This is a genomic window from Amycolatopsis sp. WQ 127309 (assembly GCF_023023025.1).
Lineage (GTDB): Bacteria > Actinomycetota > Actinomycetes > Mycobacteriales > Pseudonocardiaceae > Amycolatopsis.
In genome coordinates this window covers 4,738,466-4,795,089 of sequence record NZ_CP095481.1, presented here as the reverse complement: position 1 = coordinate 4,795,089, position 56,624 = coordinate 4,738,466, and the positions used below count along the sequence as shown (strand labels likewise).

54 protein-coding genes and 1 tRNA gene (2 of these 55 running past the window's edge) are annotated in these 56,624 nt (G+C 70.9%); 17 read left to right on the top strand and 38 right to left on the bottom strand.

The window, feature by feature from the left end:
* The 3 genes in view from kdpB to kdpF are tightly spaced (each overlapping or abutting the next) and all read right to left on the bottom strand, a layout consistent with a single transcriptional unit that may run on beyond the window.
* On the bottom strand, positions 1–930 hold the 5' portion of the coding sequence (gene kdpB, locus MUY22_RS22620; RefSeq protein ID WP_247062300.1) for a potassium-transporting ATPase subunit KdpB. Its footprint begins 1,119 nt before the window's first position; 930 of the gene's 2,049 nt are visible here — the first part of the coding sequence; its start codon is at positions 928–930; the stop codon falls past the left edge of the window.
* The gene (kdpA, locus tag MUY22_RS22615) at positions 927–2,588 is read right to left on the bottom strand and encodes a potassium-transporting ATPase subunit KdpA (protein ID WP_247062299.1); all 1,662 of its coding nucleotides are present in this window, start codon (positions 2,586–2,588) and stop codon (positions 927–929) included. Before kdpA ends, kdpB begins: the two co-directional genes overlap by 4 nt.
* Entirely contained in the window at positions 2,588–2,689 is a 102-nt protein-coding gene (kdpF, locus tag MUY22_RS22610; protein ID WP_247062298.1) for a K(+)-transporting ATPase subunit F, read from the bottom strand. The genes kdpA and kdpF overlap by 1 nt, the downstream gene beginning before the upstream one ends.
* A 404-nt stretch (positions 2,690–3,093) precedes the next feature.
* Here kdpF and asnB point away from each other — a divergent pair, with 404 nt between their 5' ends.
* On the top strand, positions 3,094–4,935 hold the full coding sequence (gene asnB / locus MUY22_RS22605; protein WP_247062297.1) for an asparagine synthase (glutamine-hydrolyzing): 1,842 nt from the start codon (positions 3,094–3,096) through the stop codon (positions 4,933–4,935).
* Between the two features lie 42 nt (positions 4,936–4,977).
* The gene (locus MUY22_RS22600; protein WP_247062296.1) at positions 4,978–5,280 is read left to right on the top strand and encodes a hypothetical protein; all 303 of its coding nucleotides are present in this window, start codon (positions 4,978–4,980) and stop codon (positions 5,278–5,280) included.
* Here the strand turns inward: MUY22_RS22600 and MUY22_RS22595 are convergent.
* Together MUY22_RS22595 and MUY22_RS22590 are read right to left on the bottom strand one after the other, a co-directional pair.
* Positions 5,266–5,736, bottom strand: a complete 471-nt coding sequence (locus tag MUY22_RS22595) for a GNAT family N-acetyltransferase (protein WP_247062295.1) — start codon at positions 5,734–5,736, stop codon at positions 5,266–5,268. The two genes, MUY22_RS22600 and MUY22_RS22595, sit on opposite strands and share 15 nt — an antisense overlap.
* A complete protein-coding gene (locus MUY22_RS22590; protein WP_247062294.1) occupies positions 5,733–6,230 on the bottom strand; it encodes an SRPBCC family protein in 498 nt (165 codons plus the stop codon). Before MUY22_RS22590 ends, MUY22_RS22595 begins: the two co-directional genes overlap by 4 nt.
* Before the next feature lie 62 nt (positions 6,231–6,292).
* Between MUY22_RS22590 and MUY22_RS22585 the strand changes: the two genes are divergently transcribed.
* Complete coding sequence (locus MUY22_RS22585; RefSeq protein WP_247062293.1) at positions 6,293–6,874, top strand: TetR/AcrR family transcriptional regulator; 582 nt, start codon at positions 6,293–6,295, stop codon at positions 6,872–6,874.
* A gap of 161 nt (positions 6,875–7,035) precedes the next feature.
* Here MUY22_RS22585 and MUY22_RS22580 read toward each other — a convergent pair whose 3' ends face one another.
* From MUY22_RS22580 to MUY22_RS22570, 3 genes are read right to left on the bottom strand one after another with little or no spacing between them, the layout of a single operon-like run.
* Complete coding sequence (locus tag MUY22_RS22580) at positions 7,036–8,037, bottom strand: Gfo/Idh/MocA family oxidoreductase (protein ID WP_247062292.1); 1,002 nt, start codon at positions 8,035–8,037, stop codon at positions 7,036–7,038.
* A gap of 35 nt (positions 8,038–8,072) precedes the next feature.
* On the bottom strand, positions 8,073–9,560 hold the full coding sequence (locus tag MUY22_RS22575) for a CoA-acylating methylmalonate-semialdehyde dehydrogenase (protein WP_247062291.1): 1,488 nt from the start codon (positions 9,558–9,560) through the stop codon (positions 8,073–8,075).
* 8 nt (positions 9,561–9,568) lie between these two features.
* Positions 9,569–10,567, bottom strand: coding sequence for a LacI family DNA-binding transcriptional regulator (locus MUY22_RS22570; protein WP_247062290.1), 999 nt, complete (start codon positions 10,565–10,567; stop codon positions 9,569–9,571).
* Positions 10,568–10,691: 124 nt separating this feature from the next.
* Between MUY22_RS22570 and MUY22_RS22565 the strand changes: the two genes are divergently transcribed.
* From MUY22_RS22565 to iolD, 8 genes are read left to right on the top strand one after another with little or no spacing between them, the layout of a single operon-like run.
* Positions 10,692–11,570 carry a TIM barrel protein gene (locus MUY22_RS22565; protein WP_247062289.1) on the top strand — a complete coding sequence of 293 codons (879 nt, stop codon included), beginning with the start codon at positions 10,692–10,694 and terminating at the stop codon, positions 11,568–11,570.
* A 20-nt stretch (positions 11,571–11,590) separates the two neighbouring features.
* Positions 11,591–12,595 (top strand): sugar ABC transporter substrate-binding protein, encoded by a 1,005-nt coding sequence (locus MUY22_RS22560; protein WP_247062288.1) that lies wholly within the window; start codon positions 11,591–11,593, stop codon positions 12,593–12,595.
* Between the two features lie 10 nt (positions 12,596–12,605).
* Complete coding sequence (locus MUY22_RS22555) at positions 12,606–13,649, top strand: ABC transporter permease (protein WP_247062287.1); 1,044 nt, start codon at positions 12,606–12,608, stop codon at positions 13,647–13,649.
* Positions 13,646–14,428 carry an ATP-binding cassette domain-containing protein gene (locus MUY22_RS22550; RefSeq protein ID WP_247062285.1) on the top strand — a complete coding sequence of 261 codons (783 nt, stop codon included), beginning with the start codon at positions 13,646–13,648 and terminating at the stop codon, positions 14,426–14,428. Before MUY22_RS22555 ends, MUY22_RS22550 begins: the two co-directional genes overlap by 4 nt.
* Before the next feature lie 34 nt (positions 14,429–14,462).
* A complete protein-coding gene (gene iolC, locus MUY22_RS22545; protein ID WP_247062283.1) occupies positions 14,463–15,392 on the top strand; it encodes a 5-dehydro-2-deoxygluconokinase in 930 nt (309 codons plus the stop codon).
* Entirely contained in the window at positions 15,389–16,285 is an 897-nt protein-coding gene (locus tag MUY22_RS22540; RefSeq protein WP_247062281.1) for an aldolase, read from the top strand. Before iolC ends, MUY22_RS22540 begins: the two co-directional genes overlap by 4 nt.
* Entirely contained in the window at positions 16,282–17,172 is an 891-nt protein-coding gene (iolB, locus tag MUY22_RS22535) for a 5-deoxy-glucuronate isomerase (RefSeq protein ID WP_247062280.1), read from the top strand. The genes MUY22_RS22540 and iolB overlap by 4 nt, the downstream gene beginning before the upstream one ends.
* Positions 17,169–19,004, top strand: a complete 1,836-nt coding sequence (gene iolD, locus MUY22_RS22530) for a 3D-(3,5/4)-trihydroxycyclohexane-1,2-dione acylhydrolase (decyclizing) (RefSeq protein WP_247062279.1) — start codon at positions 17,169–17,171, stop codon at positions 19,002–19,004. The genes iolB and iolD overlap by 4 nt, the downstream gene beginning before the upstream one ends.
* On the opposite strand, the gene MUY22_RS22525 is transcribed toward iolD, so the two are convergent.
* Positions 19,001–20,383, bottom strand: coding sequence for a cytochrome P450 (locus MUY22_RS22525; protein ID WP_247062278.1), 1,383 nt, complete (start codon positions 20,381–20,383; stop codon positions 19,001–19,003). The genes iolD and MUY22_RS22525 overlap by 4 nt on opposite strands.
* 77 nt (positions 20,384–20,460) lie before the next feature.
* Here MUY22_RS22525 and MUY22_RS22520 point away from each other — a divergent pair, with 77 nt between their 5' ends.
* A complete protein-coding gene (locus MUY22_RS22520) occupies positions 20,461–21,033 on the top strand; it encodes a TetR/AcrR family transcriptional regulator (RefSeq protein ID WP_247062277.1) in 573 nt (190 codons plus the stop codon).
* Here the strand turns inward: MUY22_RS22520 and MUY22_RS22515 are convergent.
* The 12 genes from MUY22_RS22515 to MUY22_RS22460 all read right to left on the bottom strand — a co-directional run bounded on the left by MUY22_RS22515 (position 21,023) and on the right by MUY22_RS22460 (position 36,060).
* Complete coding sequence (locus tag MUY22_RS22515) at positions 21,023–21,964, bottom strand: hypothetical protein (RefSeq protein WP_247062276.1); 942 nt, start codon at positions 21,962–21,964, stop codon at positions 21,023–21,025. The two genes, MUY22_RS22520 and MUY22_RS22515, sit on opposite strands and share 11 nt — an antisense overlap.
* A complete protein-coding gene (locus MUY22_RS22510; RefSeq protein ID WP_247062275.1) occupies positions 21,961–23,190 on the bottom strand; it encodes an MFS transporter in 1,230 nt (409 codons plus the stop codon). Before MUY22_RS22510 ends, MUY22_RS22515 begins: the two co-directional genes overlap by 4 nt.
* Before the next feature lie 13 nt (positions 23,191–23,203).
* Positions 23,204–24,805 (bottom strand): discoidin domain-containing protein, encoded by a 1,602-nt coding sequence (locus MUY22_RS22505; RefSeq protein WP_247062274.1) that lies wholly within the window; start codon positions 24,803–24,805, stop codon positions 23,204–23,206.
* A gap of 789 nt (positions 24,806–25,594) precedes the next feature.
* Entirely contained in the window at positions 25,595–26,662 is a 1,068-nt protein-coding gene (locus tag MUY22_RS22500; RefSeq protein ID WP_247062273.1) for an NAD(P)-binding domain-containing protein, read from the bottom strand.
* Between the two features lie 107 nt (positions 26,663–26,769).
* Positions 26,770–27,993, bottom strand: a complete 1,224-nt coding sequence (locus MUY22_RS22495; RefSeq protein ID WP_247062272.1) for a diguanylate cyclase — start codon at positions 27,991–27,993, stop codon at positions 26,770–26,772.
* Between the two features lie 566 nt (positions 27,994–28,559).
* The gene (locus MUY22_RS49765; RefSeq protein WP_371827634.1) at positions 28,560–29,639 is read right to left on the bottom strand and encodes an SRPBCC domain-containing protein; all 1,080 of its coding nucleotides are present in this window, start codon (positions 29,637–29,639) and stop codon (positions 28,560–28,562) included.
* Positions 29,640–29,745: 106 nt separating this feature from the next.
* Positions 29,746–30,600: a xanthine dehydrogenase family protein subunit M gene (locus MUY22_RS22485; RefSeq protein WP_247062270.1), complete on the bottom strand. Its 855-nt coding sequence runs from the start codon at positions 30,598–30,600 to the stop codon at positions 29,746–29,748.
* A complete protein-coding gene (locus tag MUY22_RS22480; protein ID WP_247062269.1) occupies positions 30,597–33,035 on the bottom strand; it encodes a xanthine dehydrogenase family protein molybdopterin-binding subunit in 2,439 nt (812 codons plus the stop codon). Before MUY22_RS22480 ends, MUY22_RS22485 begins: the two co-directional genes overlap by 4 nt.
* Positions 33,035–33,559 carry a (2Fe-2S)-binding protein gene (locus tag MUY22_RS22475; RefSeq protein WP_247062268.1) on the bottom strand — a complete coding sequence of 175 codons (525 nt, stop codon included), beginning with the start codon at positions 33,557–33,559 and terminating at the stop codon, positions 33,035–33,037. The genes MUY22_RS22480 and MUY22_RS22475 overlap by 1 nt, the downstream gene beginning before the upstream one ends.
* 187 nt (positions 33,560–33,746) lie before the next feature.
* Positions 33,747–34,859 carry an XdhC/CoxI family protein gene (locus tag MUY22_RS22470; protein ID WP_247062267.1) on the bottom strand — a complete coding sequence of 371 codons (1,113 nt, stop codon included), beginning with the start codon at positions 34,857–34,859 and terminating at the stop codon, positions 33,747–33,749.
* Positions 34,852–35,964 carry a VWA domain-containing protein gene (locus MUY22_RS22465; RefSeq protein WP_247062266.1) on the bottom strand — a complete coding sequence of 371 codons (1,113 nt, stop codon included), beginning with the start codon at positions 35,962–35,964 and terminating at the stop codon, positions 34,852–34,854. Before MUY22_RS22465 ends, MUY22_RS22470 begins: the two co-directional genes overlap by 8 nt.
* A 22-nt stretch (positions 35,965–35,986) precedes the next feature.
* Positions 35,987–36,060 (bottom strand) — tRNA-Arg (locus tag MUY22_RS22460).
* Positions 36,061–36,326: 266 nt separating this feature from the next.
* Between MUY22_RS22460 and MUY22_RS22455 the strand changes: the two genes are divergently transcribed.
* Positions 36,327–36,686, top strand: coding sequence for a hypothetical protein (locus MUY22_RS22455; RefSeq protein ID WP_247062265.1), 360 nt, complete (start codon positions 36,327–36,329; stop codon positions 36,684–36,686).
* Positions 36,687–36,771: 85 nt separating this feature from the next.
* Here MUY22_RS22455 and MUY22_RS22450 read toward each other — a convergent pair whose 3' ends face one another.
* From MUY22_RS22450 to MUY22_RS22370, 17 genes are all read right to left on the bottom strand, one after another.
* Positions 36,772–38,538, bottom strand: a complete 1,767-nt coding sequence (locus MUY22_RS22450; protein WP_247062264.1) for a hypothetical protein — start codon at positions 38,536–38,538, stop codon at positions 36,772–36,774.
* A 44-nt stretch (positions 38,539–38,582) separates the two neighbouring features.
* On the bottom strand, positions 38,583–39,455 hold the full coding sequence (locus tag MUY22_RS22445; RefSeq protein ID WP_247062263.1) for a MoxR family ATPase: 873 nt from the start codon (positions 39,453–39,455) through the stop codon (positions 38,583–38,585).
* A 315-nt stretch (positions 39,456–39,770) separates the two neighbouring features.
* Positions 39,771–40,370 (bottom strand): NTP transferase domain-containing protein, encoded by a 600-nt coding sequence (locus MUY22_RS22440; protein WP_247062261.1) that lies wholly within the window; start codon positions 40,368–40,370, stop codon positions 39,771–39,773.
* Positions 40,363–41,196: an IclR family transcriptional regulator C-terminal domain-containing protein gene (locus MUY22_RS22435; RefSeq protein ID WP_247062259.1), complete on the bottom strand. Its 834-nt coding sequence runs from the start codon at positions 41,194–41,196 to the stop codon at positions 40,363–40,365. Before MUY22_RS22435 ends, MUY22_RS22440 begins: the two co-directional genes overlap by 8 nt.
* A gap of 9 nt (positions 41,197–41,205) precedes the next feature.
* Positions 41,206–41,607 (bottom strand): 4-carboxymuconolactone decarboxylase, encoded by a 402-nt coding sequence (gene pcaC / locus MUY22_RS22430; protein WP_247064051.1) that lies wholly within the window; start codon positions 41,605–41,607, stop codon positions 41,206–41,208.
* Positions 41,608–41,612: 5 nt separating this feature from the next.
* On the bottom strand, positions 41,613–42,389 hold the full coding sequence (gene pcaD / locus MUY22_RS22425; RefSeq protein WP_247062257.1) for a 3-oxoadipate enol-lactonase: 777 nt from the start codon (positions 42,387–42,389) through the stop codon (positions 41,613–41,615).
* A gap of 14 nt (positions 42,390–42,403) precedes the next feature.
* Entirely contained in the window at positions 42,404–42,958 is a 555-nt protein-coding gene (gene pcaG / locus MUY22_RS22420) for a protocatechuate 3,4-dioxygenase subunit alpha (RefSeq protein ID WP_247062255.1), read from the bottom strand.
* On the bottom strand, positions 42,958–43,695 hold the full coding sequence (pcaH, locus tag MUY22_RS22415; RefSeq protein WP_247062253.1) for a protocatechuate 3,4-dioxygenase subunit beta: 738 nt from the start codon (positions 43,693–43,695) through the stop codon (positions 42,958–42,960). The genes pcaG and pcaH overlap by 1 nt, the downstream gene beginning before the upstream one ends.
* A 10-nt stretch (positions 43,696–43,705) precedes the next feature.
* Positions 43,706–44,887, bottom strand: coding sequence for a thiolase family protein (locus MUY22_RS22410; protein WP_247062252.1), 1,182 nt, complete (start codon positions 44,885–44,887; stop codon positions 43,706–43,708).
* A gap of 16 nt (positions 44,888–44,903) precedes the next feature.
* Positions 44,904–45,662, bottom strand: coding sequence for a CoA-transferase subunit beta (locus tag MUY22_RS22405; protein ID WP_247062251.1), 759 nt, complete (start codon positions 45,660–45,662; stop codon positions 44,904–44,906).
* Entirely contained in the window at positions 45,659–45,910 is a 252-nt protein-coding gene (locus MUY22_RS22400) for a hypothetical protein (protein ID WP_247062250.1), read from the bottom strand. Before MUY22_RS22400 ends, MUY22_RS22405 begins: the two co-directional genes overlap by 4 nt.
* Positions 45,907–46,716, bottom strand: a complete 810-nt coding sequence (locus MUY22_RS22395) for a CoA transferase subunit A (protein ID WP_247062249.1) — start codon at positions 46,714–46,716, stop codon at positions 45,907–45,909. Before MUY22_RS22395 ends, MUY22_RS22400 begins: the two co-directional genes overlap by 4 nt.
* A 165-nt stretch (positions 46,717–46,881) precedes the next feature.
* On the bottom strand, positions 46,882–48,135 hold the full coding sequence (locus MUY22_RS22390; protein WP_247062248.1) for a glycoside hydrolase family 27 protein: 1,254 nt from the start codon (positions 48,133–48,135) through the stop codon (positions 46,882–46,884).
* Between the two features lie 84 nt (positions 48,136–48,219).
* Entirely contained in the window at positions 48,220–49,062 is an 843-nt protein-coding gene (locus tag MUY22_RS22385; RefSeq protein ID WP_247062247.1) for a carbohydrate ABC transporter permease, read from the bottom strand.
* The gene (locus tag MUY22_RS22380; RefSeq protein WP_247062246.1) at positions 49,062–50,018 is read right to left on the bottom strand and encodes a carbohydrate ABC transporter permease; all 957 of its coding nucleotides are present in this window, start codon (positions 50,016–50,018) and stop codon (positions 49,062–49,064) included. The genes MUY22_RS22385 and MUY22_RS22380 overlap by 1 nt, the downstream gene beginning before the upstream one ends.
* Positions 50,018–51,304 carry an ABC transporter substrate-binding protein gene (locus MUY22_RS22375; protein ID WP_247062245.1) on the bottom strand — a complete coding sequence of 429 codons (1,287 nt, stop codon included), beginning with the start codon at positions 51,302–51,304 and terminating at the stop codon, positions 50,018–50,020. The genes MUY22_RS22380 and MUY22_RS22375 overlap by 1 nt, the downstream gene beginning before the upstream one ends.
* Positions 51,305–51,314: 10 nt before the next feature.
* Positions 51,315–52,505, bottom strand: a complete 1,191-nt coding sequence (locus MUY22_RS22370; RefSeq protein WP_247062243.1) for an ROK family protein — start codon at positions 52,503–52,505, stop codon at positions 51,315–51,317.
* Between the two features lie 76 nt (positions 52,506–52,581).
* On the opposite strand from MUY22_RS22370, the gene MUY22_RS22365 reads away from it, so the two are divergent.
* The 4 genes from MUY22_RS22365 to MUY22_RS22350 all read left to right on the top strand — a co-directional run.
* Positions 52,582–54,669, top strand: coding sequence for an alpha-galactosidase (locus MUY22_RS22365; RefSeq protein WP_247062241.1), 2,088 nt, complete (start codon positions 52,582–52,584; stop codon positions 54,667–54,669).
* Positions 54,670–54,777: 108 nt separating this feature from the next.
* Positions 54,778–55,665 (top strand): SGNH/GDSL hydrolase family protein, encoded by an 888-nt coding sequence (locus MUY22_RS22360; RefSeq protein ID WP_247062240.1) that lies wholly within the window; start codon positions 54,778–54,780, stop codon positions 55,663–55,665.
* Between the two features lie 9 nt (positions 55,666–55,674).
* Entirely contained in the window at positions 55,675–56,607 is a 933-nt protein-coding gene (locus tag MUY22_RS22355) for a D-glycerate dehydrogenase (protein WP_247062239.1), read from the top strand.
* Positions 56,604–56,624: the start of a glycerate kinase gene (locus MUY22_RS22350; protein ID WP_247062238.1), read on the top strand. 1,104 nt of this gene lie beyond the right edge of the window; only the first 21 of its 1,125 coding nucleotides appear in the window; the start codon lies at positions 56,604–56,606; the stop codon falls past the right edge of the window. Before MUY22_RS22355 ends, MUY22_RS22350 begins: the two co-directional genes overlap by 4 nt.

The following is a 56,624-nucleotide window of genomic DNA, read 5'->3' as shown; positions in this document are numbered from 1 at the left end:
CAGCAGCGTCGAGACGTCGCCCGCGGCCTCGACCGCGCGGCCGGACGTCGCGAGGACGTTGCGCTGCACGAGCCGGTCCATCCCGGCGATGCCGATGGCGGACAGCAGCGCGCCGATCGTCGTCGGGATGAGGCAGACCAGCAACGCCGTCAGCACGATCACCGACTGCTCGGACCCGGAGTAGCCGGCCATCGGCTGCAGCGCCACGACGGCGAGCAGGAAGATGATGGTCAGCGTGGCCAGCAGGATGGTCAGCGCGATCTCGTTCGGCGTCTTCTGCCGGGAAGCACCTTCCACCAACGCGATCATGCGGTCCACAAAGGACTCACCGGGCTTGGTCGTGATCTTCACGACGACCCGGTCGCTCAGCACGGTCGTGCCGCCGGTGACGGCGCTGCGGTCGCCGCCGGACTCGCGGATGACCGGCGCGGACTCGCCGGTGATGGCCGACTCGTCGACGGTCGCGATGCCCTCGACGACGTCGCCGTCACCCGGGATCACCTGGCCGGCCTCGACGACCACGAGGTCGCCGACGCGCAGTTCGGCGCCGGGCACCTGCTCCTCGTCGCCGTTCGCGGTGAGGCGCCGCGCGACGGTCTCCTTCTTCGACCGCCGCAGGCTTTCCGCCTGTGCCTTGCCGCGCCCTTCGGCGACGGCCTCGGCGAGGTTGGCGAAGATGACCGTGAACCACAGCCAGATCGCGATGAGGATGGTGAAGACGCTCGGGTCGGTGACGGCGAAGACGGTGGTCAGCGCCGAGCCGACCCACACCACGAACATCACCGGGTTGGCGAGCTGGTGCTTCGGGTTGAGCTTCTTGAAGGCATCCGGCAGCGACGTCCAGAGCTGGCGGGGGCTGAAGACCCCGGCGCCGACGCGACCGGTGTGCTCTTCGTGGGTCACCTGAGGTCGTTCTTCGGTGACGGTCATGCGAGTGCCTCCGCGATGGGCCCGAGCGCGAGCGCCGGGATGAACGTGAGGGCCGCGACGAGCACCACCGTGCCGGTGAGCATGGTGGCGAACAGCGGCCCGGTGGTGGGCAGCGTCCCCGCCGTTTCGGGGACCTTCCGCTGCGCGGCCAGGGATCCGGCCAGGCAGAGCACGGCGACGATCGGGATGAACCGGCCGAACGCCATGGCGACGCCGAACGACGACTGGAACCAGTCGCTCGTCGCCGTCAGGCCGCCGAACGCGCTGCCGTTGTTGTTGCCGGTCGAGGCGTAGCCGTAGAGGATTTCGGACAGCCCGTGCGCGCCGCTGTTGCCGAGCGCGCCCGCCGTGCCCGGCAGCATCAGGGCGATCCCGCTGCCCAGGAGCACGACCAGCGGCATGGCCAGCATCGAGATCGCCGCGCAGGTGACCTCGCGCTTGCCGAGCTTCTTGCCCAGGTACTCCGGCGTCCGCCCGACCATCAGTCCGGCCAGGAACATCGCGATGATCGCCATCACGAGGATGCCGTAGAGGCCGGTGCCGACGCCGCCCGGCGAGATCTCGCCGTAGAGCATGTTGAGCAGCGGACCGCCGCCGCCGAGCCCCGAGAGGCTGTCGTGGGCGCCGTTGATCGCGCCCGTGGACGTGCCGGTGGTGGTGTCGGCGAAGATCGACGTGCTCGAGATGCCGAACCGCTGTTCCTTGCCCTCCATGCTCGCCCCGGCGGCCAGCGCGGCCGGGTTGCTCGCCTTGGCCTCGGAGAACCAGATGATCGCCAGCGACGCGGCCCAGAGCAGGCTCATCACGCCGAGCAGGACGTACCCCTGCTTGGGTTTGCCGACGAGCTTGCCGAACGTGCGGGTCAGGCTGACCGGGATCACCAGGATCAGGAACAGCTCGATCAGGTTCGTCCAGACGTTGGGGTTCTCGAACGGGTGCGCCGAGTTGGCGTTGAGGATGCCGCCGCCGTTGGTGCCGAGCTCCTTGATCGCCTCCTGGCTCGCCGCCGGGGCCAGCGCGATGGTGCTCTGGCTGCCGTCGGGGTTGGTGACGGCGACGCCCGCCTTGAGGCTCTGCACGACGCCGAGGGCGATCAGCACGAGCGCGAACACGAAGGCCATCGGCAGCAGGACGCGGACGGTGCCGCGCGTGAGGTCCACCCAGAAGTTGCCGAGCCGGTCGGTCCGCGAGCGGATGAACCCGCGGGTCAGCGCGATGGCGACGGCCAGCCCGACGCCCGCGGACAGGAAGTTCTGCACGGTGAGCCCGGCCATCTGCACGAAGTGGCCCATCGTCGTCTCGGGGACGTAGGACTGCCAGTTCGTGTTGGTGACGAAGGAGATCGCCGTGTTGAACGCGACGCCGGGGCTCACCGAGCCGCGGCCCAGGCTCCACGGCAGGATCGGCTGCAGCCGTTGCAGCAGGTAGAGCAGGACGACCGAGACGAACGAGAAGCCGAGCACGCCGGCGGCGTAGGTCGGCCACCGCTGCTCGGAGTCCGGGTTGACGCGGAAGAGCTTGTAGAGACCCTTCTCGAGCTTCAGGTGCTTCTCGGTGGAGAAGACGCGCGCCATGTAGTCGCCGAGTGGTTTGTAAACCACGGCGAGGGCGACGAGGAGGAGACCGAGCTGGACCAGCCCGGCCGCGGTGTCGGACATCAGAATTTCTCCGGCCTGATCAAGGCGACGAACAGGTAGACGAGAAGGCCCAGCGCCAGCAGTCCGCCGACGACGTTGGCCACGGTGCCCGCGCCGCTCACAGCTTCTCCAAGCCACGCAGCGCCAGCGCGATAACCACGAAAATGCCGATCAGGAGAACGGCGTACAGCAAGTCGGCCACTAGGCACCTCTCAGGACAGGTCACCGCTTTCGGTGACCAGGGACGAGGCCAACTGTGCGGCCGTTCCGGCCGTCCGCGGAGGGTGGCTGACGGCGCGTTAACGCCGTCCTGATGCGCATTTACGCCGTCTTTATGGCGGGTGGCGCCGATCACGCAAGCGTTTGCCTTCACCTCGGCGTGGCCGTGGTTGGTGAGTGACTCACGGCACACTGCGTGATCGAATGAGCGCGGAACGTGCAATTCGGGCAGACAAGATGTTCTCCCCGTGTTACACCTGTGTTACCGATAGTTGTACTAGCTAAGTAAAAGCTTGGAGGGGTCCGTATGTGCGGTATCGCCGGCTGGGTTTCCTACGACGCCGACCTCACGCGCCGGCAGGACGTCGTGGACGCCATGACCGAGACCATGGCCTGCCGTGGTCCGGACGGCGTCGGTACCTGGGTGCGCAAGCACGTCGCGCTCGGCCACCGGCGCCTCGCCATCATCGACCTGCCCGGCGGCCGGCAGCCGATGTCCGTGCACACGCCGAACGGCGACGTCGCGATGGTCTACAGCGGTGAGGCCTACAACTTCACCGAGCTGAAGGACGAGCTCACGAAGCTCGGCCACAAGTGGGAGACCGACAGCGACACCGAAGTGGTGCTGCACGGCTACCTGCAGTGGGGCGACGCGGTCGTCGACCACCTCAACGGCATGTACGCCTTCGCGATCTGGGACGAGCGCGACGACCGGCTCGTGATGATCCGCGACCGGATGGGCATCAAGCCGTTCTACTACTACCCGACGGCCGACGGCGTGCTGTTCGGCTCCGAGCCGAAGGCGATCCTCGCGAACCCGCTCGCGAAGAAGGTGGTCGACACCGACGGCCTGCGCGAGCTGATGGCGTTCACCAAGCGCCCCGGCTGGTCGCTGTGGAAGGACATGGAGGAGGTCCAGCCCGGCACGATCGTCACCGTGTCGCGCGAGGGCATCCGCACCCGCACGTACTGGAAGCTCGACGCCAAGCAGCACACGGACGACCAGGAGACCACGGTCGAGCGCGTCCGCGAGCTGATGACCGACATCGTGCACCGCCAGCTCGTCGCCGACGTCCCGCGTTGCGTGCTGCTGTCCGGCGGCCTGGACTCCAGCGCCGTCACCGGCCTCGCCGCGCCCCACCTCGCCGAGCAGGGCGAGCAGCTGCGGACGTTCTCCGTCGACTTCTTCGGCCAGGAGGAGAACTTCAAGCCGGACGAGATGCGCGACACCGCGGACTCGCCCTACATCCGCGACGTCGCCGACCTGGTCGGGTCCGCGCACCAGAACGTCATGCTGAACCCGGCGGAGCTGAGCGACCCGGCGGTGCGACGCGCGGTGCTGAAGGCCCGCGACATCCCGGCCGGCCTCGGTGACATGGACACGTCGCTGTACCTGCTGTTCAAGGCGATCCGCGGCGAGTCGACGGTGGCCCTGTCGGGCGAGTCGGCCGACGAGGTGTTCGGCGGTTACCGCTGGTTCCACGACGAGAAGGCCGTCAACGCCGACACGTTCCCGTGGCTGGCGTTCCGGAACTCGATGATGGAGGACCGGGCGTCGCTCTACACGCCCGAGCTGGTGCGCAAGCTCAACCTCGAGACCTACATCGCGGACCAGTACGCGACGGCGGTCTCTTCGGTGGACCACCTCGACGGCGAGTCCGCGAAGGAAGCGCGGATGCGGACGATCTGCAACCTGCACCTGACGCGGTTCGTGCGGATGCTGCTCGACCGCAAGGACCGCGCGTCGATGGCGGTGGGCCTGGAGGTCCGCGTGCCGTTCTGCGACCACCGGCTGGTCGAGTACGTCTACAACACGCCGTGGTCGCTCAAGACGTTCGACGGCCGCGAGAAGAGCCTCCTGCGGCACGCGACCAAGCACGTCCTCCCGGAGTCGGTGGCCCAGCGGGTGAAGAGCCCGTACCCCTCGACGCAGGACCCGGGCTACGCGGCGGCGCTGCAGCAGCAGGTCAAGGAGGTCCTCGCGGAGCCGAACCACGCGGTGTTCGGCCTGGTCGACAAGGCCTGGGCGCACCGGGTGTCCGAAGTGGACTCGGCCACCATGGACCCGGGTGCCCGCATCGGCCTGGACCGGCTGCTCGACCTGTACCACTGGATCGAGATGTACTCCCCGGAATTGCAGCTCGACTGAGGTCTTGACCTCAAGCGCCCTTGAGGTCGGACGCTGGGCGGCATGAACGTGCTGCTGTTCGGCCGCAACCCGGCCACGGTCTCGAGGGTGACGGCGGCGCTGTCCGCGGCGGGTCTCGCCGCGGACGGCGTCGCTTCGGAGGAAGCGGCGCTGTCCCGCCTGGGCATCGTGGACACGCTGGTGCTGGGCGCCGGGGTGGTGGGCCCGCTGCGGGAGCGCCTCACGGCCGCGGCGGCCCGGCACGGGGTGCGGTGGGTGCAGGGGCCGCACATCCTCCCGGAGCGGGACGCCCTGGAGTACGTCCGCACGGAGATCCTGCCGCGGCTGAAGTCAGCTCAGCGGTAGTTCCGCCGTCACGTCGTCGCCTTCCGTGGCCAAGCTCGCGCCGATTCCGCTCAGCAGGGTCCGGGCTCCGCGATTGCCCGCGGTGGTCGAGGCGACGAACCTCGTCGCGTCGCTGTCCTTCGCCAGGTCCAGCAGTGACGCCGTCACCTGCTTGCCGATCCCCCGGCCGCGGACGTCGCGGCTCAGCCAGATGCCCGCCTCCACCGCGTCGCCGTGACGCTCCAGGCGGGCCGCGCCGACCGCCGTCCCCGCGACGTCGACCACCCACGTGCGCTCCACCGCCGTCTCCGGGCTCAGCGACCTGGCCCGGTGGAACTCCAGGAACGCCGCGCGGCGCTCGGGCGTCCAGCCGGGTGGGCCGTCGACCGGGGGCATCACCTCCAGGGGGTCCGCGCCGGCGACGGCGGCCTCCAGCAGCCGCGCCAGTGCGGGCTCGTCCAGCGGTGTCAGGATCACGGCCGGAGTGTGGCGGACGGCCGTGGCGACCGCGACCGGTTTCGGGCCAGTGCGCGCAGGAAACGGACGTAGCGCGACCACTTCACCGGCCGGGACACCCGGCCGGTCACGGCCAGTTCGGCGCGGTCCAGCAGTTGCTCCAGGAGCGCGTCGTGCAGCGGGCGGAACACCAGTGGCCAGCTCAGGCGGGTCCAGCCGTGCAGCGTTCCCTCCAGGACGTGCGTCAGCGCGTCACCCGAAATCGTGAACTCGTGAAAGCCGTGCAGGCCCGTCGGCGCCGTGAAGCGGAACCGCAGGCGATCGGGCGCGACGTCTTCGAGGACGTACCGGACCGGGCCGTGACCGGCGGTCGTGCCCGGGACGAGCGGGCCGTCGAGGCGGGTGGGCGGCCAGTCGGCGACCGGCCAGAGGCGGTCGTCGTCCGTGCCGAGCGTGGCCAGCAGCTCCGGCGGCACCGGCCGCGGGAACCTCCGGGTGTGGACGTTGCGGATCATGGCACAACCCTCCGTTCTGGAGACTGTCCTCCAGAACGTATCAGAGGATAGTCTCCAGAACCATGGGCCGGCCGGCGACGCACACCACAGCGCAGTTCCTCGACGCCGCGACGACGTTGTTCGCCGGGGGCGGCGCCCGCGCGGTCACGATGGCCGCGACGGCCAAGGCCGCGGACGCGCCGAACGGCTCGATCTACCACCGCTTCCCGGACCGCCCGGCGCTGCTGGCCGCGCTCTGGCTCCGCACCCTGCGCGACTTCCAGGACCTGTTCGTCGAGACCCTCGGCGACGCGGCCTCGGTGGACGCGGCGGTCGAGGCCGCGACGAGCGTCGTCCGCTGGTGCCGCAAGCACCCCGACGGTGCCCGGGTCCTCGACGCGGGCAAGCAGGCCTTCGGCCCCGCCGACTGGTCTCCCGAAGCCGCCGCGGCCCTGACCGCCGCGGAGGAGGAACTCCGCGCGGCCCTCAAACAGGCGACGCTCTCGCTGCCCCCGCTCACCGGCTGCACCGACGAGGACGTCGTGCTGGCCTTGGTCGAGATCCCGCGCGCGATCGTCCACCGCTACCTCTCGACCGGCCGCACTCCCCCGCCGAAGGCCGCCGACCTGGTGGAACGCACAGTCCGCAAGCTCCTCCGCCCGTAACCCACGTGATCAGAGACGTGACTCGCGTGATCAGGGACGTGACTCGCGTGATCAGGGACGTGACTCGCGTGATTGAAGCCGTGACTCGCGAGTTCCGCCTTCAATCACGCGAGTTCCGGCTCTGATCACGCGAGATCCGGGCTCGATCACGCGAGTTCCGGCTAGCGGCGGACCTCCGTCAGCTTCACCGGGCGGCGCTCGCGGCGCGAGACTTCGCACGCTTCGGCGATGTAGAACGCTTCGAGCGCGTCGGCCGCGACGCACGGTGAAGGCGCGCGGCCGGCGACGACGTCGAGGAACGCGCGCAGCTCCGTTGTGTACGCGGGGCGGAAGCGTTCCATGAAGCCCGGGTACGCCGGACCGGGCAGCGGCGGGACCCCCGGCTCGACCGAGCGCAGCGGTGCCCGGTCGTCCAGGCCGACGACCACGCCGGAGACCGACCCCAGCGCTTCCAGACGGACGTCGTAGCCCGCGCCGTTGTAGCGGGTCAGGGACACCGTCGCCAAGGAGCCGTCGTCCAGGGTCAGGGTGGCCGCCGCTGTGTCGACGTCGCCCGCGTCGGCGAAGAACCGCTCGCCGCGGTTGGCGCCGATCGCGTAGACCTCCTCGATCTCGCGGCCGCTCACCCAGCGGATGATGTCGAAGTCGTGGACGCCGCAGTCGCGGAACAGCCCGCCCGAGTGCGCCACGTACTCCGCCGGCGGGGGCGCCGGGTCGAACGTCGTCGCGCGCAGCGTGTGCAGCCAGCCCAGCTCACCCGACGCGACCGCCGCCCGCGCCGCCGCGTAACCCGCGTCGAACCGGCGCTGGAACCCGATCTGGACCGGGACGTCGGACGCACTGATCCGGTCGATCACCGCCAGGGTGCCCGGGATGTCGGCCGCGACCGGCTTCTCGCAGAACACCGGCAGGCCCGCGTCGACGGCCGCGATGATCAGCCCCGGGTGGGCGTCGGTGGCCGCGGTGACGACCAGGCCGTCGAGGCCCGCGGCGAACAGCCCCTCGATGCTCGCCGCGACCTCCACTCCCAGCTTCGCCCCCGCGGCCTGAGCGCGCGCGGTGTCGACGTCGGCCACCAGGACCGACTCCACCTCGTCGAACCCCTTGAGCGTCTCCGCGTGCGCGGTGCCGATCCGCCCGGTGCCCGCCAGTCCCAGCCTCATCGTCGTGAACCCTCCTGTGTGCGAAAGTCGGAAACTCAGCGGTGCGTCGGAAAACCCAGGTCGACGCCCTGCGCTTGACGCGGCCAGCGCGACGTCACGGCCTTCGCCCGCGTGTAGAACCGGACGCCCTCGGCGCCGTGGACGTGGGTGTCGCCGAACAGCGAGTCCTTCCAGCCACCGAAGGAGTAGTAGGCCATCGGGACCGGGATCGGGACGTTGATGCCGACCATGCCCACCTGCACCCGGCGCTCGAACTCGCGCGCGGCCTGGCCGTCGGTGGTGAAGATCGCCGTGCCGTTGCCGTACGGGTTGGCGTTGACCAGCGCGAGCGCCTCCTCGAAGGTGCCCGCGCGCACGACCACCAGCACCGGGCCGAAAATCTCGTCGGTGTAGACCGACATGTCGGTGGTCACGTGGTCGAACAGCGTCGGCCCGACCCAGAACCCGGCGCCGGGCCCCGTGAAGGTCCGGCCGTCGACGACCAGGGACGCGCCGGCCCGCTCGCCCGCGTCCACATAGGACACGATCCGGTCGCGCGCGGCACCGGTGACCACGGGCCCCATCTGCGAGGTCTCGTCGGTACCCGGGCCGGTCTTCAGCTCGCGGGTCCGGGACGCGATCGCGGCGACCAGGTCGTCACCGCGGTCGCCGACCGCCACCACGACCGAGATCGCCATGCACCGCTCCCCCGCGCTGCCGTAGCCCGCGGACACCGCGGCGTCGGCCGCGCCGTCGAGATCCGCGTCCGGCAGCACGATCATGTGGTTCTTCGCGCCGCCGAGGGCTTGGACGCGCTTGCCCGCGGCCGTCCCGGTCTCGTAGACGTGCCGTGCGATCGGCGTCGAGCCGACGAACGACACCCCGGCGATATCGGGGTGCACGAGCAGGGCATTGACGGCCTCGGCGTCGCCCTGGACGACGTTGAGCACGCCCGGCGGCAGCCCGGCCTCGGCGAACAGCTCGGCGAGGCGGACCGACGCCGACGGGTCGCGGTCGGACGGCTTGAGCACGAACGTGTTGCCGCAGGCGATGGCGATCGGGAACATCCACATCGGCACCATCACCGGGAAGTTGAACGGCGTGATGCCGGCGACGACGCCGAGCGGCTGGCGCAGCGAGTACGCGTCGATGCCGCGGGAGACCTGGTCGGAGTGCTCGCCCTTGAGCACCTGGGCGATGCCGCAGGCGAACTCGACGACCTCCAGGCCGCGCTGGACCTCGCCCGCGGCGTCCGACAGGACCTTGCCGTGCTCGGCGGTGATCAGCGCGGCCAGTTCGTCGCGGTGCGCGTCGACCAGCTCGCGGAACTTGAACAGGACGCGGGTGCGGACGGACAGCGAGCTGTCCGCCCAGTCGAGCGACGCCTTGACGGCCGACGCCACCGCGGCGTCCACATCGGACTGTCCGGCCAGGACGACCTGCCGGGCCACTTCCCCGGTCGCGGGCTGGTAGACGTCGCCGCGGCGGGACGACACCCCGGCCGTGCGGGCGCCGTCGATCCAGTGCTGGACGAGTTCGGACACGGAGTCTCCTATGCGTGTGCGGTGGTCGACCGGACCACCAGGGACGGGTGCAGCAGGTGCCGGACCGGCTCGGTGCGCTCCCCGCGCACGCGTTCGAGCAGGGCTTCGAAGGCCAGCCGCGCCATGTCCTTGCGCGGCTGGTCCACCGTGGTCAGGGAGAGGTGGCGCAACGCGGCGAGCGACGTGTTGTCGTAGCCGACGACCGACACGTCCTCCGGCACGCGCAGCCCGGCTTCCTCGAGGGCCGAAATCGCCCCCACGGCGTTGAAGTCGTTGCCGGCGACCAGCCCCGTCGGCAGTTCCGGGCGCGCGTACGCGGCGAGCAGCTCCCGCACGGCGTTCTCGCCGCCGATGTCGGTGTGTTCGCTGCGCACGACGATCGGTTCGAGCCCGTGCCCCCGCATGGCGGCCTCGAAACCGCGCCGCCGCTGCGCCGCCCCGGCCGCGCCACCACCGTCGAGGTGGGCGATGCGCCGGTGCCCCAGGCCGACCAGGTGGCCGACGGCCAGCGCGGAGCCCGCCTCGCCGTCGTCGTTCACCGTGTCCACTGTGGACGCTCGGGCGGTGCGCGAGACCAGCACGACCGGGCACTGCTTGGCCGCGACCTGGATCGCCGAGGCCGGCACGACCGGCGACAGCAGGACGATGCCCGCCGGCCGGAAGGAAAGGAGGTTGTGCAGGGCGTTCCACTCGCGCGTGGGGCTCCGGCCGCCGGTGTTGAGGATCAGGTCGAAGCCCGCCGCCTGCGCGGCGCTGTCCAGCTCTTCGACGATGTCGGCGAAGAACGCGTTGCGCAGGTCGTTCACCATCACGCCGAGCACCGTGGAGGTCCGGCTGGCCAGCGACCGCGCCATGATGTGCGGCTGGTACCCGAGTTCCTCGGCCGCGCGCAGGACGGCGGTGCGCCGCGCGTCGGAGACCTTCGGTGAATTCCTCATCACCAGGGAGACCAGTGCGCGGGAAACCCCCGCTCGCGCGGCCACGTCCTCCATGGTCGGACGCACCATCGCCGCACCTCCCCGCCTGTGGGTTACGGGCCGGAAACAAGCCCTTGACTTTGCTGTGACGGACGCTACAAGATTAGAGCGCTCTAATCAATAGAGCGCTCCAACGGACCAACGGAGGCCCTCTGTGTCAGCGACGATCCGCGTCGCCGCCGCCCCGATCTCCTGGGGCGTCTGCGAAGTCCCGGGCTGGGGCCGCGTGCTGGACGCGCCGACCGTGCTGCGCGAGATGGCGGAGCTCGGCGTCCAGGCGACGGAGCTGGGCCCACCCGGGTACCTCCCCCGCGACCCGGCCGAGCTGCGCGCGCTGCTCGGGGAGCACGACCTGACGCTCGTGGGCGGGTTCCTCGCCGTCGTGCTGCACGCCGACCAGGAAAAAGCGCTCGCCGAGGCCGAGGAGTCCGCCGCGCTGTTCGCCGCGTGCGGGGGCGACGTCCTCGTGCTCGCCGCCGCGACCGGGCTCGACGGTTACGACGAACGCCCGGCGCTCACCGACGCCGAATGGGCGACACTCGTCGAGACCACGGGCCGGATCCGGGACATCGCCGGTGGTCACGGCCTGCGCACCGTGCTGCACCCGCACATCGGGACGCACGTGGAGCAGCAGGCCGAGGTCGAGCGCTTCCTCCGCGACTCCGATCTGGGGTTGTGCCTCGACACCGGACACCTGATGATCGGCGGGACCGATCCGGTCGAGCTGGCGAAGCGGTTTCCCGAGCGGGTGGCGCACGTGCATCTGAAGGACGTCAAGGGGGACCTGGCCGCCGAGGTGCGCGCGGGGCGGCTCGGCTACACCGAGGCGGTCGGGCGGGGCCTCTACGTGCCGCTCGGCGAGGGGGACGTGGACGTGGCGTCGATGGTGCGCTCCGTCCAGGCGGCGGGCTACGACGGCTGGTACGTCCTCGAGCAGGACACCGCCCTGGGCGAGACGAGCCCCGACGACGTGCCTCGCCGCGACACCGAGCGCAGCCTCGCGGAACTCGCGAAGATCGTGCAAGCCCTCTAACTGGTCCCAAAGGAGTGACTGTGTTTTCGTTCAAGAGAAGCTTCGCCGTGGTGGCGGCCGTCGCCGCCACCGGCCTGGTGCTCGCCGCCTGCAGCGGCCCCAGCGCCGACAACTCGACCAGCAGCTCCGGCGCCAACTCGTCCGCCGCGGCGCCGCCGAGCTCGAGCGGCCCGCTCAAGGTCGCCGTGGTCACCCACGGCAGCGCCGGCGACGCGTTCTGGAACGTCGTCAAGAACGGCGCCGAGCAGGCCGGCAAGGACCTCAACGTGGGCGTCGACTACTACTCCGACGGCGACCCCGGCAACCAGGCCAAGCTGATCGACAACGCCGTCGCGCAGAAGGTCGGCGGCCTGGTCGTGTCGATGGCGAACCCGCAGGCACTGCAGACGTCGATCCAGAACGCCGTCAAGGCCGGGATCCCGGTCGTCACGATCAACTCGGGTGAGGACCAGAGCGCGGCGTTCGGCGCGATCGCGCACGTCGGGCAGAGCGAAGGCCTCGCCGGTCAGGGCGCCGGGCAGCGGCTCAAGGCGGCCGGCAAGACGAAGCTGCTCTGCGTGATCCACGAGGCCGGCAACATCGGCCAGAACCAGCGTTGTGACGGCGCGAAGCAGACGTTCGGCACCGTCTCGACACTGCAGGTCGACATCTCCAACCCGACCGACGCGCAGGCGCGGATCCGCGGCGCGCTGCAGGCCGACCCGTCGATCGACGCGGTCCTCGCGCTGAACTCGCAGGTCGCGGCCCGCGCCGTGGACGCGGCGAAGGAAGCGAGCTCGAAGGCGCAGGTGGCGACGTTCGACCTGAACGCCGACGTGGTGGCCGCCATCAAGGCGGGCACCATCCTCTTCGCCGTCGACCAGCAGCAGTACGAGCAGGGGTACCTGCCCATCGTGTTCCTCAAGCTCTACAAGGAGAACGGCAACACCATCGGTGGTGGCCACCCGGTGCAGACCGGTCCGGGCTTCGTCGACAAGACCAACATCGACACCGTGGCCCCGTACGCGCAGCGCGGCACCCGCTAAGGGGAGTGACATGACCGCAGCGATCCAGGCAGAACCGGACGAACGCATAGCGAAGAAGAGCCTGACGGACCGGCTGGTGGTCCGGCCGGAGATCGGGGCGCTGCTGGGCGCCGTGCTGGTGTTCGTCTTCTTCTCGGTCGTCACCGGCCAGTTCCTCAGCCCGCTCGGCGTGGCGACCTGGCTCGACGACTCGTCGACGCTGGGCATCATGGCCGTGGTGGTCGCGCTGCTCATGGTCGGCGGCGAGTTCGACCTGTCGGCGGGCGTGATGACGGCGTCGACGTCGCTGGTCACCGCGATCCTGGCGACGCAGGCGGGCTGGAACGTCTGGCTCGCGCTGCTGGTCTCGCTGGTGTTCGCGCTCGGCGTCGGCGCGTTCAACGGGTGGCTGGTCATGAAGACCGGCCTGCCCAGCTTCATCGTCACGCTGGGTTCGTTCCTGGCCCTGCAGGGGCTGAACCTCGGCGTGACGCGGCTGGTCACCGACACCGTCCAGGTGTCGGGGATGCGCTCGGCCAGCGGGTACGAGTCGGCCGGCGGGCTGTTCGCGTCGACGTTCGACATCGGCGGCACGGAGTTCCAGTCGTCGATCGTGTGGTGGATCGTCGTGACGGCGATCGCCGCGTGGCTGCTGCTGCGGACCCGGTTCGGCAACTGGATCTTCGCGGTCGGCGGGTCGCAGGTGTCGGCCCGCTCGGTCGGCGTACCGGTGGTGCGCACGAAGATCCTGCTGTTCATGGGCACCGCCGCCGGCGCGTGGCTGGTCGGCTCGATCAACATCCTGCGCTTCGCCAGTGTGCAGGCCAACCAGGGCATCGGGCTGGAGTTCCAGTTCATCATCGCCGCGGTGATCGGCGGCTGCCTGCTCACCGGCGGCTTCGGCTCGGCGGTGGGCGCGGCGATCGGTGCGCTGATCTTCGGCATGGCCCGCCAGGGCATCGTGTTCGCCCAGTGGAACAGCGACTGGTTCATGCTGTTCCTCGGGGTCATGCTGCTGGCCGCGGTGCTGGTCAACAACGCCTTCCGGCGGCGCGCGGAAAGGGTGCGGCGATGAGTCCTCTGCTCGAAGTGCGGGACATCGGCAAGACCTACGGCAGCGTCATCGCGTTGCGCGACGTGTCCACTGTGGTCAACGCGGGCGAGGTCACCTGCGTGCTCGGCGACAACGGCGCCGGGAAGTCCACGCTGATCAAGATCCTGGCCGGGGTGCACCAGCACGACCGCGGCGAGTTCCTGGTCGAGGACACGCCGGTGAAGTTCGCTTCGCCGCGCGAGGCGCTGGACCACGGCATCGCGACCGTGTACCAGGACCTCGCGGTGGTGCCGCTGATGAGCGTCTGGCGGAACTTCTTCCTCGGGTCGGAGCCGACGGTCGGGTTCGGCCCGTTCAAGGCCCTGGACCGCAAGAAGGGCCGCGAGACGACCAAGCAGGCGCTGTCCGACATGGGCATCGACCTGCGGGACGTCGAGCAGCCGGTCGGCACGCTCTCCGGCGGTGAGCGCCAGTGCGTCGCGATCGCGCGAGCGGTCTACTTCGGCGCGAAGGTGCTGATCCTCGACGAGCCGACGGCGGCCCTGGGTGTCAAGCAGGCCGGCGTGGTGCTCAAGTACGTCGCCCAGGCCCGCGATCGCGGGCTCGGCGTCGTGCTGATCACGCACAACCCGCACCACGCGTTCCCGGTCGCGGACCGGTTCCTGCTGCTCAAGCGAGGTGCGCCGCTCGGCTCGTACGAGAAGAAGGACATCGACATCAACGAGCTGACCCGGCAGATGGCGGGCGGTGCGGAGCTGGAAGCCCTGGAGCACGAACTGCGGCAGGTGGAGAAGAAGTGAGGCCCGCCGACGCACTCTTTCCCGCGGAGGCGAAATGACTATTGAAGCGTTGACGATCGGCCGGGTGGGCGTCGACCTCTACCCCGAGCAGAGCGGCGTCCCCCTGGCCGGCGTCAGCACCTTCGCCAAGTCGCTCGGCGGGACCGCGACCAACGTCGCGGTCGCCGCCGCGCGGCTCGGGCGGTCGGCCGCGGTGCTGACCAAGGTCGGCCCGGACGGCTTCGGCGACTACGTCCGGCAGGCCCTGAGCGGCTTCGGCGTCTCACCGTCCTACGTGGGCACTTCGCCGGACCTGCTGACGCCGGTGGTGTTCTGCGAGCTGAACCCGCCCGCAGACCCGCCGCTGCTGTTCTACCGCTCCCCCGTCGCGCCCGATCTCACGCTCACCGAGGCGGACGTGCCGTGGGACGTCGTGGAGTCGGTGCCGCTGCTGTGGGTGACCGGCACGGGCGTCTCGGTCGAACCGGCCCGGGCGACGCAGCGGAAGATCCTCGAAACCCGGGGCCGCCGCGAGCACACCGTGCTGGACCTGGACTACCGGCCGATGTTCTGGACGTCGGTGGAGCAGGCCCGCGAGGAGATCGGCTCGATGCTGGACCACGTCACGGTCGCGGTCGGCAACCGGACCGAGGTAGAGGTCGCCGTCGGCACCGCGGACCCGGACGAGGCGGCGGACCGGATGCTGGAGCGCGGGCTGCGGCTCGCGGTGATCAAGAAGGGCGCGGACGGCGTGCTGGTGGCCACCCCGGACGGCCGGTGGACCGTGCCGCCGCAGCGCATCGACGTCGTCTGCGGCCTCGGCGCGGGTGACGGCTTCGGCGGCGCCCTGATCCACGGGCTGCTGTCCGGCTGGGACCCGGTGCGGATCGCCGAGTACGCGAACGTGGCGGGCGCGCTGGTCGCGTCCCGGTTGGCGTGCGCCGACGCGATGCCGACCGCCGCCGAGATCGAGGAGCTGCTGTGACGACCTTGCTGACGGACGACCGCTGGCGCGAGCTGCTGCACACCCGCGCCACGAACCCCGGCGCGGTCCGCCAGGCGTACGCGACGCGCAAACGGCGTTCGAAGCTGCTGTCCGACTCCGGGACGTTGTTCCTGGTCGCGGCCGACCACCCGGCCCGCGGCGCGCTCGGCGTCGGCGAGGACCCCCTCGCCATGGCCGACCGGCGGACGCTGCTGGACCGGCTGCTCGTCGCGCTGGCGAACCCGGCGGTCGACGGGCTGCTCGGCACCCCGGACGTCGTCGAGGAGCTGCTGCTGCTCGGCGCGCTGCACGACAAGGTCGTCATCGGCTCGATGAACCGCGGCGGGCTGGCCGGCGCCGACTGGGAGATCGACGACCGGTTCACCGGTTACGACGCCGCGAGCCTGATCGACTGCGGCCTCGACGGCGGCAAGATGCTGCTGCGGCTGGTCGACTCCGACCCGGGCACGATCCCGACGCTGCAGGCGTGCGCGACCGCCGTCACCGAGCTGGCCGCGTACGGGCTGATGGCGATGGTCGAGCCGCTGCCCTACACCCGCGAAGGCGGGAAACTGGTGCTGCAGAAGGATCCCGCGTCGCTGGCTCGGGCGGTGACAGTCGCATCCGGCATCGGGACGACGTCGGCGCACACCTGGCTGAAGCTGCCGTCCACCGACTCGCCCGAGGTCCTCGGCGCGACGACGCTCCCGGTCGTCATCCTCGGCGGCGTGCCGTCCGGTGATCCCGCCGGCGACCTGGCGTCGTGGGGCCGGACACTGCGCCACGACGTCGTCCGCGGCCTGGTCGTCGGCCGCACCCTGCTCTACCCGCCGGGCGGCGACGTCGGCTCGGCCGTCGATGCCGCCGCGAAGGTCCTGGAGGCCGCGAAGTGAGCGCGTTGCACCGTCCACACGGGACACTGTCCGAGGACTCCGACCCGATCGTGCTGACGCCGGAAGCGGCGGGCTGGGCCTACGCCGGGTTGCAGGTGCTCAAGATCGGCCGGCGGCTCCCGCGCACGATCGAGACCGGCGAGTTCGAGGCGTTCGTGCTCCCACTGTCCGGCTCGCTCACCGTCCGCGTCGACGACGAGGAGTTCGAGCTGACAGGCCGTGACTCGGTGTTCAGCCGCGTCACGGACTTCGCCTACGTCCCCCGCGACGCCGAGGTCGAGCTGACGTCGGCCACCGGCGCGGTGGTCGCCCTGCCGATGGCTCGCTGCACCCGCCGGCTCGAGCCGAAGTACGGTCCGGCGGAAGACGTCCCGGTCGAGGTCCGCGGGAGCGGCCAGGCGACGCGCCAGGTGACCAACTTCGGCGTGCCCGGCGTGTGGGACCACGCGGACAAGCTCAACGCGTGCGAGCTGATCACGCCGGGCGGCAACTGGTCGTCGTACCCGCCGCACAAGCACGACGAAGCGTCCGGGTGCGAGGTCGTCAACGAGGAGATCTACTACTTCCGGATCGCGGGGCGAGACGGCGTGACACCGTCACGCGAGGGCTTCGGCCTGCACCGGACGTACACCGCGGACGGCGAGCTGGACGAGGACGTCGCGGTGCGCGACGGCGACGTCTTCCTGATCCCGCGCGGTTACCACGGCCCGTGCGTCGCGGCGCCCGGTTACCCGATGTACTACCTGAACGTCCTGGCCGGACCGGCGGACGAGCGGTCGATGGCGTTCTGCGACGACCCGGCGCACACCTGGATCCGCGACACGTGGAAGCCCGAGGACCTCGACCCGCGCTGCCCGGTGACCGACCACGAAGGGCGGGTCCGGTGAAGCTGACGACGGCTCAGGCGCTGGTCAAGTGGATCCTCGCGCAGCGTTCGGAAACCCTCGACGGCCGTGAGGTGCCGCTGTTCCCGGGGGTGTTCGCGATCTTCGGGCACGGCAACGTCCTCGGGCTCGGCACCGCGCTGGAGGAGCACCGCGGCGAGATCCCGGTCTGGCGCGGGCACACCGAGCTGGGCATGGCCCTGGCCGCGGTCGGCTACGCGAAGGCGACGCACCGGCGGCAGGTCGGCGTCGTGACGTCGTCGATCGGGCCGGGCGCGCTGAACATGGTCACCGCCGCCGGGGTCGCGCACGCGAACCGGCTGCCGGTCCTGCTGCTGCCGGGCGACACGTTCACCAGCCGCGCGCCGGACCCGGTGCTGCAGCAGATCGAGCCCTTCGGCGACGGCACCGCGACGGTCAACGACGCCTTCCGCGCGGTCAGCCGCTACTTCGACCGCATCACCCGGCCCGAGCAGCTGCTCTCGGCGTTGCCGCAGGTCGCAAGGGTGCTCACGGACCCGGCCGACGCCGGCCCGGTCGTCCTGGCGCTGCCGCAGGACGTCCAGGCCGAGACGTACGACTTCCCGGAGGCGCTGTTCGAGCCGGTGACGCACCGGCCGCTCCGCCCGCGCCCGGACCGCCGGGCCGTCACCGAGGCCGCGGGCGTGCTGCGCGCGTCCAAGCGTCCGCTGCTGGTGCTCGGCGGCGGCGTGCGGTACTCCGGTGCCGGGCGGCGCGCGCTGGACTTCGCCGAGCGGCACGGCATTCCCGTCACCGAGACGACCGCGGGCCGCACGCTGGTGCCGCACACGCACGCCCTCAACGCCGGCCCGCTGGGGATCACCGGCTCGACGTCGGCGAACGTCGTCGCGGCCGAGGCGGACGTCGTCCTGGCCGTCGGCACCCGGTTGCAGGACTTCACCACGGCGTCCTGGACGGTCTTCTCCCCCGACGTCCGCCTGGTCACGCTGAACGCGGCGAGGTTCGACGCGGTCAAGCACGGCGCGCTGTCGGTGGTCGGCGACGCGGACGCGGGCCTGGCCGACCTCGGCGCGCAGCTGGAGAGCTGGCGGGTGGACCCGGCGTGGACGTCGCGAGCGGCGACCGAGCGCGCGAAGTGGGACGCGCACATCGACTCACTGCGGTCGGCGGCTGCGGAAATCCCGTCGTACGCCCAGGTCGTCGGCGTGGTGAACGACCTGTCCGCGGCGGACGACTACGTCATGACGGCGTCCGGCGGGATGCCGGGCGAGCTGATCGGCGGCTGGCGCGGGTCCGGCTCGGTGTCGATGGACGTCGAGTACGGCTTCTCGTGCATGGGCTACGAGCTGTCCGGCGCGTGGGGCGCGGCGATCGCCCACGACGGCTTGGTCACGACGTTGCTGGGCGACGGCTCGTACCTGATGCTGAACTCGGAGCTGTTCTCGGCCGCGTTCGCCGGGCACCCGTTCGTCGCGGTGGTCTGCGACAACGACGGTTACGCGGTGATCGCGCGGCTCCAGCAGGGTCAGGGCGGGAAGCCGTTCAACAACTTCTACGCCGACTGCACGACTTCGCACGCGTCACCACCGCGCGTCGACTTCGCTCGCCACGCGGAGTCGTTGGGCTGCCTGGTCTTCACAGCGTCCACAGTGGACGACGTCCGCTCGGCGTACGCCCAGGCCCGCGAGGCCGCGGTGGCCGAGAAACGCCCGGCGGTCGTGGTCGTCAAGACACAGCCGTCGACGTGGACCGAAGCCGGGGCCTGGTGGGAGGTCGGCGTGCCCGAGCACCTCGCCGGACGCGACGAGTTCGAGCGGTCCAAAGGCACGCAGGTGCGCTACCTGCGGTCCTAAGCCGTCGCGGTCGCCCGATCCCGCACTCGGGGCCGCAAGGTGAAGCCGCTCGGCTTGAGCGTCAAGGACTCCACGATCTTGAGCTCGTACGCCGGGTCGGCCTCGAAGTCGTAGCGCTGCAACACCATGCCGAGGGCCAGCACGGCTTCGTGCAGCGCGAACTGGCGGCCGATGCAGGCGCGTTCGCCCGTCCCGAACGGCTTGTACGCCTGCGCCGGCCGCTTCTTCACGGCCGCGGGCTCGAAGCGGTCCGGGTCGAACGCCTCGGGGTCCGGGCCCCAGGCCGCCGGGTCGCGGTGGACCAGCGGCAGCGGCACGATCACCCAGTCGCCCTTGCGCAGCCGGTACTTTCCGCCGAGGACGACGTCTTCGCGGGCTTCGCGCGAGTAACCCGGCGCGGTCGGCCAGAGCCGCATCGCCTCGTCGAGCGCGCGTCGCACGTAACGCAGCTTCGCGACGTCGCCGAAGGCGGGCTCGCGGTCGCCCCAGACGGCGTCGACCTCGGCGCGGGCCTTCTCCAGCAGCTCGGGGTGGCGCGTCAGGTAGTACAACGCGAACGAGAGCGCGCCCGACGTCGTTTCGTGGCCGGCGACGACGAACGTGATCGCCTGGTTGCGGATGTTGATCGGGTCCAGGCGTTCGCCGGTCGCCGGGTGGCCCTCGGTGAGCATCAGGCCGAGCAGGTCGCGGCTTTCCTCACCGCTGGCGCGGCGTCCCTCGATCACCTCGTCGACGAGGCCGGTCATCACGGCGATGTCGGCCTGGTTCTGCTCGGCCGTCCCGGCGAACGCGCGCCGGACGAACGGCAGCTTGACGTTCTGCAGCTGCGCGAACCGCAGCGAACGCAGCATCGCCGTGACGAACGGGTGCGGTTCGGCGCGCTCGAACGAGCCGAAGCGGTAGCCGAACCCGGCGAGACCGATCGTCTCCAGCGTCAGCCGGGTCATGTCGGCGGCGACGTCGACCGGCCCGGTCGCGGCGTCCCAGCGCGCGACGAGCTCACGGGCGACGTCCAGCATGACGGGGTGGTAGCGGCGCATCGCCTCGGCGGAGAAGGCCGGCTGCAGGATGTCGTGCGCCAGCCGCCAGTTCGGCTCGTGGGTGTGGGCGGTGAACAGGCCGTCGCCGGCGACCGCGCGCAGGTTCTCGATGCCCATGCCGACGTGCTTGCCGAACTTCGTCTCGTCGTTCAGCTCGGTGACCAGGTCGACGCCGCCGACGAAGACGATCTCGAAGCCGAAGACCTTGCGGGTGAAGACCGGCCCGATCTTCCGGCCGATGCGCAGGGTGTCCTGCAGCGGCGTGCGCGGGTTGGCCCCGATCAGGTCGCCGATCACCGGCAGGCGGCCCGGCCGGTGCGGAATGCCGGTGGTGTCCACGACGTCCCCCTATTGAATCCGAATCCAATAACGTCACGATCCCCCGCTACTGAACCCGTGTCAAGTAAGCTCGGGGGATGCGGACGAGGCTGAGCACCGAACAGCGGCGCGAGCAGCTCCTGACGATCGGGGCCGGGTTGTTCGCGAAGCGGCCGTACGACGAGGTCTGGATCGAGGAGGTCGCCGAGATCGCGCAGGTCTCCCGCGGCCTGCTGTACCACTACTTCCCGACCAAGAAGGACTTCTTCGCCGAGATCGTCCGCGGCCAGCGCGACCAGCTGCTGGAGATGAGCGAGCCCGACCCGGCGCTGCCGGTGACCGAGCAGCTGCGGGCCGGGCTCGACGTCTACCTCGAGTTCGCGCGCACGCACCCGGACGGCTACCGGATCGTGCACCGCGCCACCGGCGGCGCCGACGGCGAGATCCGGGAGATCCGCGAAGCCGGGATGGCCGCGAACGCGTCACGCATCCTGGCCGCACTCAGCCTGCTGACGCCGATCACCGAGACCACCCGCCTGGCCGTCCGCGGCTGGCTGACGTTCGTCGCGACGGTCATCCTCGACTGGCTCGACCAGCCGAAGGTCACCCAGGAGGAGCTGCGCGACCTCTGCGTGCGGACGCTGTTCGCGGCGGTGGGCGTCACCCCGTGACGGCGGGCGAAGCAGCGTCCCCGGCCAGCTTTTCCGGCTGGCCCGAGCCGTCCGCCGGGACCGCCCAGACGGCGTCGTCCAGCCCGTAGAGGACCCGGTCACCTTGCCAGAGCGCTTGGTCGTCGACGCTGCGCGGCTCCGCGAGTTCGGTCTCCTTCAACGTCTTGAGGTCGAGCACGGACAACCGCCAGACGCCGTCGCCGACCTTCTTCTTGAACGCGACCCGGGTGCCGTCCGGGGACAGCGACGGGCATTCGACGTTCTCGCGCAGGGTCTTGCCGCGGAAGCGCGCGTAGTCGGCTTCGACGAGGTAGGTCTTCCCCTTGCTGCCGAGCGTCGCGTAGAAGCGGTTGCCGTCCGGGGCGAAGGTGATGCCCCAGTAGTTGACGTCGGCGGCGAAGTAGCGCTGCCCGTCGGCGAACACGGGCAGTTCCTCGATCGTCTTGACCAGCCGTCCGGTGTCGACTTCGTAGACGCCGGCCCGGGTCGAGAAGCCGGTGGCCGCGTAGGAGTCGCCGGTGACGAAGACCGTCCAGTCGACGCGCTTGCCGTCCGGCGACACCCGCGCGCGGCTCGGCGTGCCGGCCACGGCTTCGGCGTGCCGGACGACGAGGTGGTCGTCGAGGACCAGGACGTCGGTCACCGGCGGGAGCGTCCCGGGCCGCACGGCCAGGCACACGGCGGTGGACCCGGCCACCGCGAACCGATCACACTTCAGGCCACTGACCTGCGGTTTCGCTCCCGCCTCGGCCAGCGGGACGGCGGCGACGCGGCCGGTCGACACCTGCCGGAACAGCAGCTGACCGGGGCCGAGCGTGAGCTGCGCGGCCGGTCCCGCCTCGGGGGCGCCGGGGCGGGCGTTGACGATGTAGGTGACGGCCGCGGTGATCAGGAGCGCGGTGCCGGCCAGGGCGAGGACAAGTTTCTTCACGGCCGCACCGGCTTCGCGACCGCGGCCGCGAGGACGACGGCCGCCAGGCAGCCCGCGGCGACGAGCACCGCCGGCCGCAGGTCCCAGAACGTCCAGGCGAGTCCGAAGAGGACGGACGAGAGCATCCGCGCGCCGGCTTGCCCGGTCTGCACGACGGCCAGCCCGGTCGCCCGGAGGTCCCGCGGGATGAGCGGGCCGGCCGCGGCCATCAGGACGCCGTCGGTGGCCGCGTAGAACACACCGTGCAAGCCGAGCGCGACCACGGCGAAGAGCAGCGCGGCCGGCCCGCAGAGCAGGACCAGCGCCAGGCCCAGCGCGACGTGCCCGCCGAGGAACACCGGCCACCGCCCGATCCGGTCGGCCAGTTTGCCGAGCGGAACGGCCAGGAGCAGGTAGACGCCGGCGGTGCCCAGCGGCAGGAGCGGGAAGTACGTCGCCGCGATGTCCCAGCGCCGCTGGAGCACGAGGTAGACGAACGAGTCGCCGATGGTCACCAGGCCCAGCAGCGCGGCCCAGAGCGTGACGCGCCGGAAGTCCGCGTCGCGCAGCAGACCCGCCGCGGCGCGCGCCGACACGGCGGCGCGATCCACCGTGCCGGGCCGGTCACGGACGAACAAAGCCAGCAACAGCACGGCGATCGCGGCGACGCAGAAGCTGGTGAAGAACACGCTCGTGTAGCTGCCGAGGCTCAGCGCGAGCACGGCCATCGCGACCAGCGGGCCGAGGAACGCGCCGACGGTGTCGAGCGCGCGGTGCACCCCGAACGACCGGCCGAGCGTGCCGGGTTCGCTGCTCAGCGAGATGAGCGCGTCACGCGGGGCGGTGCGCACGCCCTTGCCGGTGCGGTCCGCGGCGAGGACGACGCCGATCGCGGGGACCGACGAACCGGCCGCCACCAGGCCGAGCTTGCACACCGCGGACAAGCCGTACCCGAACCCGGCGACCGCCTTGAGCCGCCGCCACCGGTCCGCGAGGTGCCCGCCGAGGACCCGGACGAGGGCGGTGGCGCCCGCGTAGAGGCCGTCGAGCAGCCCGAACTGCAGCGGGTTCAGGCCGAGGCCGAGCACCAGGTAGAGCGGGAGGACGGCGGTGACCATCTCCGAGGAAACATCGGTGACCAGGCTGACCACGCCGAGAGCCACGACGTTGGCGGACACTCGTTTCAGCGCCGGCTTCGGGTGGGTGCCGGCCGCGAGGTCCGAGGTACGGCTTGCCGCGATGTACATGCCCGTTCCCCTTCTAGTGGCAGGTGTAGGTCGGGCTGCTGTCGAGGACCTTGCCGTCGACGCCGATCAGCTGCGTCTGGAACGACGTGTCCGTCATGGACAGCTTCAAGACGCCGAAGGTCTTCAGCAGCTTCGCGGTCGTCGCGTGGGCCGGGCTCAGGTCGTAGAGGTTCGCGCCGCCCGAACCGCCGACGATCTCGACCGGACCGTTCGCGTCGGCCTTGCCGTCGGCGTTCTGCGGCACGAACCGTTCGTAGTCGTGGTCGTGACCGTTGAGAACGAGGTCGACCTTGTTCGCCGTCATGGTGTTCCACAGCTCGACGCTGTCCTTGTTGTCACCGTGGTCGCCGGAGCTCCACCGCGGGTGGTGGTAGTACGCGGCGACGCAACCCTTCTCGTTCTTGGCGAGGTCCTGCTTCAGCCAGGTGATCTGCGGCGGCTCGGCGAAGTCGTCGTGGGTGACGAAGTCGTTGGAGTCCAGGGCGATGAAGTGCCAGTTGCCCATCTCCCAGCTGTAGTAGCGCTGGCCCTGGGGCTTCGCGATGGCGCCGAAGTAGTCCTCGTAACCCTTGAACCTCGGCTCGTCGTACGACTCGTGGTTGCCCGGGATCGGGTGGGTGATGTTCTTGAACCTGCCCCAGGTCTTGTCGTAGTAGGCCTTGAAGTCGGCGAGGTGGGCGTCGTCGTACTGGTTGTCCCCCATGGTGATCACCGCGGCCGGGCCCATCTGCTCGACGAGTTTCGCGGTCTTGACGTGCGCGCAACCGGAGTCGCTCGCGGTGCAGCGTTCGGCGATGTCCCCGGCGGCGGCGAGAACGAACCCGTTGGCACTGCCCGCTTTGGTCTTGACGGCGACGGGTGCGCTCGCCGGCGAGACGTTGCCCGCGGCGTCCCGGGCGCGGACGGTGTAGGTATAGCCGGTGTCGGGCGCGAGCCCGGTGTCGGTGTAGGACGGCGTCGCGCTGGTGGCCACGACCTGGCCGTCACGCAGGACGTCGTACCCGGCGACCCCGACGTTGTCGGTCGCGGCGGTCCAGGTCAGGCCCACGCTGGTGGCCGTCGTGGTCGTGGGCGCGAGCCCGGCCGGGGTGCTCGGCGCCTGGGTGTCGCCGGCGGAGTCGGGCGTGCCGTAGGCCTGGAGTTCCCAGAGCGAGTAGCCGTACTTCGTGGCGCGCGTGACGCCGACGAAGCGCAGGAAACGGCCGTGGGCCTGGAGTCCGGTGAGGTCGTCGGTCTTGCCGTCGCCGTTGTCGACGTTCGTGACGGTGGTGAACTGCGTACCGTCGTCGGAGACCTCGATCCGGTACTTCTTGGCGTAGGCGGCTTCCCAGGTGAGCTTGACCTGGTGGATGCTGGAAGGTTGCCCGAGATCGACCCGCAGCCACTGCAGATCGGCACTGACAGCACTGGCCCACCGGGTCTGCGTGTTCCCGTCGACGGCCTTGTCGCCGGTGAGCGACGAGCTTTCCGCCGTGGACGTGACGACGGGCTTCCCTTGGGAGAGAAGGACATCGGCTTGGGTGGTAGTGGCGGCGGCGATCGCGGAAGGCAGCAGGACGACGACGGCGATCGGCGGCGCCAGCCGTGCGAATGGACGAAGACGGAAGGGGGACACGTCGCGCTCCTAGGGGCCGGACAGTGGCGGGTCTGCTCTGAGCTGGGCTGCGGCGTAGGTGTACTTTGTTCGAACAGTTAAGAAACTTTCCTAACTAAGAAGACTGTAGCGAGCCGCGGTTTCGGCTGACAAGACTTGTCTCGTCCTTGAATCGGTCAAGAGGGTGAGATTGGAGTGGTTCCCGCAGGTCAGATGATGTTTCACAGAGCGGCACACTGCTCCGGCGCCTGGGACTGCCCTAGTTTCGCTCGCACGCCACCCAGCACTCGACCCGGACTCGAGCGCCGTTTCCCCTGCCACCGAACCGTGCGCCGCGACACCAACTCCGGCGACCATCAGCGTGGCGCCATCGATCCTCGCTCAACTTGTTCAGCTCACACTGGCGCCAATTCCCTTGCGTTCAGCGGATTCGCTCGCCATCACGGCACCGTATTCGACCACCGCCACCCGACCGGCACCGGCCGGACTTCGCCGCCGATCCGCCTCATCTCAGAAGGGGCACGACCTCACGCACGCCACGGCTTCCTCGCGCACCACCACGCCTCGGAAGCACTCCCCCCAGACCGTTCCCGTACCGATTTTGTCGGTCCCCACCGGTAGCCTGGAATTCGGGGGCTTCTCGCGCCCGCCGACAGCGATTTTTCTTACACAGCAACAGAAACAGCACGAAGATCCCGCGCCCGAGTTTCACCCGATTCAGCGATGATCTTCGCACGCGTGTTCGGTAACGTAAGGGCCATGACCTCGACCGACGAGTTTCCCGTTACCCCGCACCGAAGACCCATGGCGTCAAGAATCCGCGCGCAGCTGCTTCCGGATCTCCGCCACGGCGGCCCGCCCGGCGCGGTTCGCCCCGACCGTGCTGGCCGAAGGCCCGTACCCCACCAGCTGCAACCGCGGCTCGAGCACGACCCGCGTCCCGTCCACCCGGATCCCGCCACCCGCCTCGCGGATGCGCAGCGGCGCGAGGTGGTCGATCGCCGCGCGGAAGCCTGTCGCCCAGAGGATGACGTCCGCGTCGAAGTGCAAGCCGTCCGCCCACTCGACTCCCGAAGGCACGATCCGGGCGAACATCGGCCGGCGCTCGAGGATGCCCGCCGCCCGCGCGGCCCGCACCTCCGGCGTCACGGCCAGGTCCGTCACGCTGACCACGCTCTCCGGCGGCAACCCGGCGCGCACCCGTTCGTCGACCTTCGCGACGACATTGCGTCCCCAGTCCTCGCTGAACGGCTCATCCCGCCACACGGGCGGCCGCCGCGTCACCCAGGCCGTCGCGCGCGCGAGCGGCGCGAACTCCATCAGCAGCTGCACCGCCGACGCCCCACCGCCGACGACCACGACCCGTTTGCCCCGCAACGCTTCCGGCCCGGTGTAGTCCGCCGTGTGTACCTGCTCGCCCGCGAAAGTCTCCTGGCCCGGGTAGTGCGGCCAGAACGGCCGGTCCCAGGTGCCGGTGGCGCTGATCACCGCGCGCGCCGCCCACGACTCGGCCGGACTCGCCACCACGAGCCGGTCACCGTCGCGCGTCACGGACTGGACGTCGACCGGGCGCATGACAGGCAGGTCGTACACGCGCTCGAAGCGCGCGAAATAGTCAGAGACGACTTCGGAGGCCGGCCGCGTGACGTCCGGAGTGCCGAAGGCCATGCCGGGCAGGTCGTGGATGCCGTGCACCTTCCTGAGCACCAGCGACGGCCACCGGTACTGCCAGGCGCCCCCGGCCCGTTTGCCGTGGTCGAGCACCACGAACCCGGAACCGTTCGCGAACCCGGCTCGGCGCAGGTGGTAGGCGGCCGACAGTCCCGCTTGGCCGGCCCCGACCACCACCACGTCCGTTTCGTGGTCCGCGCTGCTCATGTCGTGTTCAACGGCCGGCCGCGCCAGGTATTTCGCGCCCTGCATCACATGGCGACCCGGTGGCGGCGCGCATTCTCGGCCCGGTACAACGCCGTCGTAACCGCCCGTCACACGGCGACGCGATTGCGCCCCGCGTCCTTGGCCCGGTACAACGCCGCGTCCGCCGAGCGCAGCACGTCATCCAGCGTCGGCCCCGTATCCGGGAACCGCGCGACCCCGATCGAGACCGAAAGGCCACTCACCCGGACCGTCCCGCCTCCCGTCGAGATCACGACGTTCAGCTCCCCCACCGCCACCCGCACCCGCTCGGCGATGCCCAGCACGTCGGCGCGGCCGAGGCCGGGCAGCAGCACGACGAACTCCTCACCACCGAACCGGCCGACCGTGTCGCCCTGACGCACCGCGCCGGAGATCGCCACCGCGACCGCGGCCAGCACGTCGTCGCCGGTGAGGTGGCCGTAGGTGTCGTTGATCCGCTTGAAGTGGTCGAGGTCGATCATCAGCACCGCGAACTCGCCGACGGCCCCGCGCCGCAACGCGCGGGCGTGCTCGCGGACGGCCGACTCGTGCCAGCCCGCGGTGTTGAGCAGCCCGGTCTTCTCGTCGGTGACGGCGGCGACCTGCAGCTGCTGCTTGAGCAGCAGGTAGCGGTGCAGCAACAGCAGCGGCGCGATGACGAACAGCACCAGCACCGGCTGCTCGACCAGGGCCAGCGCGGCGAGCCCGCCGAGGCAGAGCGTCGCCACCTCGAACGCGTTGTCCTCCCAGGTGCCGACGAGGTCCGCGGCGGACCGCTGGCTCGTGTAGAGGTAGATCCCGGCGGCGACCAGCCCGACGTTCACCAGCTCGAACACCACGGCGGCCAGGCAGAGCGCGACCAGCCCGCGCGGCGTCTGCACCGGCGTCCCGTGCAACCCCGACCACGTGAGGACGGACGACGCGGCGAAGCAGGAGAGCATCGCCCACGCGGTACTCGCGACGAACCGATGCGCGGGCCGTGTGCGCACGTGGCGCCAGACCCGCACCCACAAGTGCGCGTAGAGCACGACAGCCAGCAGCGCCACCCAGGCAGGAGGGAGCAGTACGACACCGGCGAGGTACCAGACGGAGGTCACGTTGATGTGCGTTTGCCCGCTCATCCACCGGCGCAGCCGTTCAATCCGGCGGGACATCTCGGCCTGCGCGACGCCGAGTGCGACCAGCACGGCGAACCAGACCGGCCGCACCGGTCCCCCGAAGCCGGTGGCCAGCGCGGCCCCGGTGGTCGCGACGGCGGCCAGCTCACAGCAGAGGGCGTAGGTGATCCAGCGGCGCTTCGCCCCGGTCCACATGACCCACCGCGAGGGCCACCCCGTCCAGGTGGAAAGAGCTTCCCGTCGCACGGCGGCCTCGGCTCTCAAGCGCCGCGACCACGGAAGTGACGGACCGGCATCGTGACGTACCCCTTGCGCGAGTTCGGCCGACCAGGTAGCCCAGCGTAGCCGTTCCGGCGAGCCGCGTCGCCGGTCCGGGCGAATTACGGCGAAGCTACCGGCCCGCGGACTCGCTCTGGGTAGGTCTGCCCTGCTCACAGCTTCCCCGGTGATCACCGATGCAGGAATCCGCGGTGAGAACAGCAGGCCGGGACTCCCGAAGCCGGAAACGGCCGCCGAGATCACCAGCGCGGAAACCCGCCCCGACGCTCTCAACGCAGGCTGTTCGGCGCCGACCAGGACGGGCTTCCCCGAACGGAGACCCACGGCTCGGCCAGGTCAGGGAGCAGACCGGCTCAGGGCGCGGTCGACTTAGAGTCGTAGATCGACTCAGGACATAGTCGGCTCAGGGCGCAGCTAGGCCGGGATGAGCGATGGGTTTCGAACCCGCGACCTCCACCGGGCGCTCTACCAGCCGGGCGAGGTCACTTGCGCCGCGCGCGGATGACCGCCACCAAGCCGACGACCGCCGCGATGCCGAGCACCACCGGGGCCAGCCGCTTCAGTACGGAGGCTCCCGCGTAATCGAGGAGGTCGATCGCCTCGGTCTCCGGGACGGCCGGGACGCTGTGCAATGCGGGCCGTTCGGCGGCCGGCTTGGGTTCGGTGTTGATCTCCGCCGTGGTCGGCGCCGGCTTGACCGCCGGCTCCGGCTTCGCAACCGGCGCGGCCTTGGCCGCCGATCCGGACTGCGCTGCCGGTACCGACTGGGCAGCCAGTCCAGACTGAGCGACAGAGCCCGACTGGGCCGCCGGTCCGGACTGGGCCGCCAATCCCGACTGGGTGGCCGGTCCGGACTGGGCCGCCTGTCCTGTCTGGGCTGCCGGTCCCGACTGGGCTGCCGGTCCCGACTGGGCTGCCGGTCCTGACTGGGCTGCAGTGCCCGACTGAGCAGCCGGTCCCGACTGGGCAGCTGACCCAGGCTGGGCAGCCTCTCCCGGTGCCTTCTCCCCCGCCGTCGCGGGCTTCGCGGCTGCGGCCGGGGCGGACTTCGCCGCCGGCTCCGCCGTCTTTCCGGCCGTCGGCGCGGCGGCCTTCTCGGCTACCGGCTCGGCCGTCTTCTCCGGGGCCAGCTTGCCCGACAAGCAGCCCGCGAAGGTGTCGAGGATCTTGCCGCCCACCTCGGTGATCAAGCCGCGGCCGAACTGGGCGGGCTTGCCCGTGATGGACAGGTCCGTCGCGACGGTTCCGTGCGTTCCGCCGTCGGTCTCGGTCAAGGTCAGGGTCACTGTCGCGGCGGCCGTGCCCGCTCCGCGAGAGTCCTTGCCCGAAGCCTTGATGGTGACCTTGTGCGCGGCGTCGTCCTTCTCCAGGAACTCGCCGTTTCCCTTGTACAGCAACGAGATCGGGCCCAGCTTGACCTTCACCGTCCCACTGAACTTGTCGCCTTCGACCTTGGTCAGCGCGGCACCGGGCATGCACGGGGCGACGCGCTCGGGGTCGACGACCGCCTGCCAGACCTCGCCGATCGGAGCCGGGACGGTGAATTCGTGGTCGAGCCGCACGGGCCGACCTCCTCTCTGCCAGACCTGGGTGCCTGGTGACCCACCCTAGTCGCACCCGGGAGCCGTGACCCGGCGCGAAAACGCCGGGTCACGGACAGCCACGGATTCAGGCGCCGGCCGCGGCCGTGATCGCGCGACCCGTCAGGACCGTCGCCAGGTGACGGCGGTATTCGACGTCGGCGTTGCCGTCGACCGGTGGGTTCGTGCCCTCCGCCGCGTGCGACGCCGCCTCGCGGATCGCGTCCGCCGAGGCTCGCGCCCCGACCAGGGCCGCTTCGACGCCCGTCGCGCGGACCGGCGTCGAGCCCATGTTCGTCAGCGCGACCCTGGCCTCCTCGATGACGCCGGCCTCGGTGCGGACGGTGACCGCGACGGCGACCATCGACCACGCCTGGGCGACCCGGTTGAACTTCTCGTAGTGCCCTCGCCAGCCCGTGTGCTTGGGCACGCGGACCTCGACCAGCAGCTCGTCCGGGGCCAGCGCGGTGGTGAACAGGTCCCGGAAGAAGTCCGCGGCCGGCACCGTCCGGCGCCCGGACGGCCCGGCCAGCACCAGCTCGGCCTCCAATGCCACCACCGGCGCGAGCAGGTCACCCGCCGGGTCGGCGTGCGCGATCGCGCCGCCCAGCGTGCCGCGGTGGCGGATCTGCGGGTCGGCGACCGTGTCCGTCGCCGCTTTCAGCAACGCCGCGTGCTCGGCGACCAGCGAATCGCGCTGGACGTCGTAGTGCGTGGTCATCGCGCCGATCGCCAGGACGTCGCCGTCTTCACGCACGCCGCGCAGCTCCGGGACGCGCCCGAGGTCGATCAGCGTGGTCGGGGTGGCCAGGCGCATCCGCAGCACCGGCAGCAGGCTCTGCCCGCCGGCCAGGACCTTGGCGTCCTCACCGGCCGACGCCAGTGCCTGCACCGCTTCGTCCACTGTGGACGGGCGGACGTAGTCGAACGAGGACGGGATCACAGGGCACCTCCGGTGGCGTCGATCGAGCCGAGGCCGCCGCCGGCTTCGTTGCCGGGCCCGCCGGCGTCGGTGGTGCCGTACCGGATGGCGTGCCACACCCGCATCGGCGTCAACGGCATCTCGATGTCGTTCACCCCGAAGTGGCGCACGGCGTCGATCACCGCGTTGACCACGGCCGGGGTGGACGCGATCGTGCCCGCTTCGCCGACGCCCTTGGCGCCCAGCGGGTTGGTCGTCGACGGCGTCTCCGTGCGGTCCGTGGTGAACGACGGCAGGTCGGCCGCCGACGGCAGCAGATAATCGGCGAACGTGCCCGTGGTCAGCGTGCCGCTCTCGTCGTGCACGGTGCCCTCGAACAGCGCCTGCGCGATGCCCTGCGCGAGTCCTCCATGCACCTGGCCCTCGACGATCAGCGGGTTCACCGCGACGCCGACGTCGTCGACGCAGACGTAGGAGCGCAGCGTGACCCGGCCCGTCTCGGTGTCCACTTCGGCCGCGCAGAGGTGCGTGCCGTGCGGGTACGAGAAGTTCTCCGGGTCGAACGTCGCGTCCGAGTCGAGCGAAGGCTCGACGCCGTCGGGCAGGTTGTGCGCCGCGAACACCGCGAGCGCGATGTCGCCGATCGACGTCGACGTGTCGGTGCCCTTCACGGTGAACTTGCCGCCCGCGAACTCCAGGTCGTCCTCGGCGCATTCGAGCAGGTGCGCCGCGATCGGCTTGGCCTTCGCGACGACCTTCTCCGCGGCCTTGACGACGGCGATCCCGCCGACCACCAGCGACCGCGAGCCGTAGGTGTCCATGCCCTTGTGCGACGACTGGGTGTCGCCGTGGATGATCTCGATGTCCTCGAACGCGACGCCGAGCTGGTCCGCGACGATCTGGCTCCACGCCGTCTCGTGGCCCTGACCGTGCGCGGACGCGCCGGTGATGACCTCGACCTTGCCGGTGGGCAGCATCCGGATCGCCGCGTGCTCCCAGCCGCCGGCGCCGTAGTCCAGCGAACCGAGCACCCGCGACGGCGCGAGCCCGCACATCTCGGTGAACGTCGAGATGCCGATGCCGAGCTGCACCTTGTCCTTCGACGCCCGGCGCTTCTCCTGCTCGGCGCGCAGGCCGTCGTAGTCGAAGAGCTGCTTGGCCTTCTCCGTCGCGGCCTCGTAGTTGCCGGAGTCGTACGTCAGCCCGCACACCGTGGTGAACGGGAACTCCTCGTGCTTGATCCAGTTCTTCTCACGCAGCTCCAGCGGATCCATGCCGAGCTCGTCGGCGAGCTCGTCCATGATCCGCTCGATCGCGAACGTCGCCTCCGGCCGCCCGGCGCCGCGGTAGGCGTCGGTCAGCGTCGTCGTGGTGTACACGTTGGTGCACGCGAAGTGGTACGCCGGGAACTTGTAGATCGCGTTGAACATGAACGCGCCGAGGATCGGCACGCCGGTGCCGACCAGGCCGTTGTACGCGCCGAGGTTGGCGAGCAGCTCGACCTTGAGCCCGGTGACCGTGCCGTCGGCGTTCGCCGAGATGGTGATGTCCTGGATCTGGTCACGGCCGTGGTGGGCGGCGAGCATGGTCTCGGACCGGGATTCGTTCCACTTCACCGGTTTGCCGAGTTTCCGCGCCACCAGTAGCGACATCATCTCTTCCGGCAGCACGCCGATCTTGCCGCCGAAGCCGCCGCCGACGTCCGGGGCGATCACGCGCAGCTTGTGCTCCGGGATGCCGAGCGTCAGCGCCGACATCACCCGCAGGATGTGCGGGACCTGGGTGGCCGACCACATGGTGAGCTGGGTGCCGGTCGGGTCGACGACGCAGGCGCGCGGCTCCATGAACGCCGGGATCAGGCGTTGCTGGCGGAAGCGCCGCTTGACGACGATCTCCGACGACTTGAGCGCGTCTTCGACGTCGCTGCCGGTGCCGGCCTCGGCGGAGTCGAACTTCCAGACCGCGCTCGTGTTGCTGCCCTGGTCCTCGTGGACCAGCGGCGCGCCGTCGGCGATGGCGGCTTCCATGTCGAGGATGACCGGGAGCTCGTCGTACTCGACGTCGATCTCCTCGAGCGCGTCGTGCGCTTCGGCCGAGGACCGCGCGACGACGACCGCCACGCCTTCACCGGCGAAGTTGACCTGGTCGGCGGCGAGCACCGGCCGGCGCGGCGTCTTCATGTCCGGGGTGATCGGCCACGCGCAGGGCATGCCGATGGAGCTGTCCGGGTCGAGGTCCGTCGCGGTGTAGACGGCGACGACGCCGGACGCGCTCTGGGCCGCCGACGTGTCGATCGAGACGATCTTGGCGTGCGCGAACGGGCTGCGCAGGATCGCCATGTGCAGCATCCCGGGCAGCGTGATGTTGTCGGTCCAGCGGGTGCGGCCGGTGATCAGCCGCTCGTCTTCCTTGCGGCGCCGTGACTTTCCGACTTCCGGTTCGATCGTCGCGGTCATCAGTCACCACCCACGCCGACGTGCTTGGTCTCGGTGATCCGCTCGGCGTCGGGTCCGGCGCCGGGGCTCATGTGCTGAGCGGCGTCGCGGACCGCGCGGACGATGTTCTGGTAGCCGGTGCAGCGGCAGAGGTTGCCTTCGAGGCCTTCGCGGACGGCTTGTTCGTCCGGGTCCGGGTTGTCGGCCAGCAGGTCGATCGACTGCATGATCATGCCGGGGGTGCAGAACCCGCACTGCAGCGCGTGGTTCTCGTGGAAGGCTTTCTGCACCGGGTGCAGCTGCCCGTCGCGGCTGAGGCCCTCGACGGTGGTGACCTCGCTGCCGTCGGCCTGCACGGCCAGCACGGAACAGGACTTCACGCTGTGCCCGTCCAGGTGGACGGTGCACGCACCGCAGTTGCTGGTGTCGCAGCCGACGACCGTGCCGACCTTGCCGATCCGCTCTCGCAGGTAGTGCACGAGCAGGGTGCGCGGTTCGACCTCGTCGGTGTACTTCGTCCCGTCGACAGTGACGGTAATGCGCATCAGGCCTCCAAAGCCGGTTCGGGAACGGCCAGGCCCGACCGTGATCGGGCTCACAAGACCCGAGCGTGCTACGCCTTACTGGCGCGGACAAGTCCTGATGTCACACGTTCGGCGGCCGTTCCCGCAGCTGCGGGAGAATCCACAGTGGAATCACCGCATCCGCGGAAACGCCGCCCGGGTGAACTTTTCAGCCGTGGATGCGGCCGGACAGTTCGGCGAGCCGCCGCCCGCCGCCACCCCAGCGCAACGCGATGATCTCCGCGGCGATCGACACCGCCGTCTCCTCCGGGGTGCGGGCGCCGAGGTCGAGACCGATCGGCGAGGACAGCCGTTCCAGCTCGGGCTCGGTGATGCCGGCCTCGCGCAGCCGCGAGAACCGGTCGTCGTGGGTCTTGCGGGACCCCATCGCGCCGACGTACCCGACGTCGAGGCGCAGCGCGACCTCCAGCAGCGGGACGTCGAACTTCGGGTCGTGGGTCAGCACCGCGATCGCGGTGCGCCGGTCGATGCGGCCCGCGTCCGCCTCCGCCGTGAGGTACCGGTGCGGCCAGTCGACGACGACCTCGTGCGCGTCCGGGAACCGGCTGCTGGTGGCGAACACCGGCCGCGCGTCGCACACCGTGACCTGGTAACCGAGGTAGGCGCCCATGCGCGCCATCGCGGCGGCGAAGTCGATCGCGCCGAAGACCAGGAGCCGGGGCGGCGGCTCGAAGGAGTTGACGAACACCGCCATCCCCTCGCCGCGGCGCTGCCCGTCCGGGCCGTAGTGCAGGGTGCCGGTGCGGCCGCTGGCCAGCAGGCCGCGGGCGTCGTCGGCGACCGCGTCGTCCATCCGCGACGAGCCCAGCGAGCCTTCGGTGCGATCCGGCCAGACGATCATGTGCTCGCCGACCAGGCCTTCGCGCTCGTGCTCGATGACCGTCACCACCGCGACCGGCTCGCCGCCGCGGACCGACGCGACGACGTCGCCCAGCTCGGGCATCGACTCGCGGTCGACGTGCTCGACGTAGATGTCGATGATCCCGCCGCAGGTCAGGCCCACCGCGAAGGCGTCGTCGTCGGTGACGCCGTAGCGCTGCAGCACCGGCTTGCGCTCGGTGACGACCTCCTGCGCCAGCTCGTAGACGGCGCCTTCGACGCAGCCGCCGGACACGCTGCCGGCGACGGTGCCGTCCGGGGCCACGACCATCGCCGCGCCGGGGGCGCGGGGGGCCGACGAGAAGGTGGCGACGACGGTGCCCAGCCCGACCGTCTCCCCCGCCGACCAGCGGCGGAACACGTCATCCAGTACGTCACGCATCGGAAATCTCCCCGAGCAGTCGTTCCAAGGTGGCCAGGGTGTGCCCGGCCAGCAGCCGGTCGATGTGGGGCAGTGCGGCCACGATGCCCGACTGGACCGGAGCGTACCCCGCACGGCCGACGTGCGGATTCACCCAGAGTACGGCGTGCGCGAGGCGGTGCAGCCGCGCGAGCTGCTCGCCGAGCATCGTGGTGTCGCCGCGCTCCCAGCCGTCGGAGAAGATCGTGACGACCGCGCGCCGGGCCACGCCGCGCTGTCCCCACCGGTCGAGGAAGGCCCGCAGCGTCTCGCCGAGGCGGGTGCCGCCGGCGAAGTCCGGCACCGCGGAACCCGCCGAGAGCATCGCGCGCTCCGGGTCGCGCTGACGCAGCTGGCGCGACACCCGGGTCAGCCGCGTGCCGAGCGTGAACACCTCGACGGACTGGGGCGCGGACCGGGTGAGGACGTGCGCGAACCGCAGCAGCGCGTCGGCGTACGGGCTCATCGAGCCGGAGACGTCGATCAGCAGCACGACCCGGCGCGGGCGCGAGCCGCGGCGGGTGTGCGCGAGCCGGACGGGTTCGCCGCCGCTGGCGAGCATCGCGCGCAGCGTGCGGGCCGGATCAAGCCGTCCCCGGCGGGCCGGGGTTCGCCGGGCGGCGCGGCGCCGGGGCGGCACGGGACGCAGGGTGGCCAGCAGCTCGCGCAGGTGCTCGCGTTCGGCGGTGGTCAGCTCGGCGAGGTCGCGGTGCCGCAGCACCTCCTGGCCGCTCGCGGCGACCTTCAGCTGGTCGGGACCGTCGCCGCCGTCGGCGTCCCCGCCCTCGGTGTCGACGAGCGGCGCGATCCGCGCCTGCTTCGGCGCGGCGGCCTTCGTGCGGCGCGGACCCGGCGGTTCGATCGAAAACCACTGGCTGAAGGCCTCTTCGTAACAGGCGAGGTCGTCGGGGCTCGAGCACAGGGTGAGCCGCCCCGCCCAGTACAGCTGGGTGGGCTCGGCGACGTCGACCTCGCCGACGGCGGCCAGGTAGGCCTGCACGCGGTGCGCGTCGCAGGCCACGCCCGCCTCCCGCAGCGCGGCGGCGAACCCGGCGTACCCGGCGACCGGATCGGAGACCGTGGTCATGTCTCCATTGTGCGCTCATCGGTGTCCCGGCGAGGAGTCGAACCTCGGACCTCGGCGTTCGTAGCGCCGCGCTCTGTCCTGCTGAGCTACCGGGACGGGGCGGCCTGCACACGCCCCTCCCCGGACGGGCGCAGACCGCGCTCTTCGCGGCGGCCGGCCCCGGTAGCGGCGGGGCGGGCGCGAAGAGCCTTCAGAAAGAATTCAGCGGACGGCACGGGAGATCGCGCCGCATCGGAACATCCGGGCTTCGGTCACGATCTCCTCCTCTCGGGTTTCTCGGTCGGGCTTCTCGGTGCTGGAGGAAGAATGCCGGACTCTTGGTGGCGCGGCAACGCATTTACGCGGCGTGCGACCATGCACCGGTGAGCTACGACCTGGTTGTGTGGGACGGACCGGCACCGGCGGACGACGCCGGGGCCGCGGCGGAGTACGGCCGCCTCTACATGAAGTACATCGAACTGTCGGCCGTGCGGCCACCGTGGCCGACGATCACCGAGTACGTCCAGGCCCTGCTCCGCCGGTGGCCTGATCTCGGCGCGCACGATCTCGGCGAGACTTCCCCGTGGGCGTCGAGCGGGTTGATGTCGAACGCGAGCGGCCCGCTGCTGTACTTCGGCATGGGCCGGGACGTGGCCGGCACGGTCGTTTCCGGTGCCGTCGCCGAAGCCCGGCTCCGGAACCTCGTGGTCTACGACCCGCAGGAACGGCGCGTCCGGTCTTAGGAGCCGGCCCGCGGCTCCCCCGGAACCACGACGCGCCCGCCCCGATCGTCCTTTGTGGACTTTCGCAGCGGGCGCGCCGGCCGGGTCAGGAGACCTTGATGCCGGGCTTGACCGGTGCGCAGGCGCGGAGGCCGGCGGTCTTGTTGAGCTCCAGGATCGGCGGGAGCGTCTTCTGCGCGTACGCCTGCAGTTCCGCGAGCTTCGCGGGGTCGACCAGGTCGCGGCGGACGTGGTAGCTGACCCAGTTGCGCGAGTCGACGGTGTCGTCACCGATCGGGCGGTTCACGAAGATCGTCGCGTAGTCGCGGTCGAACCGCGGGTCCTTGTCGAACTGCAACGTCGTGATCCACGAGCCGATGAAGGTGATCATCTCCGGCTTCGCGACATTGAACGTGTAGTCGCGCAGGCCGGCCATGTCCGCCTTGTGCAGGTAGTCGGCGATCGGTTTGTCACCGAGGCCGGCCAGGTCGAGCACCCGGATCCGGCTGCCCAGCGACGTCCCGCCGAGGTCGATCAGGCCGACCTGGGCCGTGTCGGGCAGCTTCAGGATGTCCGCGAAACCGTTGATGGCCTGGGCGTCGCGCTCGGCGACGATGCAGAACGCCGTCTTCGCGTGGGCGCGGTACGTCGTGCCCTGCGTGTAGAGCCCGCTGACCGAGCTGACCAGCGCGACCACCAGCAGGCAGGCCAGCGCGATCCGGCCGCGCAGCCGGGCCGCGGCCAGCGCCTCGACCACCACGATCGCGCCGCCGAACGCGCCGAGCGTCCACACCGGCGTCGCGAACCGCAGCTGGCCCATCCAGTCGTACTCGAGCACGATGAACGCGACCACGGTCAGCCCGAACGGCGCCAGCAGCGCGACCAGGCCGGTGCGCAGCTTCGACGGCCGGACCAGCAGCATTACCAGGCACGCGACGGCGACCGCGACGACCAGCCAGCCGATGTAGTCCACGATCTGGGCGGGCCGGTCGAGGTCGTCGAGGGTGGGCGGGTCCTGCCCCTTCGCGACCGCGGTGTTGGGCACCAGCCGGCCGAACTCGAACCAGCGGAAGACCACGTAGGCGCCATAGGGCACGGCGAACGCGGCCACCGAGACGACGACCGCGCGGATGCTGCGGGCGAGCAGCTCGCGCTTGAGGAACAGCGCGACGACGATCGGGTACGCGCCGGCGTAGATGATCCCGTCCGGCCGGGTCAGCGCGGCGGCCATGGCGATCAGGCCGGTACCGATGGCGACCTGGTGGTTCAGCAGCTTGCCGCTCTGGACGGCGCGCAGGCAGAGCACCGCGATCGCGGTGACGGTCAGCGCGTAGAACGAGTTCTCCAGGCCGGAGAAGCACCAGATCACGAACGACGGGATCGCGGCGAGCGCCGCCCCGGCGGCGAAGGTGATCAGGGCGGGCCGGCGGCTGAGCGTCTTCGCGCCGAAGTAGAACAGGACCAGGATGCCGAGGCAGCAGGCCAGGGCGAGGGCCTTCGGGAACAGGATCTGGTCGTTGACGCCGAAGATCGTGCCGTGGTCGAACAGCCCGACGAGCTTGCCGAGGGCGAGCAGGATCATCCAGGTCGGGTTGGAGTACCCCTCGACCGGCAGGGCGCCGGGCTGCAGCACCGGGCCGAACCCGTCGGCGACGTCACGCGAGTAGGCGAACGTGATCGCCGCGTCGTCGATCAGCCAGTTGCCGTAGAGCGAGGCGTGCGCGGCGATCAGCGCGGTGCCCCCGAGGATCGCCGCGACGGCGGCCAGCTTGGGCCGCCACCCCCGGCGGGTGTCCGCCGGACCGGCCGGCCGGGGCCGATCCGGCTCCGGCTCGGCCAGTGGTCGCGCCTCGGTCGTCTCCGCCACACTCATGCCTCAGGTCCTCCCACGCCTTCGGTCATCCCCCGGACCGGCCGTCAGGCGAACAGGGCGTCGAGCTTGGCCCTGACCCGGTCGAGGTCTTCGCTGTATTTCAGGACCGCACCGAGCGTTCTCGCCGCTGATGCCGCGTCCAGTTCGTCACGGTGGAGAGTCATCAGGGCTTTCGCCCAATCGAGTGACTCCGCCACTCCAGGTGGTTTCAGCAGGTCCATTTGCCGGAGCCGTTGCACCGCTTCAGCGACCTGCCGAGCCAGAACTTCACCTATTAGCGGGATCCTACGGCGCAGGATCGTGACCTCTCGAACCAGGTCCGGGTGTTCCAGCCAGTGGTAGAGGCACCGCCGCTTGAGCGCGTCGTGCACCTCACGGGTCCGGTTGGAGGTCAGCACCACCAGCGGCGGCTGCTCCGCGCGGACCTCGCCGTACTCGGGGATGGTCACGGCGTACTCGTCGAGCAGCTGCAGGAGGAAGGCCTCGAACTCGTCGTCGGCGCGGTCGATCTCGTCGATCAGCAGCACGCAGGGGGCGCTGATGAGGGCCTGCAGCAGCGGCCGGGCCAGCAGGAACCGCTCGGTGTAGAGGGAGCGCTCGGCGGTCTCGACGTCGATGCCCCCGCTCGCTTCGAGGGCGCGCAGGTGCAGGAGCTGCCGCGGGAAGTCCCACTCGTAGAGAGCCTGGGCGGCGTCGATGCCCTCGTGGCACTGGAGGCGCACGAGCGGCCGGTCGAGCGCGGTGGCCAGCGCGAGGGCGAGAGCGGTCTTGCCGGTGCCGGGCTCGCCTTCGCAGAAGAGCGGACGCCCCATCCGCAGGGCGAGGAACCCGGCGGTGGCGAGCCCGTCATCGGCGAGATAACCGGTCCGGTCCAGCGCGGCGGCGAGTTCTTCGGGTGAGGCGAGCGAGTCGGTCACGAACTCGATCGTAGGGGTCAGCAAGCTTCGGCGCGGCTTACGGCTGAGGGGGCCCGGCAGGCCGGGGGTTGGGAAGGGTCGCGGCGGGGTGGTGAGGCCGGGTGGGGTGGCTGCGGCCGGGTGGGCGGCGGGGTCGGCCGCGGCTGCTGCGGCTCGGCAGGGTGGGGCGGTTGCGCAGGGGCATCGCGGGCAGCCACAGCTGTGATCGGTCGGCACAGTGATGTCAGGCGGGGTCAGTCGAGTTGCCAGGGCCTACCGAGTTCGGCAGATCCGCACGGTCGTCCACCTCGCAACCTGCTGCTCAGGTCGGGTGCGTCAGCTGAGGTTGGTGGGGCTTGCTGAGTTCGGCAGGTCTGCGCGGTGGTCTACGTCGCGGCCGTTGCCCAGGTCGGAGCACTCGATCAGTGTCAGGTCCTTGCGGGTTGCCAGCCAGTCTCGGGCTCCTCGGTCGCCCTCTGCTGTTTTTGCTATTTCCGGCCACCAGGTGCGGCCCAGGAGGACCGGGTGGCCTGGGGTGCCCTCGTAGGCTGCTCGGGCGACGGTGTTCGCTGTTGCGTTGGTTGCTACCCGGGTGAGGATTTCGGGGCCTACCCAGGGAAGGTCTACCAGGTGGACCAGGGTCGCGAGGGGGCCGTCGAGTCGGTTCAGCTCGGCCAGGCCGGTGCGTAACGAGGCGCCCATTCCGGTTGCCCAATCCTCCGCTACTACCGCCATGTCGGGGTTCGGTAGCAGGGCTCGGACCTCGTCGGCTGCTGCGCCTATGACTACCCGGATCGGGGTGCAGCCTGCTTCCTCCATGATCCGCAGGGCGCGCTGGACCAGGGGTTCGCCGTTCAGGGCGGCCAGTGCCTTCGGGCCTCCGAATCTGCGGCCGGCGCCTGCGGCCAGGAGGAGGCCGGCTACCTGCTCAGCCATGGGCTCGGCCCGGGGCTCCTACCGACAGGTCCGACTCGATCGCGCGGGCTGTGGCCAGCAGGGGTGGGACCAGGTCGCGCTCCACCGACTCGGCCGTGGTGCGGCTCGCGTGGGTCGAAAGGTTCACCGCCGCGACCACCGTGCCCCGGCGGTCGTGGATCGGGGCCGCTACCGAGCGGAGGCCCTCCTCCAGTTCCTGGTCGACCATGGCCCAGCCCTGCTCGCCGACCCTGGCCAGCTCGGTGCGCAGGCGCTCGGGTGAGGTGACCGTGCGGTCGGTGAGGCGGTCCAGCCTCGCGACCACGAGGTACGCCTCCAGCTCCGCGGCGCTGAGGCCGGTCAGGAGGACGTGCCCCATCGACGTCGCGTGCGCCGGGAAGCGGGTGCCCACGTTGATGCTCACCGTCATGATGCGCGAGACCGCCACCCGTGCCACGTAGACGATGTCGGTCCCCTCCAGCACCGAGACCGAGCTCGACTCGTGCACGTCGGCCGACAGGTGCTCGAGGTGGGGCTGCGCCACCTCGGGCAACGTCATGCTCGACAGGTACGCGTAGCCCAGCTCCAGGACGCGGGCGGTGAGCGAGAAGTACTTGCCGTCCGTGCGGACGTAACCGAGGTCGGTCAGCGTCAGCAGGAACCGGCGGGCCGCGGCGCGGGTCAGGCCCGTCGCGCGGGCGACGTCGCTCAAGGTCAGTTCGGCCGCGCCCGCGTGGAACGCCTTGATGACGGCCAAGCCGCGCTCCAGCGACTGCACGTGGTGGGCACCGCGGTGGGCGGGCTCGCCGTCCAGTTCGACTTCGAAGGGGGGCAGACTCGCGTCCATTCCGAGACCCTATCCGGCGTCGGCGGGCAGGGCGCTTGGCTCGCCGAGCTCGGCCAGGGCGCGCTGGGCGATGGCGAACGCCGCGTTCGCCGCCGGGGCGCCGGCGTAGACGGCCGTGTGGAGCAGGACCTCGCCGATCTCGGCCGCGGTCAGGCCGTTGCGGACCGCGGCCCGGACGTGCATCGGCAGCTCGTTGTGCGCGTGCAACGCCGTCAGGGCCGCCAGCGTGACGCAGCTGCGGGTACGCCGGTCCAGGCCGTCGCGGGACCAGACCGTGCCCCACGCGCCCTCGGTGATGTAGTCCTGGAACGGGCGGCTGAACTCGGTCGTGCCCGCGACCGCGCGGTCGACGTGCTCGTCGCCCAGCACCTCGCGGCGCACCTTCATGCCCTGCTCGTGGCGGTTGTCCATCTCGGTCACAGTGCCTCCAGGTGCTCGAGGATCAGCCTGGTGAACTCCTCGGGCTGCTCGTAGCTGCCCAGGTGCGCGGCGTCCGCCACGACCTCCAGCCGCGCGCCGGGGATGCCGTCGGCGATCGGGCGGGAGTGCGCCTCCGGCGGGGTGGCCGGGTCGTCGGCGCCCGCGATGACCAGCGTGGGGGCGGCGATCTTCGGCAGCACGTCGAGCAGGTCCATCCGCTCGATCGCGCCGCAGCAGGAGGCGTAGCCCTCGGCCGGGACCTCGGAGATCATCGAGCGCAGGAACGCGGCGCGGTCGGGGTGCCGTTCGCGGTACGCGGGCGTCAGCCAGCGGCCGACACCCGCGCCGGCCACGGTCGCCGTGCCCTCCGCGCGGACCGTGCGGGCGCGGTCCGCCCACATCTCCGGCGGGCCGAGCTTGGCGGACGTGCAGCACAGCACCAGGCTCGCGATCCGGTCGGGCGCGTGGACGCCGAGCCACATGCCGGTCATCCCGCCGAGCGACAGCCCCACCAGGTGCGCCTTCACGACGCCGAGGTCGTCCAGCAGCGCGAGGAAGTCGGCACCCAGGTCGTCGAGGTCGTACGGGCCGGGCGGCACCGGCGACGCGCCGTGGCCGCGCGTGTCGTACCGCACCACCCGGAAACCGTGCTCCAGCAACGGAACCACCTGGGGTTCCCACATCCGGAGGTCGCTGCCCAGCGAACCGGCGAACACCACCACCGGCCCGTCTTCAGGGCCTTCGACGACCCGGTGCACAGGTACGGCGTTCACGTTCCCATCTCCGTTCATAGGGCGAAGAACACCGTCTCACCGTCGCCCTGCAACCGCACGTCGAAGCGGTAGCCGTCCGCGGTCTTCGCGGCGATCAGCGTGTCGCGCCGCTCCGCCGGCACCGACGCCAGTGTCGGGTCCGCCGAGTTGTCCTGGTCCGCGAAGTAGATCCGCGTGACGACCCGGTTGAGCAGGCCGCGTGCGAAGACCGACACGTCGATGTGGCGCGCCTGGGTGGTGCCGCCCCCGCCGGGCAGCGGGCCCGGCAGCAGGGTCAGGATTCCGTACGTGCCATCGGTTTCCGTCGGGCAGCGGCCGAAGGCGCGGAACTCGCCGGACGCCTCGCCGCGGGGGTCGTCGGGGTGGCGGAAGCCGCCTCCGGGGTCGGCCTGCCAGGTCTCGATCATGGCGTCCGGGACCGGGTCGCCGGCGCCGTCGCGCACCGTGCCGCGGATCCAGAGCGCGCCGGGGGTGCCTTCCGGGACGACGTACGGGCCGTCGGGCCAGGGCAGGCCGATCGACAGGTACGGGCCCACGGTCTGCGAGGGGGTGGGGAGCAGCTCGGGCATCAGTCGTCGTCCTCTTCTTCCTCTTCGAACACCGATGCCTCGCACCCGCGCAGCACGATGTCGAACTGGTAGCCGAGCGCCCACTCCGACTGCGTGATCTCGTGGTCGTACCGGGAAACCATGCGCTGCCGGGCCTTCTCGTCCGGGATCGAGGTGAAGATCGGGTCCTGGGCGAACAGCGGGTCGTCCGGGAAGTACATCTGGGTGACCAGCCGCTGGGTGAACGCCGAGCCGAACACCGAGAAGTGGATGTGCGCGGGGCGCCACGCGTTGTCGTGGTTCTTCCACGGGTAGGCACCGGGCTTGATGGTGGTGAAGGTGTAGCGCCCGTCGCTGTCGGTCAGGGCGCGCCCGACGCCGTCGAAGTTCGGATCGAGCGGGGACGGCCAGCGGTCGCCGGTGTGCCGGTAGCGCCCGCCCGCGTTCGCCTGCCAGATCTCGATCAGCGAGTCGCGCACCGGACGGCCGTCGCCGTCGAGCAGCCGGCCGGTGACGATGATCCGCTGGCCCTGCGGCTCCTCCGCGTGCCGGCGGGTGAGGTCGTTGTCGTGCTCGCCGAGCCGGCCGGGGCCGAGCAGCGGGCCGGTGACCTCGGTCAGCATCTGCGGGAGCAGCACCAGCGGTTGCCGTGGGTACCGCAACGCCGTGGACCGGTAGCCGGTGAAGCCCAGCGGCGGGTGCGTGCCTTCGGGGTCCGGCCCGTAGTGCGGCAGCTTGAGTTCGGTCGGAGCAGCCATGGTGCCTCCCTTACCGGCCTTCGAGGACGACGGCCAGGCCCTGGCCGACGCCGATGCAGATGGCGGCGAGTCCCCAGCCCCCGCCGCGGCGGTGCAGGTCGTGCGCCAGGGTGCCGAGGATGCGGCCGCCGGACGCGCCGAGCGGGTGGCCGATGGCGATCGCGCCGCCGTGGGTGTTGACGATCTCCAGGTCGAGCTTCGGCCAGTCGCGCAGGCAGGCGAGGGACTGCGCGGCGAAGGCCTCGTTCAGCTCGACCGCGGCCAGGTCGTCCCAGCCGATGCCGGCGCGCTCCAGCGCGATCTCGGCCGCGCGCACCGGGCCGATGCCGAAGACGTCCGGGTCGACCCCCGCCGCGCCGCGGCCGGCGATCCGGGCGAGCGGCGCCCGGCCGAGCCGGTTCGCCGCCGCTTCGTCACCCAGCAGCAGCGCCGAGGCGCCGTCGTTGAGCGGTGACGCGTTGCCCGCCGTGACGGTGCCGTTTTCCTTGCGGAACGCGGGCTTGAGCTTCGCCAGTTTCTCCGGGCTGGAGTCCGGGCGGATGCTCTCGTCGCGGGCCAGGTCCACGCCGTCGACCGGGACGACCAGGTCGTCGTAGAAGCCCTCGTCCCACGCCTTGGCGGCGTTGACGTGGCTGCGCGCCGCGAAGGCGTCCTGCTCGTCACGGCCGATGCCGTACTGCTCGGCGAGCTTCTCGGTGGACTCGCCGAGCGAGATCGTCCAGTGCCCCGGCATCGCCGGGTTGACCATGCGCCAGCCGAGCGCGGTGTTGTAGAGGGTCTGGTTGCCCGCCGGGAACGCCTTCTCCGGCTTGGGCATGACCAGCGGCGAGCGGGTCATCGACTCGACGCCGCCGGCGACCACCAGGGACGCGTCGCCGACCTGGATCGACCGGCTGGCCTGCATCACCGCGTCGAGCCCGGAGCCGCACAGCCGGTTGACGGTGTTGCCGGGGATGCTCGTCGGCCAGCCCGCGAGCAGGGTGGCCATGCGGGCGACGTTGCGGTTGTCCTCACCCGCGCCGTTCGCGTCGCCGAGGGTCACTTCGTCCACTGTGGACGGATCAAGGTCGTTGCGGGACCGGATGGCCCGGAGCGCGGTCGCGGCGAGGTCGTCCGGCCGGACGCCGGCCAGCGCGCCGCCGTAGCGGCCGAACGGGGTGCGGAGCGCGTCGAGGACGTAGACGTCGGTCATGCGGTGGCCTTCCGGGTCACTTGCTTGCCTTTTCGAGATCTCGCAGCACCGTCAGCTCCTCCTCGGTGGGGGCGGGAGTGGTCTTGAGGTCGTCCGCGACCTTCAGTGTCCACCCGGTCGCCGCCACCGCGCGCTCCAGCTCGACGCCCGGGTGGAGCTCCGTGAGGGTGAGCTCCGCGGTCTCCGGGTCCGGGCGCAGCAGGCCCAGGTCGGTGACCACCAGGGTCGGGCCCTGGCCCGGGAGGCCGAGGCGCTCGCGGTCGCCCTTGCCGGTGCCGTGGCCGAAGGACGTCACGAAGTCGACCTTCTCGACGAACGCGCGGGGGTTCTGCCGGAGCACGACGAACACCTCGCGGCAGGACGCGGCGATCTCCGGGGCGCCGCCCGCGCCGGGCAGGCGGACCTTCGGATCGTGGTAGTCCGAGCCGATCACGGTGGTGTTGATGTTGCCGAACTTGTCCAGCTGGGCGGCGCCGAGGAAGCCGACGTCGATGCGGCCGGGCTGGAGCCAGTAGTTGAAGATCTCCGGGACGCTGACCACGGCGTCGGAGGTGTCGGCCAGCTCGCCGTCACCGATGGAGAGCGGGAGGCGGGACGGCTTCGCGCCGAGGCAGCCGGACTCGTAGATCAGGGTCAGGTCCGGGGCGTGGGTGCGGCGGGCCAGGTTGGCCGCCTTGCTCGGCAGGCCGATGCCGACGAAGCAGGACATGCCGTCGCCGAGGGCGCGGGCGGCCGCGACGCTCATCATCTCATCGGCGGTGTAGTCGGTGGTCATGCCGTTGCCTCCGCGGTGGAGCCGGTGTCGGGGGTGGTCGCGGTGGGGACCGGGGCCGTGGGCGCCGCCTCGGGGAAGGGGGCGGCGACCGCTGGGCCGGACGACCGGGACGGGGTCGCGCGAGCCGGGTCCACGCCGGCTCGGCCGAAGACCGCCGCGCCGGAGAAGGGGGCCGCGACCTCGCCGCCGAGCGCCCGGGAGGACGTGCTGCCGGTGGGCTGTGCCAGGGAGAACCCGGTGGGGGTCATGCCGTTACCCCCGTCAGGTCGTCGAGCCACTTCGTGAACGCCTCGCGATCGCGGCCCACCTCATCCCAGGCCTGGTAGGCCGAGTTGTCGCGTTCGTAGTAGCCCGCCGCGTACGACGGCTTGGCGCCGCCGGGGACTTCCGACACCACCGTGACCACCCAGCCCGGGAGGATGACCGCACCGGGGCGCGGTTCCAGGTCGTCGACGATCTCCTCCACCGTGACCAGCGAGCGTTTCGCCGCCAGGACCGCTTCCTTCTGGACGCCGGTGATGCCCCACATCTGGACGTTGCCTGCGCGGTCCGCGCGCTGGGCGTGGACGATCGTGACATCCGGGTTCAGGGCCGGCACCGCTGTCAGCTGCTCGCCGGTGAAGGGGCAGGTGATCGGCTTGATGGTGTCGGTCTGTGCCGGGAGATCCGTGCCTGTGTAGCCACGAAGGACCGCGAACGGGAGGCCCGACGCGCCCGCGACGTAGCGGTTCGCCATGCCCGCGTGGCTGTGCTCCTCGATCGCCAATGGCACCGGCCAGTCGTGCTGGACCGCGTCGCGGAACCGGTGCAGCGAGCCGACGCCGGGGTTGCCGCCCCACGAGAAGATCAGCTTGCTCGCGCAGCCGGCGCCGATGAGCTGGTCGTAGACGATGTCCGGGGTCATCCGCACCAGCGTGAGGTCACGCCGCCGCTGGCGGATGATCTCCTGCCCGGCCGCGACCGGGATGAGGTGCGTGAAGCCCTCCAGCGCGACGGTGTCGCCGTCGTGCACCAGCCGGGCCACGGCCTCTTCCAGCGACAGCAGCTCCGCCATCCCGCACTCCCACCTGTTCGCATCACGCACACTCGTTCTGTGATCGAACATAACACGATGGCCGGGGCGGCGACCAGACGTCTTCCACCCAATGGATGACGCAGGCACGACGAAGGGGACTTTTCCCGCCGTTCGCGCAAGAAAAGTCCCCTTCGAGAACAACGATCAGCCGATCCGGACCAACCGTGAGCCGTGAGCCGGAACAGCCGAAGCGGTCCACGACCCCCGGAAACGCCCGAGGTCCGACCGGGCGACCAGGTCACGCACCGGGCTCGACCCGTGACCACCGAGGTCCACCCGGATGTCCGCCGGTGCCGAGCCCAGGTTGTAGACGGCCGCGTACGTCCGGCCGTCCGGGGCACGCTTCCGCCACACCTGAAGGTCGCCGCCGGTCACCTGGGTCGGGTAGGACCCGGCCTGGTCGACGCGGATGACCTCGGGATTCGTCAAGATCGAGACCGCGGCCGGGTCCAGGAAGTAGATGTCACCCCCGACGTACAGCGGCGAGGACGCCATCGACCAGAACGTCATCACGCTCTGCCGTTCGACATCGGAGATGCCGTCCTGGATGCCGCTGCCGGTGTTGTTGCTGATCGGCATCGAGTCCAGGTCCGGCCGGAACTGGGGCCCGAACACGCCCTGCCACGAGGGCAGGTCCGTCCAGCGCGCCTTCACCGAGCTGTCCCAGGAGGACACCGTGTCGCAGTAGCACTCGACGTCGGTGTCGATGCGCACGCCGTTGGCGTAAGGAGCGAGCGCGGGCCCGATGGATCGCGGCACCGGCCATGCGCTCGCCGTCAGCCACATCGGCCGCCGCGCGTGGTCGATGGCCGCGGACCACGCCCTGATGTCGGCGACGTTGTCCGCCGTCGTCCCGTCGACCTTGACGAAGTCGACGCCCCAGGACGCGAACCGGGACACGATCGAGTCGTAGTACTTCTGCGCGCACGGGTTCCCGAAGTCGACCTTCCAGTTGCCGCCCCAGCCGTTGGACGGCGTCAGCGGCCGGTACGCGATGTCCTGCGCGTGGCACGACGTCCCGAGGATGGGCGCGTTCTTGTCGTAGACCTCCTTCTCCAGCCCGGTCACCGCGTACAGGCCGAGCTTCAGCCCACGCGAGTGGACGTAGGAGGCCAACGCGGGGATCCCGGACGGGAACCGGCCCGGATCCGGCGCCGGGATCCCGTTGACGTCGGTGTGGAACACCCACGCGAGGTCCGCGTTCCAGCCCGAGTCGATGTTGACGTTGGTGTAACCGGCGGACTTGAGCTTGCCCGCGAGGGCGTCGGCCGCGTCGCGGATGTGCCCTTCGTTCAGCCACGCGGTGCCGTAACCGGCCCGGGTGGCGGATTCCAGGCTCCAGCTGCTCCAGCCCATGAACGGCTTGACGAACGGCGTCCGCGCGTCGGCCGTGGGCACCAGGAAAGCCAGAAAACCCAGTACAGCGACAAAAACGGAAAGGAGACGCTTCAAGAGAGACACTCCTCGGGTGGGAAAGGGGGACTACTCCTTCAGGCCGCTCGCCGCGATCCCGCTGACGATGAACCGCTGCGCGACCAGGAACATCGCGACCAGCGGCGCGATGGTGACGAGCGCGCCGGCGAACAGGGCCGGCAGGTTGACCGACTGCGCGGTCAGGAACGTCGAGAGGGCGATCTGCGCGGTCCACGACGACGGGTCCTGCCCGATGACGAGGGGCCACAGGAACGCGTTCCAGCTTTCGATGAACATCAGCGCGCCGAGCGACGCGATCATGCTCCCCGAGTTCGGCAGCACGAGCCGCCGGTAGACGCCGAGGTAACCGAGGCCGTCGAGCCGCCCGGCCTCCTCGATCTCGGCCGGGAACCGCAGGTAGAAGTTGCGGAAGAGGATCACGGTGAACGCGCTGAACAGGTTCGGCGCGATGATCCCCCACTCCGTGTTGACCCCGCCCAGCGAACCGACGACGACGAACGTCGGCACGAACGTGACCGACTGCGGGATCATCAGCGTGACCAGCACGTACGTGAACACCGCACGCCGTCCGGGGACGTTGATCCGGGCCAGCGCGTAGCCGGCCATCGAGCCGAACAGCGTGCCGACCGGCGCGGTCACGACCGCGACCAGGAACGAGTTCCACAACGAGTGCGCCATCGGCACCGACGCGTCGGCGAACAGGTCGCCGAAGTTGACCCACGACAGCGGGTCCGGCAGCCACGACCAGTCCGGCGAGGTGACCTGCTGACGCGTCATCAGCGCGTTGCGCAGCATGATGTAGAACGGCAGCAGGAAGATCAGCGAGAGGACCGACGCGAGGACGTACTTCGGCGCCTTCCGCCAGGAACGAGGCGCCGTGAGGACGGCCATCAGTCCTTCTTCCCGAAGCCGACGAACCGGCCCTGCAGCAGGGTGATCACGACGATGAGCACGGTCAGCAGGAACGCGCCCGCCGAGCCGACGCCGTAGTTCTGGTCGCCGAGGGCGGAGTCGTAGAGGTAGACCAGCGGCGGCTTCACCGGCGCCGTCGCGGTGCCGGACAGCCCGGTGCCGAACAGGTTGTAGAACTCGTCGAACGCCTGGAACGCCGCGATCAGGATCAGCAGCAGCACCGCGACGGAGGTGTTCCGCAGCTGCGGCAGCGTGATGTAGCGGAAGGCCTGCCACTTGGTCGTGCCGTCCAGCTCGCCCGCCTCGTACAGCGACGGCGAGATCGCCTTCAGCCCCGCGAGGAACAGGATCATGTACAGCCCGACCTGCAGCCACAGCCGCAGCGTCACCACCGCGACCCAGTACACCGGCGGGCTCGTCTCCGACAGCCACGGCACCGGCTCGGCGCCGAACAGGCCGCCGAGCACGTTCGCGACGCCCGAGGGCAGGCCGTTGAACAGGGCCATCTTCCACACCAGCGCGGCGACGACGTACGACACCGCGGCCGGGATGAGGAACACCGTGCGGAAGAACGCCTTGCCGCGGCGGATGCTGTTGATCAGCACGGCGAGGCCGAGTGACGCCACGAAGGTGATCGGCACGATGAACACCGTGAACAGCGCGATCGTCGACAGCGACGTCAGGAAGGCGTCGTCGCCGAGCAGGAACGCGTAGTTGTCGAAGCCGATCCAGTGGCCGATGGTGATGGTGCCGCGGGCGTCGTTGAAGCTGAGCAGGAAGCTCCACGCGATCGCGACGTACTTGAACAGCCCCAGCCCGAGCACCACCGGGCCGGTGAGCACGGCGAACGCGCCGATCGCGCGCCAGTCCCGGCGGCGACGGCGTGGTTTCTTCGCCGCCGCCGGGACGGCCGGGGCCTCCATCACGGCGGTCATCAGGCCAGCTGCTTGTCGACTTCGGCCTGGGCCTTCTTCGCCGCGTCCCCCAGCTCGGCCGCCGGGTCCGCCCCGTTCGCGATCTTCGTCGCGGCCTGCAGGAACAGCGTCGCCGACGCCTTGTTCCACAGCCCCGAGTACGACTTGCCGTTCTGCTGCGAGATCGTGACGGCGTCCTTCGCGGGACCGCTGGAGAACTCGGTCGTCTGCGCGGCGACCGGCTTGCGGGCCGGGATGTGGAAGCCGTACTTGACGCACCAGTCCTTCTGCAGGTCGGCGTTCTTGATCCACAGCCAGTCGATGAACTGCTTCACCGCATCCGGATGAGCGGACTTCGCGTTGGCCAGCTGGTACCAGCCGCCCACGCGGGCGACCTGCTTGCCGGCGTCCCCGAACTTCGGCCACGCGACGACGCCGAAGTCGTCACCCAGGGCCTTCTTGACGTCCGGCAGCGACCACAGACCGCCCCACTGCATCGCGGTGGCGCCGTTGGCGAACGCGCCCGGGTCGGACCAGTCGGTCGGGTAGCCCTGGAGCAGGCCGCCGGTGTCGTGCAGCTGCTTGAGCCCGGCGATCGCGGCGACGGCCTCGGGAGAAGCGAACGCGACCTTCTTGCCGCTGCTGTCGAAGAAGTCCGCGCCGGACGACCAGAGCAGCAGGGTCGCGGCCTCGCCGACGCCGTCGGTGCCGACGTAGAGGCCCTTCTGCTTGCCGGTGTTCAGTCTCCGGGTCGCGTCGAGCAGTTCGGCGAACGTCCGCGGCGGCTGGACGCCCGCGGCCTGCAACGCGCTCTTGCGGTAGTACAGCATCATGACGTCGTCGATCATCTTGACGCCGTAGATCTTGTTGTCCACCGTCACGGTGTCCAGCGCGGCCGGGCTGAAGTCGGCCTTGGCCGGCGCGATGACGTCGTCGAGCGGCGCGAGCAGGCCGTTCTTGACGTTCTGGTACCGGAAGTCGCCCAGCTCGAACAGGTCCGGCGCTTGGGCGGTGAGCATCGCCGAGTTGAGCTTGGTCTCGTAGTCGCCGGCGATCCAGCTGACGTTGAGCGCGATGTCCGGGTTGGCCTTGGTGAACTCCTGCGCGTACCGCTGGACCGCCTGCTGCGTCCCGGATTCGCCGTACGCGTGGTACCACTGCTGCAACGTGACCTTGGCGCCCGAAGCGGCGCCCGCGTTCTTGTTCAGCGGGTCCGTGGTGCAGCCCGCGAGGGCCGCTCCCCCGGCGAAGAGGACGGAACCGACCAGGAAGCTTCGACGATTCAGCGTAAATTTCTGGGGGCTCACGGAAATCTCCTTAGACGCTCTCGGCGACGAAAAGACTCTGGATGGCGACGGCGGCCGCGCCCCGCGCCCACTCCTCGAACGGCAGCGGCCGGATCACCAGGCCGCAGCGGGCGGCACTGCCGAACGCCTGGACCGCGAAGGTCCGGCGGATCTGCTCCTCGAACAGGTCGTAGGTGGCGACGCCTTCGCCGGAGACGACGACCCGTTCCGGGCCGACCAGGTTGACCAGCGCGGCCAGGCCGAGCCCGATCGCGTGGCCGGCCGCGGCGAACACCTCGCGCAGCGGCTCGTCACCGCCGCGGGCGCGCGTCACGGCGTCGTCCATGGTCAGCGCAGGTTCCCCGGAGACATCGCGGGCGCGCAGCAGGATCGCCCCGGTGGACGCGATCGCCTCGACGCAGCCGCGGCCCCCGCAGTGGCAGAGCGGGCCGCCGTCGGCCACCGGGACGTGCCCGATCTCGCCGGCGACGCCGTGCGCGCCGCGGACCAGCGCGCCGTCGACGACCAGCGCGCTGCCGATCCCGGTGCCCACGGTGACCAGCGCGAACGACGACGCGCCGACACCCTCGCCGAACCACTGCTCGGCGACGGTCAGCGCCTTGACGTCGTTCTCCAGCGTCGTCGTCAGGCCGGTCGCCTCGTCGAGCAGCTCGGCGAGCGGGACGTCGCGCCAGCCGAGGAACGGCGAGTAGCGGACGATCCCGGACGCGCGGTCGACGTCGCCGGACACCGCGACGCCGAGGCAGTAGGCGCGCTCGCGGAGGTTGCTGGTGCCGTCCGGCGTCGGCCCGGCCAGCAGTTCCCCGACGAGGTCGGCGAGCGCCCGCACGACGTGCTCGACGTCGTGGCTCGTCAGCGCGTGGTGGGCGGTGGCGCGGACGTCGGCGCGCAGGTCGGTGACCACGCCGATCAGGTCGTCGCCGGTGATCTTGACGCCGACGAAGTACTCGCGGTCGGGGCGGATGGCGAGCGGGTTCGCGGGGCGCCCGGCGCCCGGCGTCGTCCGGCCTGCGGAGGCGAGTTCTTCGAGGTAGCCGGCGTCGATGAAGGGCCGGGCCGCCTTGGTGACCGCGGCGGAGGAGAGCCCGGTGCGCCGGGCGACGTCGACGCGGGAGACCGGCCCCTCGGTCAGGACCGTGGTGAACACGGTCGCGGCCGCGGGACTGGTGATCGGCGCCCTTGCCGGTGCACTGCGAGGCATGGCCGGAAGGGTAGGCAGGATTAATTAACTTCGTCAAGAATTTATTTTTCGGCTGGTCGTGCCTACGCTCAGGACCATGTCGCTCGTGGAACACGACCCCGCGCACCGGCTGTGGCTGCTGCGCACCCCGGAGAGCTCGTACGCCTTCCGGCTCGACGCCGACGACCGGCCGCGGCACGTCCACTGGGGGCCGCCGCTGACGCTGGAGCAGGCCGCGCAGGTCGCCGAGCGCCGCAACCCGGCCGAGAGCAGCTTCGACGAGCCGGGCGACGAGCGGCTCGAACTGCCGGCCGAGGGCGGCGCGTTCTTCGGCGTCGCGGCGCTGGCCGTCCGGTTCGAGGACGGGACGTCGGCGCTGGAGTGGCGTTACGCGGGGTATTCACTCGAGAACGGCGCCCTGGTGGTGCGGCTGGCCGACCGCCACTACCCGCTGGAACTCTCGCTGCACTACCGCGTTCGCAGCGACGTCATCGAGCGGTGGACGACCCTGCGCACCACGGGGGACGCGGAGATTGCCTTGCTGCGCACGGATTCAGCGTCCTGGACGCTCCCCCGGCGCGACGGCGCGCGGCTGAGCCGGACGTCCGGTGCCTGGAGTGCCGAGTACGGCGTGCTGCGCGAACCGCTGCCCGTCGGCGAAACCACGCTGACCAGCCGTCGCGGCGTGTCGAGCCACCAGGTCAACCCCTGGGTGATGCTCGACGCCGGCGACGCGACGGAGACGTCCGGTGAGGTCTGGTCGACCGCGCTGGCGTGGAGCGGCAGCTGGCGGATCACGGTCGGCCACACGCACACCGGCCGCGTCACCTGGACCGGCGGGTTCGGGCACGAGAACGTCTCCTGGCGGCTGAAGCCCGGGGAGACCTGGGAGACGCCGGTGTTCGCCGGGCTCTACGCGGCCGACGGCTTCGGAGGCACGAGCCGGCGCTGGCACTCCTACGTCCGCGAGTTCGTCCAGCCGCACTCCGGCGAGCTGCGGCCGATCGTCTACAACTCCTGGGAGGCCACCGGCTGGGACGTCGACGAGCGGACCGAAACGCACCTCGCCGAGGCCGCCGCGAAGCTCGGCGCCGAGCTGTTCGTGATGGACGACGGCTGGTTCGGCGCGCGCACCGGCGACGCCGCCGGTCTCGGCGACTGGACCGCCAACGAGCAGCGCTTCCCCGCCGGGCTCGGGCCGCTCGTCGACGCCGTGCACGCGCACGGGATGGAGTTCGGGCTGTGGGTCGAGCCGGAGATGGTCAACCCGGACAGCGACCTCTACCGCGCGCACCCCGACTGGGTGCTGCACATGGCGAACCGCACGCGCACGACGTTGCGCAACCAGCTCGTGCTCAACTTCGCCCGCCCGGACGTCGCGGACTGGGCGCACGAGTGGCTCGACCGGCTCGTCGGCGAGCACGGGATCGACTACCTCAAGTGGGACATGAACCGCGCGTTCACCGAGGCCGGGTGGCCCTCGAGCGCGGATCCGGGACGGCTGTGGATCGACCACGTCCGCGCGGTCCACGCGATCTTCGACCGGCTGCGGGCCGATCACCCCGCCCTGCGGATCCAGGGGTGCGCGGGTGGCGGCGGCCGCACCGACCTGGGGATCCTCGCGCGCACCGACGAGATCTGGGTGTCGGACAACACGGACGCGGCCGACCGGATCACCATCCAGCACGGCTACGGCCAGCTCTACCCCGCCGGCACGATGTCGGCCTGGGTCACCGACAGCCCGAACCCGACCACCGGCCGGGAGGCGCCGCTGAGCTTCCGGTTCCACGTCGCGATGGCGGGCGTGCTCGGCCTGGGCGGGGACCTGCCCAAGTGGTCCTCCGAAGAACTCGCCGAGGCAACGGCGCTCGTGGCGCTGTACAAGGAGATCCGACCCGTGGTGCAGCACGGCGAGCTGTACCGGCTGGCGGATCCGGCACGCTCGGCGCTGACCGCGGTGCAGTACGTGCTGGGTGGTGACGTCGTGGTGATCTTCTGGCGGCGGCCCGCGGAGTTCGCGCGGCCGGTCACGCCGCCGCGGCTGGCCGGGCTCGATCCGGCGGCGCGGTACCGGGACCAGGACGGCGTCGTGCACCACGGCGCGGTGCTGCTGAGCCACGGGATCGACGTCACGCTGCCGGGGAGCGGCTACGCGAGCGCGGTGGTGCGGCTGACCAGGGTCTGAATACCCACGCCGACCGGAGTCACCAGGACGGGTGAGCAGGATTGACTTTCACCGGCTGCGCGTCGAATGTGAAAGGTCTTCACTTCGCCGCTCGCCAACGGAGGCAGCATGCGCAGGCGCCTGTTCACCCTTCTCGCCGTGCCCGCGATCGCCGCGCTCGCCTTCGCCGCTCCGGCGTCGGCGAGCACCAGCTACCACGAGTACGTGGCGCTGGGTGATTCGTGGACCGCCGACGTCTTCGTCACTCTCCCGCCCACGACGCAGTTCACCCCGCTCGACTGCGCACAATCCACATCGGACTACCCGCACGAGGTGGCCGGCGCGCTCGGCGTCGAAACCTTCCGCGACGCGAGCTGCGGCGGCGCCGCGACGCCCGACTTCACGCAGCCGCAGAAGCTGCCGCTCGGCGGGACGAACCCACCGCAGTTCGACCGGCTCACGCCGACCACCGACCTGGTGACCGTCGGCATCGGCGGCAACGACATCGGGCTCGCCTCCGCCGTGACCAAGTGCCTCACCCTGCTGCCGGTGAGCACGTGCAAGGCGAAGTTCACCGCGGGCGGCGTCGACCAGCTGGAGAACGCCGTCACGGCGACCGAGCCCAAGATCGCCGACGCGCTGCAGGCGATCCACGCGCGCTCGCCGCAGGCGCGGGTCCTGCTGGTGAACTACCTCGCCGGGCTGCCCGCGAGCGGGAAGGGGTGCTGGCCGGTGATCCCGATCGCCGACGGCGACGTCGCCTACCTGCAGGCGAAGTTCCTCCAGATGAACGCCATGCTCGCGCGGGTCGCCGGGGCCAACGGCGCCGAGCTCGTCGACACCTACACCCCGACCGTCGGCCACGACGCGTGCCAGGCGCCCACCGTGCGCTACGCCGAGGGCCTGATCCCGGTCTCGGTGAGCAACCCGCTGCTGCTGGCCTTCCCCTTCCACCCCAACGGCGCGGGCGCGGCGGCGCAGTCGGAGATCGTTCTCGGGGCGGTCCAGCGCGGCTAAGCTGTCCGGGTGCCCAAGATCGTGGTGACCCGGTGGATTCCCGACGACGCGGTGGCGGTGCTCGCGCAGGCGGGCGAGGTCGTGGTGTCCCCGGCGGACCGGCCGCTCTCGCCCGCCGAGCTGCACGAGTTCGCGGTCGGCGCGGCGGCGGTGGTCGGCATGCTCCACGACCGGCTCGACGGCGCGCTCGCCGACGCCGCCGGGCCGGATCTCAAGGTCGTCGCGAACGTCGCGGTCGGCTACGACAACGTCGACGTCCCGGCGCTGGCCGGACGCGGCGTCGTCGTCACCAACACCCCGGGCGTGCTCACCGACGCCACCGCCGACCTCGCCTTCGGCCTGCTGCTCGCCGTCACGCGACGCCTCGGCGAGGGCGAACGGCTGCTGCGTTCGCGCACGCCGTGGTCGTTCCACCTCGGTTTCCTGCTCGGCTCGGGGCTGCAGGGCAAGACGCTCGGGATCGTCGGGTTCGGCCAGATCGGCCGGGCGGTGGCGAAGCGGGCCGAAGCGTTCGGCATGACGATCGTCTACACCGGACGGTCGAGCCAGGGTTCCGTTTCCTTCGAAGAACTCCTGGAGCGCTCGGACGTCGTCTCGCTGCACTGCCCGCTGACGCCGGAGACGCGGCACCTGATCGACGCCGCCGCGTTGCGCGCCATGAAACCCGGCGCCTTCCTGGTGAACACGACCCGCGGCCCGGTCGTCGACGAGGCGGCCCTCGCCGACGCGCTCGAGGCCGGGGAGATCGCCGGCGCCGCGCTGGACGTCTTCGAGCACGAACCCGACGTCGAACCGCGGCTGCTCGGCCGCGACGACGTCGTGCTCAGCCCGCACCTCGGGTCGGCCACAATCGAGACCCGCACCGCGATGGCCGTGCTGGCCGCCCGCAACGTCGTCGAAGTGCTCGGCGGGCGTGCCCCGCTGACGGAGGTGAAGCCGTGACCCGCGTCGTCATCGCG

Coding starts and splice junctions, on each gene's coding strand:
- MUY22_RS22470 (WP_247062267.1), bottom strand. CDS start 34,859: ATGCGTGACGTACTGGATGACGTGTTCCGCCGCTGGTCGGCGGGGGAG.
- MUY22_RS22400 (WP_247062250.1), bottom strand. CDS start 45,910: ATGACCCCCACCGGGTTCTCCCTGGCACAGCCCACCGGCAGCACGTCC.
- MUY22_RS22440 (WP_247062261.1), bottom strand. CDS start 40,370: ATGGCTGAGCAGGTAGCCGGCCTCCTCCTGGCCGCAGGCGCCGGCCGC.
- MUY22_RS22480 (WP_247062269.1), bottom strand. CDS start 33,035: ATGACCGCGACGATCGAACCGGAAGTCGGAAAGTCACGGCGCCGCAAG.
- MUY22_RS22585 (WP_247062293.1), top strand. CDS start 6,293: ATGGGCCGGCCGGCGACGCACACCACAGCGCAGTTCCTCGACGCCGCG.
- MUY22_RS22435 (WP_247062259.1), bottom strand. CDS start 41,196: ATGGACGCGAGTCTGCCCCCCTTCGAAGTCGAACTGGACGGCGAGCCC.
- MUY22_RS22600 (WP_247062296.1), top strand. CDS start 4,978: ATGAACGTGCTGCTGTTCGGCCGCAACCCGGCCACGGTCTCGAGGGTG.
- iolC (WP_247062283.1), top strand. CDS start 14,463: ATGACTATTGAAGCGTTGACGATCGGCCGGGTGGGCGTCGACCTCTAC.
- MUY22_RS22465 (WP_247062266.1), bottom strand. CDS start 35,964: ATGACCACGGTCTCCGATCCGGTCGCCGGGTACGCCGGGTTCGCCGCC.
- MUY22_RS22475 (WP_247062268.1), bottom strand. CDS start 33,559: ATGCGCATTACCGTCACTGTCGACGGGACGAAGTACACCGACGAGGTC.
- MUY22_RS22450 (WP_247062264.1), bottom strand. CDS start 38,538: ATGAGTGTGGCGGAGACGACCGAGGCGCGACCACTGGCCGAGCCGGAG.
- MUY22_RS22580 (WP_247062292.1), bottom strand. CDS start 8,037: ATGAGGCTGGGACTGGCGGGCACCGGGCGGATCGGCACCGCGCACGCG.
- MUY22_RS22550 (WP_247062285.1), top strand. CDS start 13,646: ATGAGTCCTCTGCTCGAAGTGCGGGACATCGGCAAGACCTACGGCAGC.
- MUY22_RS22520 (WP_247062277.1), top strand. CDS start 20,461: ATGCGGACGAGGCTGAGCACCGAACAGCGGCGCGAGCAGCTCCTGACG.
- pcaH (WP_247062253.1), bottom strand. CDS start 43,695: ATGGCTGCTCCGACCGAACTCAAGCTGCCGCACTACGGGCCGGACCCC.
- MUY22_RS22555 (WP_247062287.1), top strand. CDS start 12,606: ATGACCGCAGCGATCCAGGCAGAACCGGACGAACGCATAGCGAAGAAG.
- MUY22_RS22395 (WP_247062249.1), bottom strand. CDS start 46,716: ATGGCGGAGCTGCTGTCGCTGGAAGAGGCCGTGGCCCGGCTGGTGCAC.
- MUY22_RS22590 (WP_247062294.1), bottom strand. CDS start 6,230: ATGATCCGCAACGTCCACACCCGGAGGTTCCCGCGGCCGGTGCCGCCG.
- pcaC (WP_247064051.1), bottom strand. CDS start 41,607: ATGGACAACCGCCACGAGCAGGGCATGAAGGTGCGCCGCGAGGTGCTG.
- MUY22_RS22410 (WP_247062252.1), bottom strand. CDS start 44,887: ATGACCGACGTCTACGTCCTCGACGCGCTCCGCACCCCGTTCGGCCGC.
- MUY22_RS22365 (WP_247062241.1), top strand. CDS start 52,582: ATGTCGCTCGTGGAACACGACCCCGCGCACCGGCTGTGGCTGCTGCGC.
- asnB (WP_247062297.1), top strand. CDS start 3,094: ATGTGCGGTATCGCCGGCTGGGTTTCCTACGACGCCGACCTCACGCGC.
- MUY22_RS22500 (WP_247062273.1), bottom strand. CDS start 26,662: ATGAGCAGCGCGGACCACGAAACGGACGTGGTGGTGGTCGGGGCCGGC.
- MUY22_RS22385 (WP_247062247.1), bottom strand. CDS start 49,062: ATGGCCGTCCTCACGGCGCCTCGTTCCTGGCGGAAGGCGCCGAAGTAC.
- MUY22_RS22510 (WP_247062275.1), bottom strand. CDS start 23,190: ATGTACATCGCGGCAAGCCGTACCTCGGACCTCGCGGCCGGCACCCAC.
- MUY22_RS22360 (WP_247062240.1), top strand. CDS start 54,778: ATGCGCAGGCGCCTGTTCACCCTTCTCGCCGTGCCCGCGATCGCCGCG.
- MUY22_RS22405 (WP_247062251.1), bottom strand. CDS start 45,662: ATGACCACCGACTACACCGCCGATGAGATGATGAGCGTCGCGGCCGCC.
- MUY22_RS22570 (WP_247062290.1), bottom strand. CDS start 10,567: ATGGTGCGTCCGACCATGGAGGACGTGGCCGCGCGAGCGGGGGTTTCC.
- kdpA (WP_247062299.1), bottom strand. CDS start 2,588: ATGTCCGACACCGCGGCCGGGCTGGTCCAGCTCGGTCTCCTCCTCGTC.
- MUY22_RS22495 (WP_247062272.1), bottom strand. CDS start 27,993: ATGTGGACCGGGGCGAAGCGCCGCTGGATCACCTACGCCCTCTGCTGT.
- pcaG (WP_247062255.1), bottom strand. CDS start 42,958: ATGCCCGAGCTGCTCCCCACCCCCTCGCAGACCGTGGGCCCGTACCTG.
- MUY22_RS22380 (WP_247062246.1), bottom strand. CDS start 50,018: ATGACCGCCGTGATGGAGGCCCCGGCCGTCCCGGCGGCGGCGAAGAAA.
- MUY22_RS22370 (WP_247062243.1), bottom strand. CDS start 52,505: ATGCCTCGCAGTGCACCGGCAAGGGCGCCGATCACCAGTCCCGCGGCC.